The organism is Actinomadura fibrosa (assembly GCF_900659615.1).
Classification (GTDB): Bacteria; Actinomycetota; Actinomycetes; order Streptosporangiales; family Streptosporangiaceae; genus Spirillospora; species Spirillospora fibrosa.
Genome location: NZ_CAACUY010000053.1, coordinates 1 through 48,155 on the forward strand (window position 1 = coordinate 1; position 48,155 = coordinate 48,155).

40 protein-coding genes and 1 pseudogene are annotated in these 48,155 nt (G+C 72.4%); 28 read left to right on the top strand and 13 right to left on the bottom strand.

What is annotated here, in order from left to right; genetic code table 11:
• Positions 1-183 (top strand): annotated as a pseudogene (locus E1300_RS19755) (cysteine--1-D-myo-inosityl 2-amino-2-deoxy-alpha-D-glucopyranoside ligase); the annotation flags it as partial.
• Positions 184-365: 182 nt separating this feature from the next.
• Here the strand turns inward: E1300_RS19755 and E1300_RS19760 are convergent.
• The 3 genes from E1300_RS19760 to E1300_RS19770 form a co-directional block, all read right to left on the bottom strand.
• Positions 366-899 carry a TrmH family RNA methyltransferase gene (locus E1300_RS19760; protein ID WP_131758507.1) on the bottom strand — a complete coding sequence of 178 codons (534 nt, stop codon included), beginning with the start codon at positions 897-899 and terminating at the stop codon, positions 366-368.
• A gap of 207 nt (positions 900-1,106) precedes the next feature.
• Complete coding sequence (locus E1300_RS19765; RefSeq protein ID WP_131758508.1) at positions 1,107-1,949, bottom strand: PAC2 family protein; 843 nt, start codon at positions 1,947-1,949, stop codon at positions 1,107-1,109.
• Between the two features lie 179 nt (positions 1,950-2,128).
• On the bottom strand, positions 2,129-2,587 hold the full coding sequence (locus E1300_RS19770; RefSeq protein WP_131758509.1) for a universal stress protein: 459 nt from the start codon (positions 2,585-2,587) through the stop codon (positions 2,129-2,131).
• Between the two features lie 219 nt (positions 2,588-2,806).
• On the opposite strand from E1300_RS19770, the gene E1300_RS19775 reads away from it, so the two are divergent.
• The 7 genes from E1300_RS19775 (at position 2,807) to E1300_RS19805 (ending at position 10,904) form a co-directional block, all read left to right on the top strand.
• Positions 2,807-3,463, top strand: coding sequence for an HAD family hydrolase (locus E1300_RS19775; RefSeq protein ID WP_370785037.1), 657 nt, complete (start codon positions 2,807-2,809; stop codon positions 3,461-3,463).
• A 180-nt stretch (positions 3,464-3,643) separates the two neighbouring features.
• The gene (locus tag E1300_RS19780) at positions 3,644-4,066 is read left to right on the top strand and encodes a hypothetical protein (RefSeq protein ID WP_131758510.1); all 423 of its coding nucleotides are present in this window, start codon (positions 3,644-3,646) and stop codon (positions 4,064-4,066) included.
• A gap of 706 nt (positions 4,067-4,772) precedes the next feature.
• A complete protein-coding gene (locus tag E1300_RS19785) occupies positions 4,773-5,777 on the top strand; it encodes an ABC transporter permease (RefSeq protein ID WP_131758511.1) in 1,005 nt (334 codons plus the stop codon).
• Positions 5,778-5,813: 36 nt separating this feature from the next.
• Positions 5,814-7,571: an ABC transporter substrate-binding protein gene (locus E1300_RS19790; RefSeq protein WP_131758512.1), complete on the top strand. Its 1,758-nt coding sequence runs from the start codon at positions 5,814-5,816 to the stop codon at positions 7,569-7,571.
• A gap of 89 nt (positions 7,572-7,660) precedes the next feature.
• Positions 7,661-8,659, top strand: coding sequence for an ABC transporter permease (locus E1300_RS19795; RefSeq protein ID WP_165502914.1), 999 nt, complete (start codon positions 7,661-7,663; stop codon positions 8,657-8,659).
• Entirely contained in the window at positions 8,659-9,744 is a 1,086-nt protein-coding gene (locus tag E1300_RS19800) for an ABC transporter ATP-binding protein (protein WP_242619256.1), read from the top strand. Before E1300_RS19795 ends, E1300_RS19800 begins: the two co-directional genes overlap by 1 nt.
• A 14-nt stretch (positions 9,745-9,758) precedes the next feature.
• A complete protein-coding gene (locus E1300_RS19805; RefSeq protein ID WP_131758513.1) occupies positions 9,759-10,904 on the top strand; it encodes an ABC transporter ATP-binding protein in 1,146 nt (381 codons plus the stop codon).
• A 786-nt stretch (positions 10,905-11,690) separates the two neighbouring features.
• Here the strand turns inward: E1300_RS19805 and E1300_RS19810 are convergent.
• Entirely contained in the window at positions 11,691-12,671 is a 981-nt protein-coding gene (locus E1300_RS19810) for a DUF5937 family protein (protein ID WP_131758514.1), read from the bottom strand.
• Positions 12,672-13,146: 475 nt separating this feature from the next.
• Here E1300_RS19810 and E1300_RS19815 point away from each other — a divergent pair, with 475 nt between their 5' ends.
• Positions 13,147-14,421, top strand: a complete 1,275-nt coding sequence (locus tag E1300_RS19815) for an MFS transporter (RefSeq protein WP_207399852.1) — start codon at positions 13,147-13,149, stop codon at positions 14,419-14,421.
• Positions 14,422-14,547: 126 nt separating this feature from the next.
• Here E1300_RS19815 and E1300_RS19820 read toward each other — a convergent pair whose 3' ends face one another.
• From E1300_RS19820 to E1300_RS19840, 5 genes are all read right to left on the bottom strand, one after another.
• Complete coding sequence (locus tag E1300_RS19820) at positions 14,548-17,037, bottom strand: ABC transporter permease (RefSeq protein WP_242619257.1); 2,490 nt, start codon at positions 17,035-17,037, stop codon at positions 14,548-14,550.
• A complete protein-coding gene (locus tag E1300_RS19825; protein WP_131758515.1) occupies positions 17,034-17,867 on the bottom strand; it encodes an ABC transporter ATP-binding protein in 834 nt (277 codons plus the stop codon). The genes E1300_RS19820 and E1300_RS19825 overlap by 4 nt, the downstream gene beginning before the upstream one ends.
• A gap of 519 nt (positions 17,868-18,386) precedes the next feature.
• On the bottom strand, positions 18,387-19,067 hold the full coding sequence (locus E1300_RS19830; RefSeq protein WP_131758516.1) for a response regulator: 681 nt from the start codon (positions 19,065-19,067) through the stop codon (positions 18,387-18,389).
• A gap of 147 nt (positions 19,068-19,214) precedes the next feature.
• Positions 19,215-20,438, bottom strand: coding sequence for a sensor histidine kinase (locus E1300_RS19835; protein ID WP_131758517.1), 1,224 nt, complete (start codon positions 20,436-20,438; stop codon positions 19,215-19,217).
• Between the two features lie 726 nt (positions 20,439-21,164).
• Positions 21,165-22,097, bottom strand: a complete 933-nt coding sequence (locus tag E1300_RS19840; RefSeq protein ID WP_131758518.1) for a RecB family exonuclease — start codon at positions 22,095-22,097, stop codon at positions 21,165-21,167.
• Between the two features lie 173 nt (positions 22,098-22,270).
• On the opposite strand from E1300_RS19840, the gene E1300_RS19845 reads away from it, so the two are divergent.
• The 12 genes from E1300_RS19845 (at position 22,271) to E1300_RS19905 (ending at position 36,111) form a co-directional block, all read left to right on the top strand.
• Positions 22,271-23,458 carry a site-2 protease family protein gene (locus E1300_RS19845; protein WP_242619258.1) on the top strand — a complete coding sequence of 396 codons (1,188 nt, stop codon included), beginning with the start codon at positions 22,271-22,273 and terminating at the stop codon, positions 23,456-23,458.
• 97 nt (positions 23,459-23,555) lie between these two features.
• On the top strand, positions 23,556-24,539 hold the full coding sequence (locus tag E1300_RS19850) for a tRNA (adenine-N1)-methyltransferase (protein WP_131758519.1): 984 nt from the start codon (positions 23,556-23,558) through the stop codon (positions 24,537-24,539).
• 317 nt (positions 24,540-24,856) lie between these two features.
• A complete protein-coding gene (gene arc, locus E1300_RS19860) occupies positions 24,857-26,620 on the top strand; it encodes a proteasome ATPase (protein ID WP_131758521.1) in 1,764 nt (587 codons plus the stop codon).
• A gap of 233 nt (positions 26,621-26,853) precedes the next feature.
• Complete coding sequence (gene dop, locus E1300_RS19865; RefSeq protein ID WP_207399853.1) at positions 26,854-28,371, top strand: depupylase/deamidase Dop; 1,518 nt, start codon at positions 26,854-26,856, stop codon at positions 28,369-28,371.
• 298 nt (positions 28,372-28,669) lie between these two features.
• Positions 28,670-28,879, top strand: coding sequence for a ubiquitin-like protein Pup (locus tag E1300_RS19870; protein ID WP_131738340.1), 210 nt, complete (start codon positions 28,670-28,672; stop codon positions 28,877-28,879).
• Positions 28,880-29,309: 430 nt separating this feature from the next.
• Positions 29,310-30,185 carry an endonuclease VII domain-containing protein gene (locus E1300_RS19875; protein ID WP_242619259.1) on the top strand — a complete coding sequence of 292 codons (876 nt, stop codon included), beginning with the start codon at positions 29,310-29,312 and terminating at the stop codon, positions 30,183-30,185.
• A gap of 213 nt (positions 30,186-30,398) precedes the next feature.
• Complete coding sequence (gene prcB, locus E1300_RS19880; protein WP_131758523.1) at positions 30,399-31,244, top strand: proteasome subunit beta; 846 nt, start codon at positions 30,399-30,401, stop codon at positions 31,242-31,244.
• Between the two features lie 21 nt (positions 31,245-31,265).
• Complete coding sequence (gene prcA / locus E1300_RS19885; protein WP_131758524.1) at positions 31,266-32,012, top strand: proteasome subunit alpha; 747 nt, start codon at positions 31,266-31,268, stop codon at positions 32,010-32,012.
• Between the two features lie 160 nt (positions 32,013-32,172).
• On the top strand, positions 32,173-33,531 hold the full coding sequence (gene pafA, locus E1300_RS19890) for a Pup--protein ligase (protein ID WP_131758525.1): 1,359 nt from the start codon (positions 32,173-32,175) through the stop codon (positions 33,529-33,531).
• Positions 33,532-33,676: 145 nt separating this feature from the next.
• Positions 33,677-34,609, top strand: coding sequence for an FKBP-type peptidyl-prolyl cis-trans isomerase (locus E1300_RS19895; protein ID WP_131758526.1), 933 nt, complete (start codon positions 33,677-33,679; stop codon positions 34,607-34,609).
• Between the two features lie 269 nt (positions 34,610-34,878).
• The gene (locus E1300_RS19900) at positions 34,879-35,544 is read left to right on the top strand and encodes a helix-turn-helix transcriptional regulator (protein WP_131758527.1); all 666 of its coding nucleotides are present in this window, start codon (positions 34,879-34,881) and stop codon (positions 35,542-35,544) included.
• A gap of 33 nt (positions 35,545-35,577) precedes the next feature.
• The gene (locus E1300_RS19905) at positions 35,578-36,111 is read left to right on the top strand and encodes a DUF3291 domain-containing protein (RefSeq protein ID WP_131758528.1); all 534 of its coding nucleotides are present in this window, start codon (positions 35,578-35,580) and stop codon (positions 36,109-36,111) included.
• A gap of 90 nt (positions 36,112-36,201) precedes the next feature.
• Here E1300_RS19905 and E1300_RS19910 read toward each other — a convergent pair whose 3' ends face one another.
• The gene (locus tag E1300_RS19910) at positions 36,202-37,284 is read right to left on the bottom strand and encodes a DUF3866 family protein (protein WP_207399854.1); all 1,083 of its coding nucleotides are present in this window, start codon (positions 37,282-37,284) and stop codon (positions 36,202-36,204) included.
• Between the two features lie 84 nt (positions 37,285-37,368).
• On the opposite strand from E1300_RS19910, the gene E1300_RS19915 reads away from it, so the two are divergent.
• The 6 genes from E1300_RS19915 (at position 37,369) to E1300_RS19940 (ending at position 43,939) form a co-directional block, all read left to right on the top strand.
• Positions 37,369-38,430: a helix-turn-helix transcriptional regulator gene (locus E1300_RS19915; RefSeq protein WP_131758529.1), complete on the top strand. Its 1,062-nt coding sequence runs from the start codon at positions 37,369-37,371 to the stop codon at positions 38,428-38,430.
• A complete protein-coding gene (locus E1300_RS19920) occupies positions 38,427-39,461 on the top strand; it encodes a helix-turn-helix transcriptional regulator (RefSeq protein ID WP_131758530.1) in 1,035 nt (344 codons plus the stop codon). Before E1300_RS19915 ends, E1300_RS19920 begins: the two co-directional genes overlap by 4 nt.
• Before the next feature lie 23 nt (positions 39,462-39,484).
• The gene (locus E1300_RS19925) at positions 39,485-39,706 is read left to right on the top strand and encodes a hypothetical protein (RefSeq protein WP_242619260.1); all 222 of its coding nucleotides are present in this window, start codon (positions 39,485-39,487) and stop codon (positions 39,704-39,706) included.
• 26 nt (positions 39,707-39,732) lie between these two features.
• Entirely contained in the window at positions 39,733-40,098 is a 366-nt protein-coding gene (gene tatA, locus E1300_RS19930; protein WP_131758531.1) for a Sec-independent protein translocase subunit TatA, read from the top strand.
• 49 nt (positions 40,099-40,147) lie between these two features.
• Complete coding sequence (tatC, locus tag E1300_RS19935; RefSeq protein WP_131758545.1) at positions 40,148-41,008, top strand: twin-arginine translocase subunit TatC; 861 nt, start codon at positions 40,148-40,150, stop codon at positions 41,006-41,008.
• Positions 41,009-41,170: 162 nt separating this feature from the next.
• A complete protein-coding gene (locus E1300_RS19940; RefSeq protein WP_131758532.1) occupies positions 41,171-43,939 on the top strand; it encodes a DEAD/DEAH box helicase in 2,769 nt (922 codons plus the stop codon).
• A 78-nt stretch (positions 43,940-44,017) separates the two neighbouring features.
• Here E1300_RS19940 and E1300_RS19945 read toward each other — a convergent pair whose 3' ends face one another.
• The 3 genes from E1300_RS19945 to E1300_RS19955 form a co-directional block, all read right to left on the bottom strand.
• Positions 44,018-45,094 (bottom strand): hypothetical protein, encoded by a 1,077-nt coding sequence (locus tag E1300_RS19945; RefSeq protein ID WP_131758533.1) that lies wholly within the window; start codon positions 45,092-45,094, stop codon positions 44,018-44,020.
• Positions 45,095-45,114: 20 nt separating this feature from the next.
• A complete protein-coding gene (locus E1300_RS19950; protein WP_242619261.1) occupies positions 45,115-45,990 on the bottom strand; it encodes an oxygenase MpaB family protein in 876 nt (291 codons plus the stop codon).
• Between the two features lie 92 nt (positions 45,991-46,082).
• On the bottom strand, positions 46,083-47,174 hold the full coding sequence (locus tag E1300_RS19955) for a LacI family DNA-binding transcriptional regulator (RefSeq protein WP_131758534.1): 1,092 nt from the start codon (positions 47,172-47,174) through the stop codon (positions 46,083-46,085).
• 88 nt (positions 47,175-47,262) lie between these two features.
• Between E1300_RS19955 and E1300_RS19960 the strand changes: the two genes are divergently transcribed.
• A partial coding sequence (locus E1300_RS19960) for an MFS transporter (protein ID WP_131758535.1) occupies positions 47,263-48,155 on the top strand: 893 nt, incomplete at its 3' end.

Genomic DNA, 48,155 nt, shown 5'->3' on the forward strand with positions numbered 1-48,155 from the left:
ATCATCGGCTACTCGCGGATGGCGCGGGTCGCGGCCGAGGTCCGCGAACGCCTGGCCGACGACCTGGACGCCCCGGCGGCGCTGGCCGCGATCGACGCGTGGGCCGCCGCCGAGGGGACGGACGAGACCGCCCCGGCCCAGGTCCGCGCGATCGCCGACGCCCTCCTCGGCGTCGCCCTGTGAGCCGCCGCGAAACACGCCAACGCCCCTGACCGATCCACCCGCCTGACCGAACCCACCCGCCGAGCCCACCCCGCCGGGACGGAAGCGAGCCGACCGCCGGAACAGGCGCGGAGCTGGCTTGCCGGAACGGGCGCGGGGCGGCCTTGCCGGGACGAGCGGGGGGCGGGCTCGCCGAGGCGGTGTCAGAGCAGTCCGGCGAGGCGGTAGAGGACGAGCGACCCGGCGACGGCGACGTTGAGGCTGCTGCCGTGGCCGACCATGGGGATCTCGACGGCGCCGTCGAGCAGGTCGAGCGCCTCGGCAGGGATGCCGTGCTGCTCGTGGCCGAGGACCGCGACCGTGCGGACGCGGGCGGCGGGCAGGTCGGCGAGCCGCACGGCCTCGTCCGCGAGCTCCACGCCGACGACGCGGGACCCGGCGTTCCGCTGGGCCTCCAGCCAGGCCAGGGGGTCGTTGACCCAGTGGACGCACGCGGGGCGGCGCAGGGTGTTGCCGCGGTCGAGGGCCTCGGGGACCCACGGGAAGCGGGGCACGGCGAGGCAGGCGCCGACGGCGTCGCAGGTGCGCAGGAGGGTGCCGAGGTTGGCGCCGTGCAGCGGCCACAGCGGCGCGGCGACGAGGTGGTCCCAGCAGGAGTGCGCGCGGGAGCGGCGGCGGTCGCGGATCTCGCGCGGGCGCCTCACCCGGATGGCGGGCGGCGCGGTGCGGCGGCTCACCGCCGGCGGGCGGTGCCGCCCTCCCAGCGTCGGGACCCGAGGGTGTTCCGTGGGTTCATGTCGCGCGCACTTCGCGGCGTGCGCGGGCCATCGCCGAGGACACTTCGCGATCAGTGTAGCCCGATCACGTCGGCGCGGCAGCGGCGGCGGCCCGGCCGGGCGGGCCGCCGGGGCGGATCGACCGGAAGCGGATCAGCCGGAAGCGGATCAGCCGGGGTCGCGGCGGCGCAGGTACCGCTCGAACTCGCGGGCGATCGCGTCGCCGCTCGCCTCGGGGAGCTCGGTGGCGTCCTTCTGCTCCTCCAGCGTCCGCACGTACTCGGCGACCTCGGAGTCCTCCTCGGCGAGCTCGTTGACGCCGTTCTCCCAGGCCCGCGCCTCCTCGGGCAGCTCGCCGAGGGGGACGGTGACGTCCAGGAGGTCCTCGACGCGGCGCAGCAGCGCGAGCGTCGCCTTGGGGGACGGGGGCTGCGCGACGTAGTGGGGGACGGCCGCCCACAGCGACACGGTGTCGAGGTCGGCCTTGGCGCAGGCGTCCTGCAGCACGCCGAGGATGCCGGTCGGGCCCTCGTAGCGGGCCGGTTCGAGGTGGAGGGTGTTGACCAGGCCCGCCTCGGACGCGGCGCCGGTGACGGGCACCGGGCGGGTGTGGGGGGCGTCGGCGAGGAGCGCGCCCAGCAGCACGACGCTGCGGACGTCCAGCTCCAGCATGAGGCCGACGAGCTCGCGGCAGAACGACCGCCAGCGCATGTTCGGCTCGATGCCGTGGACCAGCACGACGTCGCGGCCGTTGGGGAGCCGCGCCCAGGAGATGCGGGTCGTTGGCCAGGTGATGCCGCGGGTCTCCCCGTCGACCATCTCGACGATCGGCCGCGTCACCTGGAAGTCGTAGTACTCGTCGGGATCGAGTTCGGCGATGGGCACGGCCTCCCAGGTCGACTCCAGGTGCTGGATCACCCCGCTCGCGGCCTCACCGGCGTCGTTCCACCCCTCAAAGGCCGCCACGATCACCGGATCGACGAGTTCCGGCACGCTTTCGAGCTCGACCACGCGCTGCCTCCTTCCGACGTCGGGTACAGCGTCACCGCGGGGGCCGTCATTCCCGGGGGTCGGGGTTCCCCGTCATGATCGGTGGCTGTCAGCCTACGTCCTGACAGTGACCTACCCCACCGTTCCGCCGCCAGACCCCGGCCCTGTACGCCCGCGGCGGAACGGTGGTCACGATCGGGTCACTTGCCGTCGGTGGTGTGGACGATGAGGACGTCGCAGGGCGAGCGGTGCGACAGGTTCGCCGGGACGGACCCGAGGATGCGGCCGGCGAGGCTGTTGAGGCCCCGGTTGCCGATCACGACGAGCTCCGCGCCGCGGTCCTTGGCGATCCTGCTGATGACGTCGACGGCGTCGCCCTCGACGGCGACCTGGTCGATGTCCTTGGCGCCCGCCGCGACCGCCCGCTCCCGTGCCGCCCGCAGCGCGTCGTCGGCGGGCGTGGACCCCTGCACCTTGTACGCCAGGTCGCCGAGCCGGTCGGCGGCGCTGGCGCGCTCGCGCTCGGGCATGGGGCTGTAGGCGGAGGCGAGCAGGAGGGTCGCGCCGGTCGCGGCGGCCAGCTGCGCCGCCCGGTCGACCGCGCGGAACGAGGAGTCCGAGCCGTCGGTGCCGACGAGGATGATGCGGTACGCGCTCATGCCGCTCCTTACCGGTTGGTAGTTTCGTGGCACGTTATCGGTCCGGTGTCCCATCCGTCACCGTGTCTTTGCACAGCCTGTCCAGTTGCGCGCGCGTGACCTCGGGCCCTCCCGTCCCAGGTGTTCCACGATGTGGACGCCGGAGTGGTCCCGGGGCGGCGCGGCTAGGGTGGGGCCACCGGGAGGCACTCCCGGGAACCGCGAGACGTGAGGAGCACTGTGACCCGCAGGGGGCCGCAGGCGGTCCTGTTCGACATGGACGGCCTGCTGATCGATTCCGAGCGCGTGTGGCTCGAAGTCGAGTCGGAGGTCATGGCATGGCTCGGCGGCACCTGGGGCCCCGAGCACCAGGAGCGGCTCGTCGGGGGGTCCCTCGACATCGCCGTGGCCTACATGCTGGAGCTGACGGGGTCGCCGGCCGCACCGGAGGAGGTGGGCCGGCGCATGCTGGACGGCATGCACGAGCGGCTCAGCGCCTTCGTCCCGCTGATGCCGGGCGCCAAGGAACTGCTCGCCGAGCTGCGCGGCGCCGGGGTCCCGGCCGCGCTGGTGTCCTCCAGCCACCGGCGCCTCATCGAACCGGTCCTGGACGCGGTCGGCCGCGAGCACTTCGTGCTGAGCGTCGCCGGCGACGAGGTCGGGCGGACCAAGCCCGACCCCGAGCCGTACCTGACGGCCGCCGCCCGGCTCGGCGCCGACCCCGGCCGCTGCGTGGTGCTGGAGGACTCCCCGAACGGCGTCGCCGCCGCCGAGGCGGCCGGGTGCGTGACCGTGGCCGTGCCCAACGTCCTGCCGATCCCGCCCGCGCCGGGCCGGACCGTGGTCGCCTCGCTGCGCGAGCTGAACCTGGAGCGGCTGTCGGCCCTGGTGGATTGAGCTCCGGTCCGTCCGGCGCGGTAGCCGTGCCCTGATACCCGCGGGGTGGTCCCTAGGGGATCGTTCACGCCGGAGGAGGAGGCCGCGCCGCCCGCAAACCGTCCCCTCGGAGGAGCGGCATCCGCCGCGGGACGTGTGACGATGGAGGGGGAGCATCACCGCACGGATTGAGGGGCCGGCATGAGCGACGCAGCCATTTTCGCGATCAGCCTCGGGGTGACCCTGGCCGGGCTGGTCATCAGCTGGGGGGTCTACCGGCGGCGCGGCGCGGCGTCCGGGACGCGGGCCGTGGCGTGGTCGCTGGTGCCGCTCGCGGCGGCGTTGACGGGCGTGACGGAGTTCTTCGTCGACCTGGCCTTCGATCCGGAGAAGTGGGCGGGCGTCGCCCTGGCGGGCCTCGCGGTGGTCCTGTACCTGGCCTCGGGCGCAGCGCTGAGCCGCCGCGGCGGTGGCGGGGGCAAGTCCGCGGAGAAGGGCGGCGGCGAGCCGAAGGCAGCCCGGCGTGCCGCGAAGCCGAAGGGCGCCGTCGGCGGGGCGTCGCCGTCCGGCGACCCGGACCTGGCCGAGATCGAGCAGATCCTCCGCAACCGCGGCATCTCCTGACCACAGCCGCGCCCGGAGCGCCCGGGGTCGCCGGGCCCCGGGACACGCGCCCCTTAAGCACGCGCCCCTTAGACGGTGATGCATCCCGGGGGCGGCGGGAGCGAACGAGACCGCGCCTCCGGGGCCGTTGACTCTCCGTGGTTCCTGACTCTCCGCAACCGGAGGGGCCCGGCGCTCGGACGGGCCCGCGCGGCGTCCCGTCCCTTCGTAGCGTGACGGGTGTGGCGGGCGGTGACGGTTCGCGCGCCCGGGGCCCCGGTGGACGGAGCACCGCACCGGTTGACGCATGATGGTCCTGTGACGGCGGACCGGAGCGTCCCCGCGCACGGACGGGGGGCGTTCCGGCCCGCCGTTTCTGCGCGCTCGGCGGCTGACCTGCGGACGATCGATCTCGGAACGGACTCAGAACGGTAAAGCTTGCCGGTCTAGACCGGGTTTCGGTTGCCGTGCGGGCCGGTGCTGAACGTACTATTCGGGCGATTTGTCCGAAGTGGTGTGCGGACACGTGTGCCCCAGATGACGACGAGATCACAAGTCAGATACGGGTACTGGCGAAGGTCGCTTCACGGATGGACAGTCGTGCCCGAAGGACTACGTTTCCCTTCAGCAAACGCGGCGTAACGGGCACGGGGGCAGCGGACGATCTTCGCGGCCCGGCCGGCGTGCGCCGGCGGCAGTGTGGCCGAGGTGGTAGGAGGTACGGAGCGTGACCGCACCGATCGAGGTGTCCGGTTCTGAGGCCGAGGCCCAGCCGGACGCCGTCCTCGCGGGCGTCGATCGCAAGGCGATCCAGGGCCGTTCCCTCGGCCAGATCGCCTGGATGCGGCTCAGGCGCGACAAGGTCGCTCTCAGCGGCGGCGCGTTCGTGCTGCTCCTGATCATCGTGTCGCTCCCCGGGGTCACCGGCCTCGTGACCGGATGGTTCGGGAGCCCGCCCAACGAGTTCCACCAGAACCTGGTGGACGCCACGCTCGGCGGCCCGCTCAAGAAGTGGGGCGGGATGAGCTCCGACCACATCTTCGGCGTCGAGCCCATCAACGGCCGCGACCTGTTCAGCCGCGTGCTGTACGGGGCGCGGGTCTCGCTCCTGATCGGCGTGCTCGCCACGCTCGTCTCCGTCGTCATCGGCACGGTGATGGGCATCGTCGCCGGCTACTTCGGCGGCTGGGTCGACACGCTGATCGCCCGCACGATGGACGTCTTCCTCGCCTTCCCGCTGGTGCTGTTCGCGATCTCGCTGGTCGGCGTGATCCCGAACAGCCTCCTCGGGCTGGAGGGCAACAACCTGCGGATGGGGATCCTGGTCTTCATCATCGGGTTCTTCAACTGGCCCTACATCGGCCGGATCATCCGCGGGCAGACCATGTCGCTGCGCGAGCGCGAGTTCGTCGACGCCGCGCGCAGCATGGGCGCGCGGAACTCCTACATCCTGTTCAAGGAGATCCTGCCCAACCTGGTCGCGCCGATCCTGGTGTACTCCACCCTGCTGATCCCGACCAACATCCTCTTCGAGGCCGCGCTGTCGTTCCTCGGTGTCGGCATCAACCCGCCCGACCCCTCGTGGGGCGGGATGCTGTCGCAGGCCACCGAGCTCTACTCGGTCGCCCCTCACTTCGTGATCGTCCCCGGGCTCGCCATCTTCGTCACCGTCCTGGCCTTCAACCTGTTCGGCGACGGGCTGCGCGACGCCCTGGACCCACGGGCCCGATGACCCCGGCGAACGTCCGGTATTAGCGAAAGGGAACTGATGAAATCTCCCAAGGTGGTGACCAGCGCGGCGGCGGGGATCGTCGTTCTGGGCCTGGGGCTGTCCGCCTGCGGCGGCGGTGACGACGACGGCGGGAACGGCGGCGGCAGCGGCAAGTTCGACGCCGGGTCGACCGCGGTGGTCAATGCCTCCGACCACAAGGGCGGCGTCCTGAAGATGGCGCAGCCGGACGACTTCGAGTCGCTCGACCCGGCGAACATCTACTACGCCTACGGCCTCAACTTCGTCCGGATCTTCTCCCGGACGCTGATGACCTACGCGTCGAAGCCGGGCGCCGAGGGCTCGAAGATGGTTCCCGACCTCGCCGAGGCCCCGGGCACGCCGAGCGACGGCAGCAAGACCTGGACGTACAAGCTCAAGCGCGGCATCAAGTACGAGGACGGCACCGAGGTCAAGGCCAAGGACATCAAGTACGCGGTCGCGCGCACCTTCGACCGCAGCGTCCTGCACAACGGCCCGTCGTACTTCCCGCAGCTGCTGGCCGCGGACGGCTACAAGGGCCCGTTCAAGGACAAGAACCTCGACAGCTTCAAGGCCGTCGAGACCCCGGACGACTACACCGTCGTGTTCAAGCTGAAGGCCCCCTTCAGCGAGTTCGACCAGGTCGTCGGGTTCTCCGGGCAGACCGCCCCGGTGCAGCAGGCCAAGGACACCGGCGTCCGCTACGGCATGCACCCGATCTCGACCGGCCCGTACAAGCTCCAGGGCGACTACACGCCGAAGAAGGGCGGCACCTGGGTCCGCAACACCAACTGGGACCCGGCCACCGACCCGAACCGCAAGCAGCTGCCCGACAAGATCGAGGTGCAGGCGGGCCTGAAGGCCGAGGAGATCGACAGCCGGCTGCAGAACGGCTCGGTCCAGATCGACCTGCCCGGCTCCGGCGTCCAGGCCGCGGCCCGGCAGCAGATCCTCACGAACCCGAAGCTGAAGGCGAACGCCGACAACCCGCTCGCCGGCTTCCACTGGTACGTGCCGATCAACACCAAGAACATCCCGAACCTCGAGTGCCGCAAGGCGATCGTGTACGCCGCGGACCGCTCGGCGATGTACCGGGCGTACGGCGGCGAGGTCGGCGGGCAGGTCTCCACCTCGATCCAGCCGCCGGCGGTCGCGGGCCGGGAGCAGGGCACCGACTACTACACCAAGGCGGACCCGAACTACACCGGCGACCCGGCGCAGGCCAAGGCCGCGCTCGCCAAGTGCGGCAAGCCCAACGGCTTCTCCACCACCATGATCTTCCGGAGTGACCGGCCGAAGGAGAAGGCGACCGCCGAGGCGCTCAAGCAGTCCCTCGACAAGGTCGGCATCAAGCTGGAGCTCAAGGGCTACCCGTCGGGCACCTACACCAACGAGCAGCTCGGCGCGCCGAAGTTCGTCGCCAAGGAGAAGGTCGGCCTCGGCACCTACGGCTGGGCGCCGGACTGGAACACCGGCTACGGCTACCTCCAGCCCATCTCCGACGGCAAGGCGATCGTCGACACCGGCAACGCCAACCCGGAGGAGCTGGACGACCCGACGATCAACAAGATGTGGAACGACGTCGTGTCGATCCAGGACCCGGCGGGCCGCGCGAAGGTCTACAACGAGATCGACGCGAAGATCCGCGAGCAGGCCGCCATCCTGCCGAACGTGTACGCCAAGTCCCTGCTGTACCGTCCGACGAACCTGACGAACGTGTACTTCCACGCGGGCTACGGCATGTACGACTACGCCAACCTCGGCGTCACCGGCTGAGTGTCGCTCCGAGCTACCTGAGAGAAGGCAGGTGAAGGCATAGGACGGTCGCCGGGGGGATCCCCCGGCGGCCGTCCGGGCCGGAGACTGTGGTCGCATTCATTGTTCGCCGCCTGCTGGGCGCGGTGGGGCTGCTCCTCATCATCAGCGCGGTGACGTTCGCCATCTTCTTCCTCGTGCCGCGGGCCGCGGGCGTCACCAGCGACGACATCGCGGGCCGCTTCGCCGGCAAGCAGCCGGACGCGGCCACCCTCGCCGCGATCAAGGACCGGTTCGGGTTCGACGACCCGGTGCCGGTCCAGTACGGGAAGTTCCTCAAGGCGATCGTCGTGGGCGACACCTACGACACCGGGACCGAGAAGATCCACTGCCCGGCCCCGTGCCTGGGCTACTCGTTCCGGACGAACCAGTCGGTCACCGACCAGATCGTCGACCGCGCCCCGATCACCTTCATGATCGCGATCGGCGCGGCGGTGCTGTGGGTGATCGTCGGCGTCTCCATCGGCGTCCTGTCGGCCCTGCGGAGAGGCACGATCTTCGACCGGGCCGCGATGGGCATCGCCCTCGCGGGCGTGTCGCTGCCGGTCTTCTTCACCGGCCTTCTCTCGCTGGCGTTCGTCGTCCACAGATGGAACCTGCTGCCCGAGGTCAACTACGAGGGCCTCAGCGACAACCCGTTCAACCTGATCCTGCCGTGGATCTGCCTGGCGTTCCTGTACGCCGCGCTGTACGCGCGGCTCACTAGGGCGGGCATGCTGGAGACGATGAACGAGGACTACATCCGCACGGCCCGCGCCAAGGGCCTGCCGGAGAAGACGGTGGTGTTCAAGCACGGCCTGCGCGCCACCCTCACCCCGATCATGACGGTGTTCGGCCTGGACATCGGGCTGCTCCTCGGCGGCGCGATCATCACGGAGAAGACGTTCTCGATCCCGGGGCTCGGCCAGCTCGCGCTGGACGGGGTGAACCAGAGCGACCTGCCGGTCGTGCTGGGCGCGACGATGGTGGCCGCGCTGTTCATCGTCCTCGCCAACCTGGTCGTGGACATCCTGTACGGCGTGGTCGACCCGAGGGTGAGGCACAGCTGATGGCGCGCAAGGACCCGGCGGAGCTGGTGAACGGCTCGGCCGAGCAGAGCGGGACCCGCGGCGCCCCGTCGGCGTTCCTGGAGGTCCGCGACCTCAAGATCCACTTTCCGACCGACGACGGCCTGGTGAAGTCGGTGGACGGGCTGTCGTTCCAGCTGGAGCGCGGCCGCACCCTCGGCATCGTCGGCGAGTCCGGGTCGGGCAAGAGCGTGACGAGCCTCGGCATCCTCGGCCTGCACAACAAGCGCAACGCGAACGTGTCGGGCGAGATCTGGCTGGACGGCACCGAGCTCGTCGGCGCCTCGCAGAACGACGTCCGGCGGCTCCGCGGCCGCAAGATGGCGATGATCTTCCAGGACCCGCTGTCGTCGATGCACCCCTTCTACACGGTCGGCCACCAGATCGTGGAGGCCTACCGGGTGCACAACGACGTGTCGAAGTCGGTGGCGCGCAAGCACGCGGTCGACATGCTCGGCCGGGTCGGCATCCCCCGCCCCGACCGCCGCGTCGACGACTACCCGCACCAGTTCTCCGGCGGCATGCGGCAGCGCGCGATGATCGCGATGGCGCTGTCCTGCGACCCGGAGCTGCTGATCGCCGACGAGCCGACCACGGCCCTGGACGTGACGGTGCAGGCGCAGATCCTGGACCTGATCCGGGACCTCCAGGAGGAGTTCAACTCCGCCATCATCATGATCACCCACGACCTCGGGGTGGTCGCCGAGCTGTCCGACGACATCCTGGTGATGTACGCGGGCCGGTGCGCGGAGTACGCCAGCGTCGACGACGCGTTCCACCGGCCGCTGCACCCCTACACCTGGGGCCTGCTCGGGTCGATGCCGCGGCTGGACCGGGAGCGCTCCGAGCGGCTGATGCCGATCAAGGGGACGCCGCCGAGCCTCATCAACGTGCCGCAGGGCTGCGCGTTCAACCCGCGGTGCGCCTACCGGGACCTCAACGGCGACAAGAGCACCACCGAGCGTCCCGAGCTGGTGGAGGCCGAGCCGGGCCACCAGGTGGCCTGCCATCTCCCGCTGGAGAAGAAGCGGGAGATCTGGGAATCCGAGATCCGGCCGAAGCTGTGACGGGGAACGAGACTGTGAGCACTGACAAGACCACGGCGGAGGGGACCACCGTCCCCGCGGCCGACTCCGCGGGCGACGCCCGTCCGATCGCGGACGGCGAGCCGCTGCTGGAGGTCGACGGCCTCGGCAAGCACTTCCCCGTCACCGCGGGCCTGCTGCGCCGGCAGGTGGCGGCGGTCAAGGCCGTCGACGGGGTGTCGTTCTCGGTCCGCAAGGGCGAGACGCTCGGGCTGGTCGGCGAGTCCGGCTGCGGGAAGTCCACCACCGGCCGCATGATCATGCGGCTGCTGGACCCGAGCTTCGGGAAGATCACCTTCGAGGGCGAGGACATCACCACGATGTCCCAGGGCCGGCTGCGCCCGCTCCGCCGCGACCTCCAAATGATCTTCCAGGACCCGTACTCGTCGCTGAACCCGCGCAAGACGGTCGGCGCGATCGTCGGGGCGCCGTTCCGGCTGCAGAACATCAAGACCGAGAACGGCGTGAAGAGGGCCGTCCAGGACATCCTGGAGCTCGTCGGCCTGAACCCCGAGCACTACAACCGCTACCCGCACGAGTTCTCCGGCGGGCAGCGGCAGCGCATCGGGATCGCCCGGACCCTCGCCCTGAAGCCGAAGCTGATCGTCGCGGACGAGCCGGTGTCGGCCCTCGACGTCTCCGTCCAGGCCCAGGTGGTGAACCTGCTGGAGGACCTCCAGGACGAGCTCGACCTCACCTACGTGGTGATCGCGCACGACCTGTCGGTGGTCCGGCACATCTCCGACCGGGTCGCGGTCATGTACCTCGGCAAGATCGTCGAGATCGCGGACCGCAACGACCTGTACGAGCGGCCGATGCACCCGTACACCAACGCGCTGCTGTCGGCGGTCCCGATCCCCGACCCGGCCGAGCGCGGCGAGCGCAAGCGGATCCGGCTCCAGGGCGACGTGCCGAGCCCGCTCGACCCGCCGCCCGCCTGCCGGTTCCACACCCGCTGCTGGAAGGCGCAGGACATCTGCAAGCAGGTCGAGCCGCCGCTGGTGGAGCTCAGCCCCGGCCACGAGGCCGCCTGCCACTTCCCGGAGAACACCACGGTGAGCGCGACCGACGAGGTCGCGAAGGCCGCGGTGGCACCGGCACCGGGCACGACCGCCGCGGACGACCCCGCCCCCGAGGCCTGACCCCGGTTCCCCGGCACGCCTCCCACACGAAGACCCGGTCCCCAACAAGGGAACCGGGTCTTCGCGCACCCAGAGCCGGGCCCCCAGGACGCGCCGAAGCAATGACCGAGGGCAGACGGTGGGGCCGGGCCGGGGCACCGATCCCGGCGGCGCACTGTGACGGTGGCCGCGGTGGTGGCCGGAGGGCCGGGGTGGTGGCCGCCCGGGGTGGGCCGAGACGGTCGCCGCAGGAGCGGCCTCGGGCGGTTGCCGTTGGGGGTGCGCTGGGACGGTGGTCCCGGGGGCGCGCTGTGGCGGTGGCCGCCGGGGTGGCCGAGGGGCCGGGGTGGTGGCCGCCCGGGGTGGGCCGAGACGGTCGCCGCAGGAGCGGTCTCGGGCGGTTGCCGTTGGGGGTGCGCTGGGACGGTGGTCCCGGCGGCGCGCTGTGGCGGTGGCCGCCAGGCCGGGCCGAGACGGTCGCAGTAGGAGCGGTCTCGGGCGGTTGCCGTTGGGGGCGGGCTGGGACGGTGGTCTCGGCGGCGCGCTGTGGCGGGGGTGGCCGGGGGGCCGGGCTGGTGGCCGCTGGGCCGGGCCGAGACGGTCGCCGTAAGAGCGAATTCGGGCGGTGGCAGTGGGGGTGCGCTGGGGCGATGGCCGTGGGAGCAAGCCGGGGCGCTGGTCCTGGGAGAGCGCTCTAGCGGTGGCCGCAGGGCACGCCGTGGCGATGGCCTCGGCGGCCGCAATGGCTTTGGGGGTGCGGTGGGGTGCGGTGGCTGGTGGGGGGGTGCCGCGGACGGCCCGGGGGAGTCAGTCCGGGGGCTGGGTTAGGGCGTCGCCGAGGGGGGTGCGGCGGTAGAGGACGGCGCGGCCGGTGCGGGCGCGGTCGAGGAGCCCGGCGCGGCGCAGGACGGCGAGGTGGTCGCCGACGGCGCCGGGAGCGACGTTGAGGGCGCGGGCGAGCTGGGTGGTGCCGGCGGGCTCGTCCAGGGCCAGCAGGACGCGGGCGCGGGTGCCGCCGAGAAGGTCGGCGAGCGCGGCGGGCGGCGGGGCCGGCGTGGTCTCCCACAGTGCGGAGATGCCGCGGGCGGGGTAGATGAGCGCGGCGGGCCAGGGCGCATTGGTGTGCGCGGCGACGCCGGGCCACACGAACACCGAGGGGATGAGCAGGAGCCCGCGGCCGCCGAGCCGGACGGTCTCCTCCGTGTGGTCGTGGAGCAGGTCGATGCCGTCGTCGCGCCAGCGGACGCGGGGGTGGAGGTCGGCGAGGGCCGCCTTCCAGCCGCCGCCGGTGAGCCGCGCGGCGCGGTGCAGGACGTCCCGCTCGCAGATGGCGCGGAGCCGCGGCCAGCCGGGGGCGATCAGGGCCCGCCAGGCCGCGTCGAGCGCGCCCGCGATGACCTCGACGATGTCGGGCCGGTCCAGGACGGCGCGGGTCCGGGGACTGGCGGGTCGGGCGTCGAGCGCGTAGTCGATCTCGCGGCGGGCGACGTCGTGGGGCGTGGCGCGGACGGCGGCGAGGTCGTCTCCGATGGTCTGGGCGAGGCCCAGCGGCGGCGGCGCGACGAAGCCGGCGCCGTGCCGGGGCGTCTGGAGGGCGAGGACGGCGTCCAGCGCGGTCTCGGCGCGCAGCCGCCGCAGCTCCGGTGCGAGCCGCGCGGCCCACGCGCGGGGCAGGGTGCGTTCGGAGAGGCCGGTGAGGGCGCGCAGCAGCCCGTCCAGCTCGAACAGCGGCGACAGCGCGAACCGGCTGTGCAGCAGGTCCTCCGCGCCCGCCTCGAAGCGGATCACGGCACCGAGCTTACGTCCCTGGACGTAACGATGGCGGCGGCCGGTCGTGGCGCCCGAGGGTAGCGGCATGACGAGCGGCCCCCCGACGAGCGACGTCCCAGAACGTGACCCCGCGACGACGACCCCGGCATCCTTCGCCCAGGCATCGTGCGCCGCTGCGGAGGCTGGCGCTGCGGAGGCTGGCGCTGCGGTGCCCGATGCTGCGGTGCCCAATGCTTCGGCGTCGGGCGGTGCGGTGTCGGGTGGTGCAGCGTCCGGGGATGCGGCGTCCCGAGGTGCGGCGTCTGGTGGTGCGGCGTCCGGGGATGCGGCGTCGGGTGGTGCGGCGTCGGGTGGTGCGGCGTCCGGGGACGCACCGTCCGGGGGTGCGGTGTCGGGTGGTGCGGCGTTCGGCGATGCGTCCGGGGGCGGTGTCGCGTCCGGTGGTGCGGTGGCCGGTTCCGTGGGGGCGGGCGGGGGCGGGGCGGGGCGTCGGGTGGGGTATCGGGACGCGCTGCGGGAGCCGATGTTCCGGGTGCTGTTCGGGACGCGGACGCTGGCGATCATGGCGGACACCCTGCGGATGCTGGCGCTGTCGGTGCTGGTGTACGGGAGCACGGGGTCGCCGCTGCTGGCGGCGGCCGCGTACGGGATGGGGTTCCTGCCGCAGATGGCGGGCGGGGCGCTGCTGGGGTCGCTCGCGGACCGGTTGCGGCCGCGTCCGCTGATCTGGGGCGCGTACGCGCTGGAGGCGGCAGCGGGGGCGGTGCTGGGGCTGCTGGAGGTGCCGGTGGCGGCGGCGCTGGTGCTGGTGGCGGTGGTGGCGTGCGCGACGCCGGTGTTCGCGGGGGCGTCGAACCGGCTCGTCGCCGACGCGCTGGAGGGTGACGCGTACGTGCTCGGCCGGTCGCTGATGGGGATGGCGTCGGCGGCGGCGCAGCTGGTGGGGCTGGCGTTCGGGGGGATCGCGGTGGCGGCGCTCGGTGCGCGGCACGCGCTGCTGGCGGCGGCGGCCGCGCACGTGGTGGCGGCGCTGCTGGTGCGGCTGCGGCTCCCGGACCTGCCGGTCCCGCCCCGGGCCGGTCGAGATGGCGGGCAGGCCGGGGGGCGCGGATCGGTGGTGGGGGAGAGCTGGGCGGTGAACCGGCGGTTGCTGGCGGATCCGGTGGTGCGGGCGCTGCTGCTGGCGCAGTGGCTGCCGCCGGCGTTCGTCGCGGGGTCGGAGGGGCTGCTCGTCCCTTACGCGGGGGCCCGCGGGTACGGGGCGGGGACGGCGGCGCTGCTGCTGGGGTGTTCGGCGGCGGGGATGCTGCTGGGGAACTTCGCGGGCGCGCGGCTGCTGGGGCCGGTGGCTCGGGAGCGGCTGACGGTGCCGCTGATGGCGGTGTTCGGGCTGCCGCTGGTACCGTTCGCGGCGCCGTTGCCGGCGGTGTGCGCGGCGGTGCTGCTGCTGGTGTGCGGGTGCGGGTTCGCCTACGAGCTGGGGATCCAGCGGCCGTTCGTGGAGGCGCTGCCGGAGGAGGGGCGGGGGCAGGCGTTCGCGCTGCTGTCGATGGGGTTGATGACGTCGCAAGGGATGGGGCCGCTGGTCCTCGGCGGGCTGGCGGAGGTGATGCCGGTGGGGGCGGCGGTGGCGTGCGCGGGCGCGGCGACGCTGGTGACGGCGGTGTGCCTGCGGGGTCCGCTGCGTCGTGCCCGCCGTGTCCGCCCGTCCGGGGACGCCGCTGGGGGAGGGGCCGGTGGCGTTCTGATGGAGCGGTCGGTGTCCTGAGCGGGTCGCTGAGCGAGTTGAGGGGGAGGGTGCCCGGACAGTGGAACGCCCCGCGCGGCGTGCTGGCGGTGCCGTGCGGGGCGTTCCGGTGCGGCATCGGGAGGATGTGCCGCGTCCGGGGGCGGGTTACTCGGTGGAGATCGCCTTGAGGACGTCCATCCGCCCGGCCCGCCACGCCGGCCACAGCGCGGCGAGGACGCCGATCACGGCGGCGACGACCAGGTAGATGACGAGGGTGCCGTAGGGGACGGACAGGACGCCGAGCCCGTCGTCCTTGAGGGCGTTCTGCACGGCGGCGCCGAACGCGACGCCGATGCCCATGCCGAGCAGCGCGCCGAACACCGCGATGACGATCGACTCCAGGCGGATCATGCGGCGGAGCTGGCGGCGGCTGATGCCGATGGCGCGCAGCAGGCCGATCTCCCGGGTCCGTTCGATGACCGACAGGGCGAGGGTGTTGACGACGCCGACCGCCGCGATGATCACCGACATGGACAGCAGGATCGACAGGAACGTGACGAACGCGTCGACCTGCTTGCCGGCCTCCTTCTTCAGGGCGGCCTGGTCGGAGACGTCGAGGTTGGGGTAGTCCCGCAGGCTCCGCTCCAGCGCCGCCTTGGTGGCGGCGTCGGTGCGGGCGGTGTCGATGACGATCGCGTCGGCGGCGGGGGTGGCGGTGTGCGCCAGGTACGCCTGCCGCGAGACGACCTTGTCGCCGATCAGGTCGCTCTTGGTGAAGATCCCCGCCACGGTGAGCGGCTGGGTCTTGCCGTCGGCGAACTGGACGGGCACGGTCGAGCCGACCTTCCAGCCCTTGTCGTCGGCGAGCTTCTCGTCGATCATCATCCCGGCGGCGCCGAGGTCGGTGCCCCCGGACACGATCTTCAGGCGGGCGGCCTTGCTGATCGCGGCGGCGTCGGCGGCCATGTAGGTCGTCTTCGACCCGGCGATCACGGCGCGGCCCGGGTAGGTCTCGGACGCCGCGAGCACGCCCGGCGTCGACTTGACCTTCTGGAGGGCGCTCGCGTCGATGCCGCCCGCGCCGCTCGGCTGGACGAGGTAGTCGGTGCCGAACTGCGCGTCGATCTGCTCGTCCACCGACGCCCGCATCGACGCGCCCATGACGTTCACCAGCGTGATCAGCGCGAGGCCGATCATCAGGGCGGCGGCGGTCGCGGCGGTGCGGCGCGGGTTGCGCAGCGCGTTCTGCTGCGCGAGCCGGCCGGGCGCGCCCGCCAGCCGGGCGAACGGGGCGCCGAGCACCCGCACCACCGGGACGCTGATCACGGGGGCGAGCATCGCGACGCCGACGAACACCAGCAGCGCGCCGACGCCGACGGGGATCATCGGGTTGCCGCCGTTCCCGGCGAGCCCGGCCGCGATGAGGCCGGCGCCGGCGAGGGTGAGCAGCGACCCGAGCGCGATCCGGATCCGCAGCGACCGCTGCGGCAGCGCGACGTCGTCGCGCATCGCCGCGACCGGCGGGATCTTCGCGGCGCGCCGCGCGGGGAAGTACGCCGACACGACGGTGACGACGATCCCGACGACGTACGACCAGATCACCGGGGTCGCGGTGAACCGCAGCCCGCCGCCGCTCCCGGCGGCGGCCTGGAGCAGCGAGGCCAGGCCCGCGCCGGCGCCGAGGCCGAGCGTCGACCCGACGAACCCGACCGCGACGGCCTCGCCGATGACCGCCCGCGTCACCTGCGGGCGGGCGGCGCCGACGGCGCGCAGCAGCGCCAGCTCCCGGGTCCGCTGCGCGACCAGCATCGAGAACGTGTTGAAGATGATGAACGCCCCGACGAAGATCGAGATGAGGGCGAAGACCAGCAGGAACGTCCGGAAGAAGTTGAGGAACTGGGCGACGTCACTCTTGGACTCCTCGCGGAGCTTGGTGCCGGTGACGGCCTCCGTCCCGGCGGGCAGCGCCCTGGCGACGCGGTCGCGGAGCTCGGTCTCCGACGGGCCCGTCGTGCCCATCTCGATGTCGGTGAAGTAGCCGGGCTTCAGCATCAGCCGCTGCGCCGTCGGCGTGTCGAACGCGACGACGGTGGCGCCCATCAGGTCACCCGTGTCGATCAGCCCGACGATCTTCATCTGGCGGGGCGGGCCGGAGGTGACGACCCGGGCGGTGGAACCGAGCGCCAGCTTCCCCTTCTTCGCCGTGTCCGCGTCGACGACGATCTCGCCGGGGCCCTGCGGCGCCCGCCCGGACGCGAGGTCGTAGGAGCCGTGCGGGTTCCAGTTCGTGCCGAACTGCGGCGGCCCCTGCCCGCCGCCGACGAGCTTCCCGTTCGAGCCGACCACGGCGGCGAAGCCGTTGACGTTCCCGAACGGGTCCTTGACGCCCTCGACGCCCTGGATCGTCCGCAGCAGCGACGCCGGCACCGGCTGCGACGCCGTCCCGTCCTCGTCGTCGACGACCTTCTTCGCGCGCACGTCCACGGCCACGTTCGTGCCGATGCGGCTGAACAGGTCGTCGAACTGCTTGTTCATCGTGTCCGTGAAGATCAGCGTGCCGGCCACGAACGCCACGCCGAGGATCACCGCGACGGCCGTCAGCACCAGCCTGATCTTGTGCGCCGCGAGGTTGCGGAGCGTGACCTTCGCCATCATCGGGCCGCGACCCCCGGCTCCTGCGCGCCCTGGGCGCCGGTCCCGGCCGGGCGGCCGGTCTCGAAGCCCTTCATCCGCTCCAGCACCCGGTCGGCGGTCGGCTCGGACATCGTGTCGACGATCTGCCCGTCCGTCAGGAACAGCACCTGGTCGGCGTACGCCGCCGCCGACGGGTCGTGCGTCACCATCACGATCGTCTGGCCCATCTCGCGGACCGAGTCGCGCAGGAACCCGAGGACCTCGGCCCCCGACCGCGAGTCCAGGTTCCCCGTCGGCTCGTCCGCGAAGATGATCTCCGGGCGGGACGCGAGGGCGCGCGCGCACGCCACCCGCTGCTGCTGGCCGCCCGACAGCTCGCTCGGGCGGTGCTTCAGCCGCGGCCGCAGCCCGACCGTGTCGATGACCCGGTCCAGCCACGCCCTGTCGGGCTTGCGGCCCGCGATGTCCATCGGCAGCGTGATGTTCTCCAGCGCGGTCAGCGTCGGGACGAGGTTGAACGCCTGGAAGATGAACCCGACCTTGTCGCGCCGCAGCCGGGTCAGCTGCTTGTCCTTCAGCCGGGTCAGCTCGGTGTCGCCGATGAAGACCTCACCGGAGTCGACCGAGTCCAGTCCCGCCATGCAGTGCATCAGCGTCGACTTCCCCGACCCGGACGGGCCCATGATCGCGGTGAAGCGGCCGCGCGGGATGCCGGCCGTCACGCCGCCGAGCGCGACCACCTTCGCGTCGCCGCGCCCGTACACCTTCTCGATCCGGTGGGCCCGTGCGGCGAAGCCGTCCGCCCCGGGCGCGGAGTGCGCGTCAGCTGTCGATGGGGCGGTGTTCGCCACGTCGTATCCCCTGTCTGAGATGGAAACCGGAAACCGGCGGTGCCGGCGGACCGGGAGAACCCCCGCGATCCGTCGGCTAAAACAGTAGGAGTCCGGCGGCTTCGTGAGATGCACCTCAGGAATGGACTTAACGCTCCAACCGTGGCATGAGAGGCCGCCCCGTCCGTCGTCCTCCCGGAGTAGGGCACCCGTGTCGGAAGAGGGGGTCGTCCAGCCCTCACCTCAGGGACGGCCCTGAGGGAAGACTCAGAAGGCGCTTCTCAGGGGCATCGACGGGACTTGCGGCGGGCCGGGGTCACGGGGAGCCGGTGCTCGGGGACGTCCCGGGACGAGAACGCCGCGAGCCGGCTCCCGCGATACGCAGGAACCGGCTTCGGTCAACGTCATCTCCGGCTACCACCGGGGCGCGTCGGGCTCCGGCTACCGCCCGGGCGCATCGGGCTCGGGTTGCCGGCGGGGCGCATCAGGCTCGGGTTGCCGGCGCGCGGCCGGCGGCTTCGAGTGCCGCGGAACGACCCGTCAGCTCTGGCCCGGGCGGCTCAACCCCGTCTCGTAGGCGTACACGACCGCCTGCACCCGGTCCCGCAGCCCCAGCTTCGCCAGGACGTTCCCCACGTGCGTCTTCACCGTCGTCTCGCTCACCACCAGCTCCGCGGCGATCTCCGCGTTCGACTGGCCCCGCGCCACGTGCGACAGCACCTCCCGCTCCCGCTCCGTCAGCGTGTTCAGCCCGGGCGGCGGCGCCGAGTCCCGCACCGCGGGCAGCCGCGACGCGAACTTGTCCAGCAGCCGCCGCGTCACGCTCGGCGCCACGATCGCGTCGCCCGCCGCCACGATCCGGATCGCCGTCACGAGGTCCTCGGGCGGCGAGTCCTTCAGCAGGAACCCGCTGGCACCCGCCCGCACCGCCTCGATCACGTACTCGTCCAGATCGAACGTCGTGAGGATCAGCACCTTCGGGTCGTGCGAGGCCGCCTCCTCACGGATGATCCGCCGGGTCGCCTCGATGCCGTCCACCCCGGGCATCCGGATGTCCATCAGGACCACGTCCGGCAGCAGCGACCGCGTCATCTCCACCGCCGCCGCGCCGTCACCGGCCTCGCCGACCACGGCGATGTCGGCCTCTGCCTCCAGGATGAGCCGGAACCCCGTCCGCAGCAGCGGCTGGTCGTCGACGAGCAGCACCCGCACCGCGCTCATCGGCCCGCCCCGCCGGCCGTCGCCCCGGCCGTCGCCGACCCGGCCGCCGCCCATCCGGCCGCCGCCGCGGCCGCCGTCCCGCCGGCCGCACCGGTCCCGCTCGCGTCCATCGTCCCCGCTCCTCGCCTCGCGCCGCTCACCGTCACCCTATGCCTCCAAGGGGAAGCGGGCCCGCACACCGAACCCGCCGCCGACCCGCGGCCCGATCCGCAACTCGCCGCCGTACAGCGCCACCCGCTCGTACATCCCGACCAGCCCGTGCCCGGGATTGTCCCCATTGTCGGCCATGATCGTCGCGGTGCCGCGCCCGTCGTCCTCGATCTCCACGGTCAGATCGTCATCGGTGTAGTACAACCGCACCCACGCCCGCGCCTGCGACCCCGCGTGCTTGAGCGTATTGGTCAGCGCCTCCTGGATGAGCCGGAACGCCGCGACGTCCACCCCCGGCGACGGCGTCCGCGCCTCACCCTCGATCCACAACTGCACCGACAGGCCCGTCTCCCGGACGTGGTCCAGCAGCTCCCCGAGATCCCCCAACCCCGGCTGCGGCGCCAGCTCCCGGCCCGCCTGCTCCGCGTCCCGGTCCGTCCGCAGCACCCCCACGATCCGCCGCATCTCGCTCAGCGCCGTCCGCCCGACCTCCTCGATCGTCGACATCGCCTCCCGCGCGCTGTCGGCGTCCCGATCGATGATCCGCCGCGCCGCGCCCGCCTGCACCGTCATCACGCTCACATGGTGCGCCACCACATCGTGCAGCTCCCGCGCGATCCGCGACCGCTCCTCGATCCGCGCCGCCCGCGCGTCCGTCCCCCGCGCCCGCTCCAGCCGCGCCGCCCGATCCTCCAGCTCCGCGAAATACGCCCGCCGCAACCGCAGGTTCCGGCCGAGCACCCACACCCCCGCCACCAGCGCCGCGTCCGTGAACAGCACGCTCGGCGACACGTCCAACGGCAGCATCAGCAACGTCACCACGAAGCACGTGAACCCCACCAGCCCGCCCAGCGCGCTGTGCGCCAGCCCCCGATGCGCCGCCACACTGTAGATCGCGATCAGGAACGCGACCACGTCCGGGACCGACGGCGGATAGTTCAACGCCGCGATCGCCAGCTCACCCGCCGAGATGAACAGCAGCACCGACAGCGCATGCCGCTGCCGGAACGTCAACGCCATCGCCAGCAGGACGACCAGCACCCCGTTCAGCAGATCCGGCGACTGGAACCGCTCGTACCCCTCGTCCCGGGGAAGGTCCTCCAGATACATCTGCGGCAGCCCCACCACCAGCAGCCCCAGCGCCAGCAGCGCATCGCCCGCCTGCGGACGCGACTGCAGCCAGGCACGGAACCTACGAAGACCTCGGATGCGGGGTGACACGACTCTCACCCTAGGAGGTCACGCCAGGTCGTTACCCCTCCCGCACGCGTATCTGTCGTCCTCCCTAAGGAGGACGTACGTGCTTATTGCAGTGCCCTTGGCGTCGGCCCTGGCGGGCCTCCTTCAACGGGCACTGCGGCGATCGCCGCATCGCTTCGGTTCGCCTGGCGGCTCACTGCGCGATCAGATCCTCGCAAGCTCGGATCTGGCTTCGCACGCGATCGCAACGTTTCCGCCCGGAGATCATCTAGCTTCCCACCACCCGGTGGGCCGGGTCTGCGTCACCGTGCTGAGGCTGGCCTCGGGAGAGACGCCAAGGCTCGGGCGGGGCCCCTGTGTTCACCTGCTCCTCGCGGCTGACCCGCCAAGGTTGGGCGCGTCCGGGCTCGGGCTGCTTCCGAACCGGGTCGCCTGGAGTCGAGTTCGCTTCCGAAGTGGGGGCGTCGGGGCTCAGGTTGGCTTCCGGGCGGGGGCGTCCGGGCTCGGGCTGGCTTCCCAGGCTCGGGCGCCGAAGGGGCGGCTCCTTGAGCTCGGGCGCCGGGTGGCTCCCATGTTCGGGCGCCGGGGGCTGGCTGGACGCGGTGTCGCGCTGCACCCCCGGGTGGCTCCCCAAGGTTGGGTGCCGGGGTGGCTTGTTAGCGGTTCGCGTGCGGGGGCTGCGTTGCGGGTGTCGGTCGGCTCGGTCTCCTGGGGCGGACGGACGGGCTCGCGGCCCCTCGGGGTGGGTCAGAAGTCGTCTCGGTCTCGGGGGGTTGGCTCCAGGTCCGCGGGGGAGGGGCGGACGACCGGGGTCGTCGGGAGGGGCGGGGGAGTGCCGCCGAACTGCGGGCAGAGGGCCTTGTGGTCGCACCAGTCGCACAGGCGGCTCGTCCGCGGGCGCCACTCGCCCGTGTCCATCGCCCGCCGGATCGCCGCCCACAGCGCCTCCACCTTGCGCTGCGTGGCCCGCAGGTCGGCCTCGTCCGGCTCGTAGCGCAGGACCTCGCCATTGCCCAGGTACATGAGCTGGAGCAGCCGCGGCACCCGGCCCTGGCGCCGCCACAGCACGAGCGCGTAGAACTTCATCTGGAACAGCGCCCGCGCCTCGAAATCCGCACGCGGCGCCGTCCCCGTCTTGTAGTCCACGATGCGGATGTCGCCGGTCGGGGCCACGTCCACCCGGTCGATGTAGCCCCGCAGCTTCAGGCCCGAGTCGAGGACCGTCTCCACGAACAGCTCGCGCTCCGCCGGCTCCAGCCGCCGCGGGTCCTCCAGCGTGAAGTACCGCTCGACCATCCGCCGTGCCTGCTCCAGCCAGCCCTGCCGCTCCGCCTCACCGCCCTCGCCGGCGAACAGCTCCGCCAGCTCCGGCTCCGCCTCCAGCAGGCGCTCCCACTGCGGATCGAGCATCTCCAGCGCCGCCTCGGCCGTCCGCTCGCCCGTCGGGAGGTCGTACAGCCGCTCCAGCACCGCGTGGACCAGCGTCCCCCGCGCCGCCGCCGGGCTCGGTCGCTCCGGCAGCTTGTCGATCACCCGGAACCGGTACAGCAGCGGGCAGGTCATGAAGTCGCCCGCACGGGACGGCGACAGCGACCCGATCACCGGCACCGTCCCCTCCCGCGCCTCCGGGGACGCGCCCGCCGGAACTGTCGCCTCGCTACCGGTCTCGGTGGTCGTCATGGCATCGCAGCGTAGGCCAGACCCCCGACGAAAGCCCGCACGGCGCCCCGCCCGCGCCCGGACCGCGACACCGGCCGGGGTCCGGCCGGGCGCGGTCGCGGCGCTGGTCGCCGGGCGAGCGCCGGGCACGGCCGGGACCCTCCTACACCGCCGGGGGCCGTAGCATCGGTGAGGTGACACACAGCGCACCTCCGACCCAGGGCAAGACGCCCGCCGGCGACCCCGCCGCCCCCGACGACGGCCGGACCGCGCGGCCCGGCCTGTTCATCGGCCGGCCGTTCGGGGTCCCCGTGTACGTCTCGCCCAGCTGGTTCCTGGTGGCCGTGCTCGTCACCGTCATGTTCGAAGGCCAGGTCAACGACGTCGCCGACCGGCCCCTCAGCTACCTCGTCGCGTTCGCCTACGCCGTCCTGCTGTACGGCTCGGTGTTCGTCCACGAGCTCAGCCACGCCGTCACCGCGCGGGTCCTCGGCCTGCCCGTCCGGTCCGTCACCCTCCACATCCTCGGCGGCGAGACCTCCATCGAACGCGAGGCCCCGACGCCCGGACGCGAGTTCCTCATCGCCTTCGCCGGGCCCCTCGTCAACCTCGTCCTGGCCGGACTCGGCCTGTTCCTCCACGCCGTCCTCACCCTCCCCGACGTCGCCCTCCTGCTGCTGGAGGCCCTCACCTTCGCCAACCTCCTCGTCGGCGTGTTCAACCTCCTCCCGGGCCTGCCCCTGGACGGCGGGCGGCTCGTCCGCGCCGCCGTCTGGAAGGTCACCGGACGCAGCCGCAGCGGCGCCCTCGTCGCCGGCTGGATCGGCCGGTCCGTCGCCGTCGGCTGCCTCGTCGTCGGCGCCTACCTCGCCACCTACCGCACCGAGGACGGCGAAGGCGGCTTCGGCTGGCTCGCGCTCCTGTGGTCCGCCCTCGTCGCCTCCTTCATCTGGGTCGGCGCCACCCAGTCCATCCGTGCCGAGCGCGTCCGCGACCGCATCCCGCTGCTGTCCGCCCGCCGCCTCGCCCGCCGCGCCACCCTCGTCACCGCCGACGTCCCCCTCGCCGAGGCCATCCGCCGCGCCCAGGAGGACCACGCCGGCGCCCTCGTGATCGTCGACCACGACGGCGCGCCCCGCGGCCTCGTCAACGAGAAGGCCGTCACCGCCACCCCGCAGCACCGCCGCCCCTGGGTGTCCGCCGGCGAGCTGTCCCGCGGCGTCGACGACGACCTCACCCTCCCCGCCGACATCGCCGGCGAGGACCTCATCAACGCCCTGCGCCGCGCGCCCGCCTCCGAGTACCTCCTCGTCGAACCGGACGGCCGCGTCTACGGCGTCCTCGCCGTCGCCGACGTCGACCGCGCCTTCGCCGGGATCTGACCCCCGGGCGACCGCGCCGTCGATCCTCGCTGGGACGGGCCCGAGCGGCACCGTGACCGGCCTGAGCTGCGCCCGCCCGGCGCTAGCCTTGATGGCCATGAGCGAACCCCAGCCGACCGAGCCCACCACCTCCCCAGGCCGCATCCCCCACGGCCCGTTCCGGCCCGGAGACCAGGTTCAGCTCACCGACCCCAAGGGCCGCATCAACACCATCACCCTCCAGCCCGGCAAGCTCTACCACTCCCACAAGGGCTCCGTCCCCCACGACGACATCATCGGCAGCCCCGAAGGATCCGTCTTCCGCTCCACCGGCGGCACCGAGTACCTCGCCTTCCGGCCCCTCCTCGCCGACTTCGCCGTCCGCATGCCCCGCGGCGCCGCCGTCGTCTACCCCAAGGACGCCGCCCAGATCGTCGCCATGGCCGACATCTTCCCCGGCGCCCGCGTCGTCGAGGCCGGCGCCGGCTCCGGCGCCCTCAGCTGCTTCCTCCTGCGCGCCGTCGGCGAGCACGGCCACCTCTCCTCCTACGAGCGCCGCCCCGACTTCGCCGACATCGCCCGCGCCAACGTCGAGAAGTTCTTCGGCGGCCCCCACCCCGCCTGGACCCTCACCCTCGGCTCCCTCGAGGACACCCTCGCCGAGACCGAGGTCGACCGCGTCGTCCTCGACATGCTCGCCCCCTGGGAATGCCTCGACGCCGTCGCCAAGGCCCTCATCCCCGGCGGCATGGTCTGCGCCTACATCGCCACCACCACCCAGATGTCCCGCGTCGTCGAGGACCTCCGCGCCCACGGCGCCTTCGCCGAGCCCTACGCCTTCGAGACCATGCTCCGCTCCTGGCACGTCGAAGGCCTCGCCGTCCGCCCCGACCACCGCATGGTCGGCCACACCGGCTTCCTCGTCACCGCCCGCCGCCTCGCCGACGGCGTCACCGCCCCCGCCCGCCGCCGCCGTCCCGCCAAGGGCGCCAACCCCGAACCCGCCCGCCCTGCCCGCAGCGCCGCGTCCGGCACCGTGGACACCGACCCGGCACCCGCCCCCTCCGCAGCCGCCACGCCGGACGCCCCCGCCGAGGCATAGATCACATTCTCGGGGCCACCGCCCTGGCGCCACCGCTACACCCGGTCAACGAACCACCAGCCGCCCCCCCCCGCCCCACCCGTCCCCGCACCCGCGCTGAAATCGGCAAACCCGCCACAACGACACGCCCGGACCAGCGGAAATCCCGCCCGCACCCACCCCGCACCGCCACCCCAGCCACCCAGGCAGAAGCCACCCCGCCCGCCCGCGACAGCCCCCCGCACGACACGAGAACCGAATGGGCAGGTTACGGAAGCCCTCCAGATAGGTAGGGTCTCAGTAGGTCGTCGGCTCTCTTCGTGAGGAGGTGACGGGGCGTGGCCGCTCGTGACGATGCTGGGGCGCGCAGGGCGCAGCACGACAAGGAGGTTAGAGACCTCCAAACGCAGATCTCCTTCCTGGAGGAGGAGATCTCCGTGCTGCGCCGCAAGCTCGCGGAATCCCCGCGCCAAGTACGTGTGCTGGAAGAACGCCTCCATGAGGCACAGGCCAACCTGGCCGCCGTAACGGGTCAGAACGAGCGTCTCGTAGCGACCCTCAAAGAGGCTCGCGAACAGATCGTGGCGCTCAAGGAGGAGGTCGACAGGCTCGCGCAACCACCCTCGGGATTCGGGGTCTTCCTCGAGGCCCGCGACGATGGAACGGTCGACATCTTCACCGGCGGACGCAAACTCCGCGTGAACGTCAGCCCCGCCGTCGACGTCGACGAACTGCAGCGCGGCCAAGAGGTCATGCTCAACGAGGCCCTCAACGTCGTCGAAGCACTCGCCTTCGAAGAGCAGGGCGAAGTCGTCATGCTCAAGGAACTCTTCGACGACGGCGAACGCGCACTCGTCATCGCCCACGCGGACGAGGAACGCGTCATCAAACTCGCCGAGCCCCTCCGCGGGGTACCCCTCCGCGCAGGCGACTCGCTCATGCTCGAATCCCGGTCCGGATACGCCTACGAGAAGATCCACAAGGCGGAGGTCGAAGAACTCGTCCTCGAAGAGGTCCCCGACATCTCCTACGACGAGATCGGCGGCCTCGGATCGCAGATCGAGATGATCCGCGACGCCGTCGAACTCCCCTACCTGCACGCGGACCTCTTCCGCGAGCACCAGCTCAGGCCCCCCAAGGGCGTCCTCCTCTACGGGCCGCCCGGCTGCGGGAAGACCCTCATCGCCAAGGCCGTCGCCAACTCGCTGGCCAAGAAGGTCGCCGAGCAGACCGGCACCGAAGGCAAGAGCTTCTTCCTCAACATCAAGGGCCCCGAACTGCTCAACAAGTACGTCGGCGAGACCGAGCGGCACATCCGCCTGGTCTTCCAGCGGGCACGGGAGAAGGCCTCCGCCGGAACCCCCGTCATCGTCTTCTTCGACGAGATGGACTCCATCTTCCGCACCCGCGGATCCGGCGTCTCCTCCGACGTCGAGAACACCATCGTCCCGCAGCTCCTCAGCGAGATCGACGGAGTCGAGGGCCTGGAGAACGTCATCGTCATCGGCGCCTCCAACCGCGAGGACATGATCGACCCCGCGATCCTGCGCCCCGGCCGGCTCGACGTGAAGATCAAGATCGAGCGCCCCGACGCCGAGGCCGCCAAGGACATCTTCTCCAAGTACATCCTCAGCGGCCTCCCGCTGCACCCCGACGACATCAAGGAGCACGGCGGCTCCGAGGAGGCCACCGTCGAGGCGATGATCCAGCGGGTCGTCGAACGGATGTACACCGAGAGCGACGAGAACCGCTTCCTGGAGGTCACCTACGCCAACGGCGACAAGGAAGTCCTCTACTTCAAGGACTTCAACTCCGGAGCGATGATCCAGAACATCGTCGACCGCGCCAAGAAGATGGCCATCAAGCAGTTCCTCGACACCGGCCAGAAGGGCATGCGGGTCTCCCACCTGCTCGCCGCCTGCGTCGACGAGTTCAGCGAGAACGAGGACCTGCCCAACACCACCAACCCCGACGACTGGGCCCGCATCTCCGGCAAGAAGGGCGAACGGATCGTCTACATCCGCACGCTCGTCTCCGGGACCAAGGGCGCCGAAGCCGGCCGGTCCATCGACACCGTCGCCAACACCGGCCAGTACCTGTAACCAACCCCACACCACGCAACGACGAGCGCGGCGGCCGCCCCACCCGGGGAGGCCGCCGCGGCCCGTCTCACCCCGAAACCCATGACACAACGCACCCGCACCGACGCGCACCGCACCCGCCACGCCCGGCCCAGCACCCCGGCCCAACCCGACACCAGGCCCGAAACATCAACACACGCCGCTAAAGACGAGCCCCATGGCTCCACCCCGCCCGCCCCGATAGGCTCGACGATATGAGTGTTCGGCGGGTGATGGGCATCGAGACCGAGTACGGCATCTCCGTACCCGGTCAGCCAGGGGCCAACGCGATGGTGACCTCCTCCCAGGTCGTCAACGCCTACCTCGCGGCATCGGCGGCACGGGCCCGGAGGGCCCGATGGGACTTCGAGGAGGAGAACCCGCTGCGCGACGCCCGCGGCTTCGACCTCGCCCGCGAGGTCGCCGACCCCACCCAGCTCACCGACGAGGACCTCGGCCTCGCCAACGTCATCCTCACCAACGGCGCCCGGCTCTACGTCGACCACGCCCACCCCGAGTACTCCGCGCCCGAGTGCACCAACCCCCTCGACGCCGTCATCTGGGACAAAGCAGGCGAGCGCGTCATGGCCGACGCCGCCGCCCGCGCCGCCATGATCCCCGGCACCAACCCCATCCAGCTCTACAAGAACAACACCGACAACAAGGGCGCCTCCTACGGCTGCCATGAGAACTACCTCATGAAGCGCGAAACGCCCTTCGCCGACATCGTCCGCCACCTCACCCCCTTCTTCGTCTCCCGCCAGGTCGTCACCGGCGCCGGCCGCGTCGGCATCGGCGTCGACGGCCGTGGCGACGGCTTCCAGATCAGCCAGCGCGCCGACTTCTTCGAAGTCGAGGTCGGCCTCGAGACCACCCTCAAACGCCCCATCATCAACACCCGCGACGAACCCCACGCCGACCCCGAGAAATACCGCCGCCTCCACGTCATCATCGGCGACGCAAACATGGCCGAGACCTCCACCTACCTCAAACTCGGCACCACCGCCCTCGTCCTCGCCATGATCGAAGACGGCTTCCTCACCGTCGACCTCTCCGTCGACATGCCCGTCGCCGCCCTCCGCGCCGTCTCCCACGACCCCACCTGCAAACACCTCCTCACCCTCCGCGACGGCCGCAAGATGACCGCCGTCCAGCTCCAACTCGAATACCTCGAACAATCCCGCAAATACGTCGAAGACCGCTTCGGCGCCGACGTCGACGAGATGACCAAGGACGTCCTCGACCGCTGGGAGTCCGTCCTCCACCGCCTCGGCGACGACCCCATGCAGCTCTCCCGCGAACTCGACTGGGTCGCCAAACTCGCCCTCCTCGAGGGCTACCGCAGCCGCGACGGCCTCGACTGGTCCCACCCCCGCCTCCAGCTCGTCGACCTCCAGTACACCGACATCCGCCCCGACAAGGGCCTCTACAACCGCCTCGTCTCACGCGGCCGCATCGAACGCGTCGTCACCGAGAACCAGGTCGAAGCCGCCGTCGAGGACCCCCCCGAGGACACCCGCGCCTACTTCCGCGGCCGCTGCCTCCGCCAGTACGCCGAATCCGTCGCCGCCGCCTCCTGGGACTCCGTCATCTTCGACGTCCCCGGCCGCGAATCCCTCCAGCGCGTCCCCACCCTGGAACCCCTCCGCGGCACCAAGCAGCACGTCGGCGCCCTCCTGGACCGCTGCCGCACCGCGGCCGACCTCGTCGCCACCCTCACCGGCCAGAGCTGACGAGCACCCGAACGGGCACCACGGGCCGCCCGCGCGCCGATATGACGCGCGGGCGGCCCTCATTGCATGACAAACGCACTGGATAGTGCGAGTATCGAGCTCGAACACCCGACCTGACCTGCGTCTTCGGGCGAGATCTCGGTTTCGTGACCGCTATGCCCGTTTCAGTGGTCGGCGGACGGGCGATAACCGGAGCAGGCCCCCCGACTCCGTCGAGGCGGCGAAACGGACCGGCAGGTCCGTTCACCGCCGAAGATCGGGGATAGGGTTGGGGGTACCGGCAGAGCGGAGGTACGGAATGGCCACGAAGGACACCGGCGGTCAGAAGCAGACCACCCGGCGCACGGAAGAGGTCGAGGAGACCGAGGCCACGACGACCGAGGACGTCCAGGAGCGCCAGGAAAAGCTCACCGACGACGTCGACGCAATTCTCGATGAAATTGACGAAGTCCTCGAAGAAAATGCGGAGGAATTCGTCCGTGCGTACGTCCAAAAAGGCGGGGAATAGTGCGATAAAAGCGGACATGTCGGAATCTTTTAGGAGGTGACCGGGTCCGACTGGTCCTCAGGGCCCAAAAATCGAAAAGGCCTTCGAGAGTGTGCGTGACCTTGGTAAGGTCGCGCACATGTCTTCGAAAAGGTGTCGCGACTGCGGCATGGTCAAGCCCGCCACGGAGTTCTGGAAGCGCAAAGCGTCCGCAGACGGTCTGTCCCTCTATTGCAGGGAGTGCTTCGGATTACGCAACTCCTCCTCATATAGGGGGAAGCGAGCCAAGGAGGGCAAAGCGTCACGGCCGTACCGGCGGCATTCGGCAGTCCCTGAGGGGATGAAGTACTGCGCCCGCTGCGCGGAGACCAAGCCGGTGGGAGAGTTCGGTAAGAATCGCGCCAGCGCGACCGGACTCGCGGATTACTGCCGTCCGTGCCACAACGAGGCCATGAAGGAGATCAAAACACGTAACCACGGGAGTGAGCGTGGTTATCTCCTCAAGCTTCGTTATGGCATCACCGAGCAGGAAGCGGATGCGATGCTCGCCATGCAGGGCGGCGTCTGCGTCATCTGCCTTCGCAAAGAGGCGAAGCACGTGGACCACGGTCACTGGACGGGGCGTGTCCGCAGCATGCTCTGCTTCGGCTGCAACGGCGGGCTCGGCCAGTTCGAGGAGGATCCGCGCTGCCTCGGCGCCGCCGCCGACTACCTGGAGTTCCGGGGACCTCATGCGCGCGGGATGCTGCTGGAATTCGGCTCCACGACGTTGGCCGGTCCTCCTCGTCGAAAAGAAGAGGAATGGTGGCGGCGACGTAGGTCGGCGGGGCTGTCCCGGCAGAGTAATCGGCAGAATCACCTGCGGCGGCGGTACGGGCTCGAAGAGGCCGATGTGCGGCGGCTGCTCGATGCGCAGGGCGGTCTGTGCGCGGTCTGCTGGGACGTGCCCGCAGAGCACGTCGACCATGATCATGCCACTGGTGCGGTGCGCGGTATCGCGTGTGGTGCGTGCAACACCGGGATGGGGCAGCTCGGTGATGACCCCACGTCGCTGCGGCGTGCGGCGGACTATCTGCTCGGGCAGCTCGTGAGGGAGGTGCCTACTGCGGATGGCGGGACGCGGCTGTCGTTCACCGTGCCGGACGTCGATCCGGTGACGGTGCCGCTGGACGGGTGGGAGGGGTACCGGGAGGCGGACGGGCGGTTCCGCAGGGACGCCTGGGAGGTCGCTGACGATCACGAGGGACCCACGTGGCTCGACCGCTGCCTGGACGAGATCCTGGCGTGGGAGAGGGCGATCAGCGAGGAGTACGCGCGGTCGGGTTGAGCCGGTCGTGGAGTGTGTCGGCCCGGCGGTGTGCGGGGGGCGCCGGGTTCGGCGTCTGCGGGGATGGGCCGAGGTGGGGTGGGTTCGCCGTCGGCTTACGGCGTGGGGATCACGTGGCATGCGGTGGACGACGGTTGAACAGTAGGGTCGTAGTCGTCCGCGCCGGTGGGGTTGTGAGTTGGAGCCGGCGCCTGGTGGAGGGAGGGGAGTCGCGTGGCGTCCCACGATTCGCACGCCGGACGACTGCCGGGGTTGTTCTCGAGCCCGGATTCGTCCTCGTTCACGGAGTTCCTGGGGTCGTACTCCCCGGATCTGCTGCCCGGTCGGCGGCCTGTGCCGGTGTCGTCCGCGGGTGCCGAGATCCCGCATGGGACGACGATCGTCGCGGCGGCGTTCCCCGGTGGGGTGGTGATGGCGGGGGACCGGCGGGCGACGGCGGGAAACATGATCGCGCAGCGTGACATCGAGAAGGTGTTCCGCGCGGACGAGTTCTCGGCGATCGCGATCGCGGGGACGGCGGGCATCGGCGTCGAGATGGTGCGGTTGTTCCAGGTGGAGCTGGAGCACTACGAGAAGCGCGAGGGCCGGACGCTGTCGGTGGAGGGGAAGGCGAACCGGCTGGCGACGATGGTGCGGCAGAACCTGGGTCTGGCGATGCAGGGGCTGGCGGTGGTGCCGTTGTTCGCGGGCTATGACGAGGAGCGCGACGCGGGGCGGATCTTCTCCTATGATCCGGCGGGTGGCCGGTACGAGGAGCGGGACTTCTACTCGATCGGTTCGGGGTCGGTGTTCGCGCGGGGGGCGTTGAAGAAGCTGTACCGGGCGGATCTGTCGGCGGAGGACGCGGCGCTGGTGTGCGTGCAGGCGCTGTACGACGCGGCGGACGACGATTCGGCGACGGGTGGTCCGGATCTGACGCGGGGGATCTTCCCGGTGGTGGCGGTGGTGACGGAGGACGGGTACCGCCGGCTGGGTGAGGACGAGGTCGGCGGGTTGGCGCGGGCCGTGGTCGAGGGACGTTACGACTCGCCGGGCGGTCCGACCGCCCCGCTGCGATAGAGAGGATCCGAACCGGTGTCCATGCCGTTCTACGTGTCGCCCGAGCAGCAGATGAAGGACAAGGCGGATTACGCGCGGAAGGGTATCTCGCGTGGCCGCAGTGTCGTGGTGCTGCAGTATGACGACGGCATCCTGTTCGTGGCGGACAATCCGTCGCGGGCGCTCCACAAGATCAGTGAGATCTATGACCGGATCGCGTTCGCGGCGGTGGGGAAGTACAACGAGTTCGAGAATCTGCGGCTCGGGGGTGTCCGGTACGCGGACATCAACGGGTATCAGTACGACCGGCGTGATGTGACGGCGCGGGGGCTGGCGAACGTGTACGCGCAGTCGCTGGGGACGATCTTCACGGAGACGAACAAGCCGTACGAGGTGGAGCTGGTCGTCGCGGAGGTGGGGGAGGACGCGGAGACGGACCAGATCTACCGGTTGACGTTCGACGGGTCGGTGGCGGACGAGCACGGTTATGTGGCGATGGGGGGCCAGGCCGATGCGGTGGCGCAGGCGCTGAAGGACGGGTATCGGGAGGGTTCGCCGCTGGCGGAGGCGTTGCGGACGGCGGTGCGTGCGCTGGAGGCGCAGGATTCGGATCGCCGGCTGGAGGCGAAGTCGCTGGAGGTGGCGGTGCTGGACCGGAATCGGGAGCACCGGTTGTTCCGGCGGTTGACGGCGCGGCGGATCGAGGATCTGCTCGGTTCGTCGGCGTCCGACCCCTCGGAAGGGTCGGACGGGTCCGGGGACGCTTCGGAGGGGTCGGACGAGTCCTGATGGGGTGTGCGGGTGCCGTGTAGGCGGTGTCCGGTGTGCGTGGGCCCGTCGGGGCCGGGTGGCGGGTGCCGTCCGGTTCCGGCGGGCTTTTCGGTGGGGTCGGGGAAACGGTGGGGGCGAGAGACTGCCAAGTCGGGGTCGGGCCGCATAGGGTCTCAGTGTGGACAGGCGCATTTTCGGGCTTGAGAACGAGTACGGCGTCACGTGTACGTTCCGCGGTCAGCGGCGGTTGTCACCGGACGAGGTGGCGCGCTATCTGTTCCGCCGTGTGGTGTCGTGGGGCCGGAGCAGCAACGTGTTCCTGCGGAACGGGGCGCGGCTGTACCTGGACGTGGGCAGTCATCCGGAGTATGCGACGCCGGAGTGCGACTCGGTCGTGGATCTGGTGACGCATGACAAGGCGGGCGAGCGGATCCTGGAGGGGTTGCTGGTCGATGCCGAGCGGCGGCTCCGGGAGGAGGGCATCGCGGGTGACATCTACCTGTTCAAGAACAACACGGACTCGGCGGGGAACTCGTACGGCTGCCATGAGAACTATCTGGTGGGGCGGCATGGGGAGTTCGGCCGGCTGGCCGATGTCCTGATCCCGTACCTGGTGACGCGGCAGATCATCTGCGGTGCGGGGAAGGTGCTGCAGACGCCGCGCGGGGCGGTGTACTGCGTGTCGCAGCGGGCGGAGCACATCTGGGAGGGTGTGTCGTCGGCGACGACGCGGTCGCGGCCGATCATCAATACGCGGGACGAGCCGCATGCGGACGCGGAGCGGTTCCGGCGGCTGCATGTGATCGTCGGTGACTCGAACATGAGTGAGACGACGATGCTGCTGAAGGTCGGGGCGACCGATCTGGTGCTGCGGATGATCGAGGCGGGCGTGGTCATGCGCGATCTGACGCTGGAGAACCCGATCCGGGCGATCCGCGAGGTCAGTCATGACATGACGGGCCGGCGGAAGGTGCGGTTGGCGAACGGCCGGGAGGCGAGTTCGCTGGAGATCCAGAAGGAGTACTTCGGGAAGGCGCGCGACTTCGTGGACGCGCGGGGTGGCGACGCGACGGCGAAGCGGGTGCTGGAGCTGTGGGAGCGGACGCTGCGGGCGGTGGAGACGGGGGATCTGGACCTGGTGGCCCGTGAGATCGACTGGGTGACGAAGTACAAGCTGATCGAGCGGTACCGGCGGAAGTACGATCTGCCGTTGTCGTCGCCGCGGGTGGCGCAGCTGGATCTGGCGTATCACGATGTGCATCGGGACCGGGGCCTGTACTACCTGCTGGAGAAGCGGGGGTCGGTGGAGCGGGTGTCGCGGGATCTGGACATCTTCGAGGCGAAGTCGGTGCCGCCGCAGACGACGCGGGCGCGGCTGCGGGGCGAGTTCATCCGGAAGGCGCAGGAGAAGCGGCGTGACTTCACGGTGGACTGGGTGCATCTGAAGCTGAACGATCAGGCGCAGCGGACGGTGCTGTGCAAGGATCCGTTCCGGTCGGTGGACGAGCGGGTCGACAAGCTGATCGCGGGGATGTGAGGCGGCGCCGTCCTCGCTCGTGCGGGTGTCGTCCGCGCGGGTGGGGGCGGTGGTGCGACACGCGGTCGGGTGCCCTGCTCAGGGGGTCGCGCGGCGGGTAGGGTGAGCGCCCAGCAAGCAGCGTTCACTTCGTGTTAGGACCCGCATGCGCCGTCGTCTCTCTGCTCTGTCCGCGGCCGTCGTCGTCGCGGCGCCGCTTCTGCTGTCCGCCTGTTCGGGGGGCGCCGACGTGAAGGTGTCGGTGCGGGGTGATTTCGGGCGGTTGCCGGATGTGTCGTTTCCGAAGGGTGCGCCGGGTGACGCGCTGGCGGTGAAGACGCTGTCGAAGGGGAAGGGCCCGGCGGCGCACAAGGGTGATCTTGTGGTGGCCGACTATGTGGGCTACCGGTGGAGCAAGAGCGGGCGGAAGCTGCTGGCGAGCAGTTTCGCGGCGGGCCGGCCGGAGGCGTTCCCGACGTGGAGGCTGGTGCCGGGGCTGCAGAAGGCGTTCGAGGGGGCGCGGGTGGGGTCGCGTGTGGTGGCGACGATTCCGCCGAAGGACGGGTACGGCAAGGAGGGCGATTCGTCCCGGCAGATCGGTGCGGGCGATTCGCTGGTGTACGTGCTGGACGTGCGCGGGGTGTACTCGAAGTCGGCGGCGGCGAGCGGGAAGCGGCAGGCGGCGCTGGCGGACGCGCGGCTGCCGAAGGTGGTGGACGCGGGGGCGGGCAGGGCGCCGCAGGTGACGGTGCCGCGGGTGGCGGCTCCGAAGGGGTTGCAGGTGCGGACGCTGGTGCGGGGTGATGGTCCGGCGGTGCGGAAGGGCCAGGTGCTGGCGGTGCAGTACGCGGGGTACTTCTGGCGGGACGGGAAGTCGTTCGACTCGTCGTGGGCGGCGGGGCATCCGAGCGGGTTGACGATCGGGACCGGTCAGGTGATGAAGGGCTGGGACCAGGGCCTGATGGGGCAGAAGGTCGGCAGCCGGATGCTGCTGGTGGTGCCGCCGTCGCTGGGGTACGGGGCGAAGGGCTTGGCGCAGGCGGGGATCAAGGGGAGCGACACGCTGGTGTTCGTGGTCGACATCCTCGGCGCGCACTGACGACGGCCGCGCCGGCGCGAGGCCGGCGTTGGGAAGGGCACGGGCGGCTCCGCCCGTGCCCTTCGCCTTTGCTCGGGCTGTGTGGGGGTAGCCAGCCGCGTCTAGTCGTGACGGCGGTGACCGCTCTGCCGGGCTGGCGGGGCCCATGTCCGGATGGGCCGTGACCGTAGCGACGGGGCTGAGCCGGGCTGAGTGGGGGGCTGCGGCCTGGGCGTGGTGGCCGGGGTGGTGTTTCTATCGTGTGGTCGCGCTGTTCTTAGAATGGCGAGGTGGAGGACATCGAGGCGATCGCGCTGCTGCAGGATCCGGTGCGGCGGCGGCTGTACGAGTTCGTGGCCGCGCGGGGGCGCGAGGTGGGCCGGAACGAGGCGGCGGAGGCGGTGGGCGTGCAGCGGACGCTGGCGGCGTTCCATCTGGACCGGCTGGCGGAGGCGGGGCTGCTGGAGGTGGGCAGCCGGCGGTTGACGGGGCGGTCGGGGCCGGGCGCGGGGCGTCCGGCGAAGGTGTACCGGCGGGCGGCGGTGGAGCTCGGGGTGTCGGTGCCGGCGCGGGACTACGGGACGGCGGCGGAGCTGCTGGCGCAGGCGGCGGAGGCCGTGGGGCTGGACATGGAGGTGCAGGACGCGGCGCGGCGGCGGGGGCGGGCGCTGCGCGGGCCGGGGGAGTCGTGCGGTGATCTGGACGCGGTGGGGGAGGTCCTGGCGCGGCGGGGTTACGAGCCGGTGCGGGAGGAGACGGAGGAGGGGGCGGTGATCCGGATGCGGAACTGCCCGTTCCACGCGGTGGCGGAGCAGTTCCCGCCGCTGGTGTGCGGGATGAACCTGGCGCTGCTGGAGGGTCTGGTGGAGGGGTCGGACGGGGTGCGGGTGCGGATGGATCCGCGTCCGGGGTGGTGCTGCGTCGCGGCCGTCGCCAATAAAAACAATGAGGATTGACATAGAAGGCCGGGCCGTGGTGGGCTGAACGCCATGACCTCATCCCAGAACGCCCACGGCGCTCCTGACGCCCCTGACGCCCGCTTCCACCTGGCCCAGATGAACCTCGCCACGCTCCGGTTCCCGCTCGACGACCCGCGGATGGCGGACTTCGTCGCGCTCCTCGACCCGGTGAACGCGCTCGCCGACGGCACGCCGGGGTTCGTGTGGCGGCTCGTCGAGGAGGGGCAGCCGGACGCGACCGGCATGCGGCCCGCCGGGGACGACGTGATCGTGAACTTCTCGGTGTGGGAGACGTCCGAGGCGCTCTGGGACTTCGTGTACCGCAGCGGGCACCTGGAGACGATGCGGCGGCGCCGGGAGTGGTTCCAGCGGCACGTCGAGGCCCACCTGGCGCTGTGGTGGATCCCGGCGGGATACGTCCCGACCGTGGACGAGGGCCTGGCGCGGGTCGCGCTGCTGCGCGCGCAGGGGCCGTCGCCGCGCGCGTTCACGTTCAACTCGTCGTACACGGCGGCGGAGGCGGAGGCGGCGGGCGCGATCGAGGCCGCGCCCGCCGTGCGCTGAGCCCCGGCCGCCGCTCAGCCCCGCCGTGCGCTGAGCCCCGGCCGTGCGCTCAGCCCGCCGGGCGGGCCCGGTTCAGCGGGCCCCGGTCGGTCAGTCGAGGAGGGTCGCGGTGTGGCGGCCGGCGGCGGCGGCCGTGAGGAAGTAGGCGAGGTCCTCGTCGAGGCGGCGGCCCATCGTGGACAGCCGGACGCCCCACTCCTTCTCCGCGGTCGCGAGGACGTCGCGCAGGCCGTCCACGGGCACGGGGACGAGGGTGTGGCGGTCGCCGAGGGCGGCGGCGTCCGCGGCGACGCGGGCGCCGAACGCGCCGCCGAGCTCGGGGACGGGGATGTCGGCGCGGGCGAGCGCGACCCGCCCGTAGGCGGTGAGGGAGTGGTGCGAGACGCCGACGTGGCGTTCCCGCTTGTCGCCCTCGCTGACCCGCAGGGAGCCGACGGGCCGTCCGTCGAGGACGGACGCGGCGTTGACCGCCTCGCCCGCCGAGACGCCCGAGAAGCCCCACTTGGTGCCGGTGCCGAGGTTCCCCGGGCCCTGCGCGAGGACGATCACGTCGGCGTCCAGGACGAGCCGCGCGGCGAGCAGGCCCGTGTGGACGGTGACGGCCTCCAGGTCGCCGCCGAACGCCTGCCCGACGGTGACGGTCGCGGCGAGCGCGCCGGCGTCCTTCAGCCGCGCGATGGACATGGAGAACCAGGCGGGCAGGGCACCGCCGTCCGGCATGACGTAGACGACGCGGGCGCCGGGGCGGGCGGCGAGGAGGCCCGCGAGGATCGGCGGGAGCGCCGAGTGCAGGTCGGCGACGACGACGGGCGCGCCGCCGAGCGAGTCGGCGTCGCGGAGGACGGCGTGGTGGGGGGAGTCCTGCTCGTCGGCGCCGAGGACGGTCGCCTGGAGCGGGGTGTAGCGGGCCTTGACCAGGTGGCCGGGGCCGGACGGGTCGGGCGGGAGCCGGTCGGGGACGGCGACGACCATGGCGTAGCCGCCGGTGCCGAGTCCCATCGCCAAGGCCGTAGTGTTGAGCAGGACGGTGTCGCCCGGTTCGGGCCGCCCGACGAGTTCGGGGTAGGCCAGGGCCCGGTGCGCGCCGTCGCCCCCGATCACGACGTCCAGCTCGACCGCCCCCGGCCATTCGCGGCGGATGCCCTCAACCGTGCCTTTGCGCCATCGGATCACACCGGGAAACGGTAGCGTCCTGGGCGACGGGCCGTGGGGACGATCGGGTGATCGGGCTCACCGAGCGAAAGGGGTGGTGGCGAAGTGTCGCGGCGCAAGACCGAGCGCCTGCTCAACCTGGTGGTCTGCCTGCTCGCCACCCGGCGCTATCTGACGGCGGAGCAGATCCGCCGGGCGGTGCCCGGCTACCCCGACTCCGACGAGGCGTTCAAGCGGATGTTCGAGCGCGACAAGGAGGAGCTGCGGGAGCTGGGCGTGCCCCTGGAGGTCGGCAGCGACCAGCAGGGCGGGGGCGGCGAGGAGATCGGCTACCGGATCCCGCCGCAGGCCTACGAGCTCCCCGACATCCATCTCAGCCCGGACGAGGCGGCGGTCCTCGGCCTCGCGGCGCGGGTGTGGCAGCGCGCCAGCATGGCGGAGGCCGCCTCCGGGGCGCTGCTGAAGCTGCGGGCGGCCGGGGTCGAGACCGACGTCACCACCGCCGTCGGGATCGAGCCGCGGGTGAACACCGGCGACCCGGCGTTCCCGGCGCTGTGGGAGGCGGTCCGCGACGCCCGCCCGGTCGCGTTCGACTACCAGGGCATCGGGCGGACGTCGGTGGCGCGGCGGCACCTGGAGCCGTGGGGCGTGGTGAGCCGCCGCGGCCGCTGGTACGTCGTCGGGTTCGACCGCGACCGCGACGAGCAGCGGGTGTTCCGGCTGAGCCGGATCACCGGCGACGTCGTCCCCGACGGCCCGCCCGGGACGGTGACCGTCCCCGAGGGCGTGGACGTGCGGCGCATCGCGTTCGACTGGGGCGACCCGGTGTCGGAGCCGCGCCCGGCGACCGTCCGGCTGCGGGCGGGCGCCGCGCAGGGCCCCCGCCGGTGGGCGCGGGACGTCCGCGCGGTCGGCGACGGCGCCTGGGACGAGGCGGTCCTGACGTTCCGCGACGTCGACCGGTTCGCGCCCTACCTGGCCCGGTTCGCCGACGACGTCGTCGTGCTGGACCCGCCCGACCTGCGCGAGGCCGTGATCCAGCAGCTGAAGGCGGTGCTGGCCGCGGGCGCCGACCAGCACGCCGGACGGGACACCGAGCGCGAAGCGGACACGGCGGCGGACACGGTAAGCGAGACGGCGGCGGACGGGACGGTGAGCGGGCGATGAGCGCGAGGACGACGCCGAAGGCGGCGGCGAAGCCGGCGGTGAAACCGGCGGCGAGCACCTCCACCGACCGGCTGGCGCGGCTGCTGGCGCTGGTCCCGTACGTGGTGAACCGCGACTCGGTGGCGCTCGGCGAGGCCGCCGCCGCGTTCGGGGTGACCGAGAAGCAGCTGATCGACGACCTGAACCTGCTGTGGTGCGTGGAGCTGCGGGCGCCCGACCCGTACTGCCCGATCGACCTGTCCTACGAGGGCGGCGAGATCACCGTCGCGGAGGCCGAGTCGATCGCGCGGCCGCTGCGGCTGAAGGTCGACGAGGCCAGCGCGCTGCTGGTCGCGCTGCGGATGCTCGCCGGGATCCCCGACCTGCACGATCGCGACGCGCTCAGCCGGGTGATCGCGAAGCTGGAGAGCGCCGCCGGCGCCGCCGCCGCGGTGTCCAGCAAGGTCGCCGTGGAGGTCGACGCCCACACCGGCTCCGCGGGCCCGGGCGGCGACCGGACCGTGCTCGGCGCGCTCCGCGACGCGATCGCCGCCGGCCGCCGCGTCCACCTCACCTACTACGTCCCGGCGCGGGACGAGAACACCGAGCGCGACGTCGACCCGATGCGGCTGCTCGTCGTCGAGGGCAACACCTACCTGGAGGGCTGGTGCCGCCGCGCCGAGGCCGTCCGGCTGTTCAAGCTCGACCGGATCGCGGGCCTGTCGGTGCTGGACGTGCCCGCCGAGGTGCCCGACGACGCCGAGCCCATCGACGTGGACGCGGGGCTGTTCCGCCCGTCCCCCGAGGACGTGCGGGTGACGCTGGAGCTGACGCCGCGCGGCCGGTGGGTCGCCGACTACTACCCGTGCGAGAGCGTCGAGGAGCTCGGCGAGGGCCGGCTGCGGGTCGTGCTGCGGACCCCCGACACCCGGTGGGTGCGGGGCCTCGCGCTGCGGCTCGGCGACCAGGGGCGCATCGTGGCGCCCGCGTCGCTGGCGGCCGGGGTCCGCGACGACGCCGCCCGCGCCCTGGCCCGGTACGGCATGGCGTGACGGCGTCCGCTAGCGTGGCCGCCGTGGCGTGGATCCCCGTGTCGGTGTCGCTGGGCTTCGTCGGCCTGGCCGTGCTCGCGTACTGCTCGTTCCGGGTGTACATGGGCGTCCGGCGGTTCGGACGTGAACTGGAACGCACCAGGCGGCGGCTCGCACCGAAACAGTCGGCGCTGCGCGATGAACTCGATGATCTCAACGGTACTCGCGGGCCACAAGCGCCCGGGGACGGCGTACGATCGTCCTGAGGACCACCCTGCTGAGAAGGAATGTCATGGCTGGACTTGGCACGACCGAAATTCTGATCATCCTGGCAGTCGTACTGCTGCTGTTCGGATCGGCGAAGCTCCCGCAGCTCGCCCGGTCTCTGGGCAAGTCCGCGCGCATCCTGAAGGCCGAGACCAAGGGCCTGCACGACGACGACGGCGACGACAAGGCACCGGCCCAGGCGCAGGCGGACCGTCCCGCCGCGGCGCAGGCCGACGCCCGCGACCGGGCCGCCCGGCTCCGCGAGGAGGCCGCCCGCCTCGAACGCGAGGCCGCCGCGGGCGACACCGCCCGCAGCCGCGGCGCGCTCGGCTCCGGCGAGCCCATCCAGGGCGTCCCCGTCTCCGACCCCGGCCAGGTCCGCAAGGGCTGACCCGCCCGCCCCGCCCGCCCCATCCGCCACCCGAGCCTGAATGCCCACGATGAAGACGAGCAGGCAGCACGCCGACCCCGACGGCCGCATGCCCCTCATGGAGCACCTCCGTGAGCTGCGCAACCGGCTGATCAAGGCGATCCTCGGTCTGGTGGCGGGCGCGCTCGTCGGCTGGATCCTGTTCGACCCCATCTGGGACTTCCTGAAGAAGCCCTACACCCGGATCCCCGCCGACCACTGCATCGGCGGGCACTGCGACCTCGTCGTGCACGGGATCTTCGACGGGTTCTTCATCCACCTGAAGGTCGCGCTGATCGTCGGGGCGCTGCTGTCGTCCCCGATCTGGCTCTACCAGATCTGGGCGTTCGTCGCCCCCGGCCTCTACCAGCGCGAGCGCCGCTGGACGTACATCTTCCTGTCGGCGGCCGTGCCGCTGTTCCTCGCCGGCGGCGCCCTCGCCTACCTGACGATGGACAAGGGCCTGCAGATCTTCATCGGGCTCGCGCCGGGCGACACCACCGTCCTCGTCGGCGTCCAGGACTACCTCGGCTACGCCCAGGCGATGTTGCTGATCTTCGGGCTGACGTTCGAGCTGCCGCTGTTCGTCGTCATGCTGAACATCGTCGGGGTCCTCACCCACGAGCGGATCCGCAAGTCCCGCCGCCTGCTGCTGTTCGGGATCTTCCTGTTCGCGGCCGTCGCCACCCCCAGCCAGGACCCCTTCACCATGCTGGCGCTGGCGCTGCCGACCGTCGTGCTGTTCGAGATCGCCGAGGTCATCGCGTTCGTCCACGACCGCCGCCGGGACCGCGCCCCCGACCCCTACGCGGGCCTGTCCGACGACGAGGCGTCCCCTCTCGACCTTGAGGCGATCGACGCCGAACTGGAGAAGGGCGACCGCGCCCGCTGACCCCGCCACCCCGCGCCGCGCCCGCCACGCCCGCCACGTCTGCTGCGGCTGCCCCGCGTCCGGCGCCCGGCCGCGCGCCGCGTTCTGCGCCCCGCGCGAACGCCGCAGGGAAACGGGCCCCGAATTGGGAATCGGGCCGGTCGAAACCGTAGGCTCGAAGGCATGACCACCCCCGACACCACGTCGGCCGACCAGACCCCGGCGCAGCGGTACGCCGCCTACCGCAGGCGCACCGCCGGGAACGGCCCAGCCCTGCTGGACTTCCGGACGCTCTACGACTTCGAGCTGGACCCCTTCCAGATCGAGGCGTGCCGGGCTCTCGAGGACGGCAGCGGCGTCCTGGTCGCGGCGCCCACCGGCTCCGGCAAGACCGTGGTGGGGGAGTTCGCCGTCCACCTCGCCCTCACCGGCGGCGCCAAGTGCTTCTACACCACGCCGATCAAGGCGCTGTCGAACCAGAAGTACGCCGACCTCGTCCGCCGCTACGGCCCCGAGAAGGTCGGGCTGCTCACCGGCGACAACAGCGTCAACGGCGAGGCCCCGATCGTCGTCATGACGACCGAGGTCCTGCGGAACATGCTCTACGCCGCGTCCCCCACCCTCACCGGCCTCGCGTTCGTCGTCATGGACGAGGTCCACTACCTCGCCGACCGGTTCCGCGGCGCCGTCTGGGAAGAAGTGATCATCCACGTGCCGGACTCCGTCCGGATCGTGGCGCTGTCGGCGACCGTGTCCAACGCCGAGGAGTTCGGCGAATGGCTCCACGAGGTCCGCGGCGACACCGCCGTGATCGTCGACGAGCACCGGCCCGTCCCGCTGTTCCAGCACATGCTCGTCGGCACCCGCCTCTACGACCTGTTCGTCGACACCGGCAAGGGCAGGGACCGGCAGGCCCGCCTCAACCCCCAGCTCACCCGCATGGCCGTCGACGAGGTCCGCCGCGCCAAGATCAACCAGGGCCGCCGCACCGGGCGCCGCCGCGCCCCCCGCCCCCAGCGGTTCCGGCCGCCCGCCCGCCCCGACGTCATCGACCGCCTCGAACGCGCCGGCCTCCTCCCCGCGATCACGTTCATCTTCAGCCGCGCCGGCTGCGACGCCGCGGTCCTCCAGTGCCTGCACGCCGGCACCCGCCTCACCTCCAAGGAGGAGGCCGAGGAGATCCGCGCGCACGTCGAGCTCCGCACCGCCGACATCACCCCCGAGGACCTCCGCATCCTCGGCTACGACGACTTCCTCGACGCCCTCGAACGCGGCGTCGCCGCCCACCACGCCGGGATGCTCCCCACCTTCAAGGAGATCGTCGAGGAGCTGTTCACCCGCGGGCTGATCAAGGCCGTGTTCGCCACCGAGACCCTCGCGCTCGGCATCAACATGCCCGCCCGCACCGTCGTCATCGAGAAGCTCGACAAGTGGAACGGCGAAGCCCACGTCGACCTCACCCCCGGCGAGTACACCCAGCTCACCGGACGCGCCGGGCGCCGCGGCATCGACGTCGAGGGCCACGCCGTCGTCGTGTGGGGCCCGAGCGTCGAACCCGCCTCCGTCGCCGGCCTCGCCGGCACCCGCACCTACCCCCTCAACTCCAGCTTCCGGCCCTCCTACAACATGGCCGTCAACCTCGTCGGCGCCGTCGGCGTCGAACGCGCCCGCACCCTCCTTGAGGAGTCGTTCGCGCAGTTCCAGGCCGACCGCGCCGTCGTCGGCCTCGCCCGCCAGGTCCGCAAGAACGAGGAGGCCCTCGCCGGCTACGCCAAGGCCGCCGAATGCCACCTCGGCGACTTCATGGAGTACGCCGCGCTCCGCCGCCGCCTGTCCGACCGCGAGGCCGACCTGTCGCGCGAGCGGTCCACCGCCCGCCGCGCCGAGGCCGCCAAATCTCTGGAGCACCTGCGGCCCGGCGACGTCATCCTCGTCCCCTCCGGCCGCCGCTCCGGCCTCGCCGTCGTCCTCGACCCCGGCGTCGGCCGCCGCTCCGACGGGCCCGCGCCGCTCGTCCTCACCGTCAACCGGTCCGTGCAGCGCCTCTCCATCCAGGACTTCCCCCGCGCCGTCGAACCCGTCGAGCGGATCCGCATCCCCAAGTCGTTCAGCCCCCGCAACCCCCAGGACCGCCGCGACCTCGCCTCCACCCTCCGCAACAAGGTCCCCGACGACGTCCGCGAACGCCGCCGCGGCCGCGGCGACACGCCCGCCGCCGACGACGCCGAGATCGGCCGGCTCCGCACCGAACTGCGCCGCCACCCCGTCCACGGCTGCGCCGAACGCGAAGACCACGCCCGCTGGGCCGAGCGCTTCTACCGCCTCGAACGCGAGACCGAGCAGCTCCGCCGCCGCGTCGAGGGCCGCTCCCAGGTCATCGCCCGCACCTTCGACCGCGTCTGCGCCGTCCTCGAACAGCTCGGCTACCTGCGCGGCGACTCCGTCACCGACGAGGGCCGCCGCCTCGGCCGCATCTACAACGAGCTCGACCTCCTCACCGCCGAGAGCCTCCGCGAGGGCCTCTGGGAGCACCTCGACCACGCCGAGCTCGCCGCGTGCGTGTCCGCGCTCGTCTACGAGTCCCGGCAGCCCGACGACGCCGCCCCGCCCCGCACCCCGCCCGGCGCCGCCCAGGACGCCCTCGCCGCCATGGTGCGGCTCTGGGGCACCCTCGACGCCGTCGAGAAGGACAACCGCGTCTCCTTCCTCCGCGAACCCGACCTCGGGTTCGCCTGGACCGCCCACCGCTGGGCCCGGGGCGACGACCTCGACGAGGTCCTCCTCGAAAGCGACCTGACCGCCGGCGACTTCGTCCGCGCCGTCAAGCAGCTCCTCGACCTCCTCGGCCAGATCGCCGACGCCGCCCCGCCCAACAGCCACATCCGCAAGACCGCCCGCCGCGCCATGGACGCCATGCGCCGCGGCGTCGTCGCCTACTCCTCCGTCACCTGACCCCACGGGTCCCCGGCCGCGTCATGCGCGGCCGGGGACGCCGCCGCCCGGCCCGCGGCGCGTGCGGGCCGGGACGCCTCACACCGCCGGATCGTGCTCGGCGGGAAGCCCCAGATCGGTGATCACCACGGTCGCGAACGCGCCGCGCGCGGCGACCGCGAGCCACAGCACCGGCAGCACCGCCGCCAGCGCCACCCCCCCCCCCCCCGACACCAGCGCCGACACCAGCACCGCCAGCACCAGCGCGCCGCCCCCCACCACCGCTGCGACCAGCGCCGCCCGCAGCGGCCCCGGACCGTCCGCGCCTGCGTCGGTCAGCCCGAACTGGTGCAGCAGCCCCATGACCACGCCCAGCGTGCCGAGGACCACGGCACCCGTCGTGTACAGGACGACGGCGAGCCCCGACGTCAGGAAACCCGCCACATGGCCGGCGATCGGCCCGATGTCCGCGACGTGCAGGAACCGCGGGAAACGGGCGTAGTCGTCCCGGTCGGACGACAGGAACCGCTTCCAGCCGTCACCGTCCCGCCCGTGGACGACCGCGAGGCACAGCAGCAGGCACCCGAGGATCACCTGGCAGACCGCCCACCGGATCCGTCCCGCCACCAGCAGCGCCCGTGCCACCAGGAACCCCGCCGCCGTCAGCGCCACCTCCGCCGCCCCGAGCCATGCCAGAGCCTCCCGCGACAGGGCGTCCTCGTGCTGCGCCGTCGCCCACTGCGGGTACCGGTGCGCCACGAACAGGCTCGCCGGCACGAAGATCAGCACGCTGTACGCCATGGCCAGCGCGAAATGCCGCCCGCCCGCCGCGCCGGTCACACGCGGAGCCCGTCCCACCGGAGGGCCCTCCACCGCCGACCGCGCGAAAGTCGCAGACGAGCCGGTAAGCACGGCGGGGCGGGCAGAGGGCGCGGACGAGCCGATGATTCCGGCGGGACGGGTGGAGGGCGTGGACGAGCCGGTAGTCGCGGTGGGGCGGGTGGAGGGCGCGGCTGAAGCTGGTGGCTCGGCCGTGCGGGCTGACGGTGCCCCGGAGGTAACGGCGGGCGGGGACGGGACGGTGTGGCGGGCGCCGCGGAGCTGGTGGGCGGCGGCGAGGGCGATCCCCGCGCCCGCCGCGTACGACCACGGCAGGTCGGCGTAGACACCGAGCATGACGCCTCCTCCCGCCTCGCTCAGCGGCCGGCGCGGACGCCGGAGGGGCGGCGGGTGCGGCGGCGCCGCTCCCGGCGGTGCGCCAGCGTCCGGTCGACCCGGTACCGGGCCAGCCGGACGAGCACCGGACGCGGCGGGCGCCGCAGCCATCTCGGCGTCAGATGGTGCACGTCGGCGGCCGTCCGCAGCACCAGGTCCGCCGCCCGCCGCCGGTTGTGGCTCCACGGCAGCCCGTACTGCTCCCGCAGCGCCTCCGGCAGCAGCGCGATCGTCACGAGCCGGAACACCGCGAGGCCGGGCGCCAGCAGCCGCAGCCGCCGCGGCCACAGCACCGCCTCCGCCACCTCCCGCGCCTCGTCGCCGACCCGCAGCGACTCCAGGGTCTCCGCCACGTACGCGCGGAACGCGGCGAGATCCGGCGGCTGGGACTCCAGCGGGCAGCCCAGCACCTCCGCGACGATCCTGGCCTGCCGGTAGTAGGCCTCCGACAGGTCCTCCTCGTCGGCGTCCGGGCGCATCAGGTGCTCGTAGACGTACAGCGCCGAGTCGATGAGGGTCGCGTTCACCCACAGCTGGAGGTCCGGGTCGTTGCCCGAGTAGCCCTCGCCCTTCACCGTCCCGTGGACGCCCCGGACCTTCGCGGCGATGCGCTCGACGTCCTCCTCGTCCCCGAACGTGACGACGAGCAGGAAGTCGAGCGTCCCGAACAGCCGCGCGAGCGGGCGCTCGGAGAAGTCGCTGTGCTCGGCGACGCCCTTCGCGACGCCCGGATGCGCGAGCTGCATCAGCAGGGCGCGGCCCGCGCCGAGCCCCACCAGCGGCTCGGCGGCGAGCGCCTGGAGCACCGACCGGTCGGCCAGGCGCTCGCGCAGCGGGACCTCGGGTGCGGTGGGCACGGGGACCTCCCGGGGGGACGGCGGCCTGATCCGGTACCGGCATGATTCCCAATTATTGGCATCACGTCAATAAGCGGCGGGGGCGTCCGGTATCAGCGGGCGGGCGGCGCCGTCGTCGACCGGACGACCAGCTCCGCCGGCAGCCGCACCCGCTCCGGCGCCCCGCCCGCCCCGGGGGCCGCGCCGGCGATCAGGTCGAGCAGCATCCGCGCCGCGACCTCGCCCTTGCGCACCAGCGGCTGCCGGACGGTGGTCAGCGGCGGCACCGCGGCGGCCGCCGGGGGGAGGTCGTCGAACCCCACCACCGACAACTCGCCCGGTACCGCGACGCCGAGCTCGCGCGCCGCCGCGAGCGCGCCCTCCGCCAGCCGGTCGGTGATCGCGAGGATCGCCGTCGGCCGCTCCTCCGGCGGACCCGCCAGCAACCCGAGCGCCGCCGCCCGGCCGAGCTCCGCGCTGTTCCCGCCGCACTCCACCACCGGCGGCCGGGACCCCGCAGGGAGCGCGTCCAGGTAGCCCGCCAGGCGGTGCCGCACCACCGCGTACGTCACCGCGCCCAGCCGCGCCCCGTCCGCCGGGCCCGACCGCCCGTCCGCCGCCAGCCGGTCGGCGAGCACCGCGACCCGCCGGTGCCCCAGGCCCGCCAGGTGCGCCGCGGCCTGCCGGGCCCCGTCCCGGTCGTCGACGTACACGAACGGGACCCCGTCGCCCGGACGCGGCTCCGGCTCGTCCACCACGACCAGCGGCAGGCCCCGCGCCCGCGCCGCGACCACCCCGGGATGGTCGTCCGACAGCGAGTACGCCAGGAACCCGTCCACCACCGCGCGGCGCACGGCGTCCGACGCCCACTCCCCGGCGGACGGCGACTCGGGCGGCGCCGGGATCAGCGTCAGGCCCACGTCCGCCAATTCGCTCGTGCCCGCCACGCCCTGGAGGAACAGCACCGCCGCCGGATCGGTGAACGCGTACGACAGCGCCTCGGTGAACAGCACCCCCACCGCGCCCGCCCGCCGCGTCGCGAGACCCGCGGCGAGGGGGTTCGGCCCGGGGTAGCCGAGCTCGCGCGCCGTCCGCAGGATCCGCTCGCGCAGCGCCCCCGACAGCTTCTCCGGACGGTGGTAGGCGTTGGACACCGTCGTGTGCGAGACGCCCACGGCGGCCGCCACGTCCCGCAGCGTCGCCACACCGCACCTCCCGGAATCGCGGTTGACCGGTCAACAGGATAGTCCGTAGGCTGCTCGTGTTTACCGGTCAACACGAGGAGGCGCGGCGGTGGCGGCACGACCCGGGCGGGCGGTGCGGGCGGCGCGGTGGGCCGTGACCGCGGTGTTCTTCCTGAACGGCGCGGTGTTCGCGTCCTGGGTGCCGCGCATCCCCGAGGTCAAGGACCGCCTCGGGCTCGGCGACGCCGCCCTCGGCGCCGCGCTCGCCGGGCCCGCGCTCGGCTCGGTCGCGGCGATGGCGGTGGCCGGGGCGCTCGTCGCGCGGCTCGGCAGCCGCCCCGTGACCCGGGCGTCGCTCGCCGCGTTCTGCGTCCTGCCCGGCCTCATCGGCCTCGCCGGGACGTGGGGCGCGCTGTTCGCGGCCCTCACCGCGTGGGGCGCGGCCCTCGGCACCCTGGACGTCGCCATGAACAGCGCCGGGATGACCGTCCAGCACCGCTACGGGCGGCCGATCATGTCCGGGCTGCACGCCAGCTTCAGCGGCGGCGCGCTGGCCGGCGCCGTCGCCGGATCGGCCGCCGCGCACCACGGCCTGCCCGTCCCCGCCCACCTCGCCGGGACGGGCGCGGCCGCCCTCGTCATCGGCGTCGCGGTCTCGCGGGCGCTGCTGCCCGCGGACGCCGACGCGCAGGCGGGCGGCCCCGCGTTCGCCCGCCCCACCCGCCCGCTGCTCCTGCTCAGCGCGCTCGCGTTCGCGGCCCTGCTGTCGGAGGGCGCCGCCGCCGACTGGAGCGCCGTCTACCTGCGGGACGTCCTGGACGCCGGCCCCGGCACCGCGGGCGCCGGCTACGTCGCCTTCGCCGTCACGATGACCGCCGGACGGCTCGCCGGGGACCGGCTCGTCGCGGCGTTCGGACCGGTCCGCGTCGTCCGGACCCTCGCGGCGGTGGCCGCCGCCGGGTTCGGCGCCGCGCTCGCCACCGGCGAGGCGGCGGCGACCCT

Coding starts and splice junctions, on each gene's coding strand:
- E1300_RS19905 (WP_131758528.1), top strand. CDS start 35,578: ATGACCTCATCCCAGAACGCCCACGGCGCTCCTGACGCCCCTGACGCC.
- E1300_RS19780 (WP_131758510.1), top strand. CDS start 3,644: ATGAGCGACGCAGCCATTTTCGCGATCAGCCTCGGGGTGACCCTGGCC.
- E1300_RS19790 (WP_131758512.1), top strand. CDS start 5,814: ATGAAATCTCCCAAGGTGGTGACCAGCGCGGCGGCGGGGATCGTCGTT.
- E1300_RS19870 (WP_131738340.1), top strand. CDS start 28,670: ATGGCCACGAAGGACACCGGCGGTCAGAAGCAGACCACCCGGCGCACG.
- E1300_RS19830 (WP_131758516.1), bottom strand. CDS start 19,067: ATGAGCGCGGTGCGGGTGCTGCTCGTCGACGACCAGCCGCTGCTGCGG.
- E1300_RS19940 (WP_131758532.1), top strand. CDS start 41,171: ATGACCACCCCCGACACCACGTCGGCCGACCAGACCCCGGCGCAGCGG.
- E1300_RS19875 (WP_242619259.1), top strand. CDS start 29,310: ATGAAGGAGATCAAAACACGTAACCACGGGAGTGAGCGTGGTTATCTC.
- E1300_RS19840 (WP_131758518.1), bottom strand. CDS start 22,097: ATGACGACCACCGAGACCGGTAGCGAGGCGACAGTTCCGGCGGGCGCG.
- tatA (WP_131758531.1), top strand. CDS start 39,733: ATGGCTGGACTTGGCACGACCGAAATTCTGATCATCCTGGCAGTCGTA.
- E1300_RS19800 (WP_242619256.1), top strand. CDS start 8,659: ATGGCGCGCAAGGACCCGGCGGAGCTGGTGAACGGCTCGGCCGAGCAG.
- prcA (WP_131758524.1), top strand. CDS start 31,266: ATGCCGTTCTACGTGTCGCCCGAGCAGCAGATGAAGGACAAGGCGGAT.
- E1300_RS19945 (WP_131758533.1), bottom strand. CDS start 45,094: ATGCTCGGTGTCTACGCCGACCTGCCGTGGTCGTACGCGGCGGGCGCG.
- dop (WP_207399853.1), top strand. CDS start 26,854: ATGAGTGTTCGGCGGGTGATGGGCATCGAGACCGAGTACGGCATCTCC.
- E1300_RS19770 (WP_131758509.1), bottom strand. CDS start 2,587: ATGAGCGCGTACCGCATCATCCTCGTCGGCACCGACGGCTCGGACTCC.
- tatC (WP_131758545.1), top strand. CDS start 40,148: ATGAAGACGAGCAGGCAGCACGCCGACCCCGACGGCCGCATGCCCCTC.
- E1300_RS19850 (WP_131758519.1), top strand. CDS start 23,556: ATGAGCGAACCCCAGCCGACCGAGCCCACCACCTCCCCAGGCCGCATC.
- E1300_RS19895 (WP_131758526.1), top strand. CDS start 33,677: ATGCGCCGTCGTCTCTCTGCTCTGTCCGCGGCCGTCGTCGTCGCGGCG.
- E1300_RS19920 (WP_131758530.1), top strand. CDS start 38,427: ATGAGCGCGAGGACGACGCCGAAGGCGGCGGCGAAGCCGGCGGTGAAA.
- E1300_RS19820 (WP_242619257.1), bottom strand. CDS start 17,037: ATGATGGCGAAGGTCACGCTCCGCAACCTCGCGGCGCACAAGATCAGG.